Source organism: Mycetocola lacteus, from assembly GCF_003667575.1.
GTDB classification, from domain to species: Bacteria; Actinomycetota; Actinomycetes; order Actinomycetales; family Microbacteriaceae; genus Mycetocola; species Mycetocola lacteus.
The window spans coordinates 172119-229789 of the sequence record NZ_RCUY01000001.1; the positions used below are offsets into that span (position 1 = coordinate 172119).

At 63.0% G+C, this 57671-nt stretch carries 56 protein-coding genes (2 of these 56 cut by a window edge); 23 read left to right on the plus strand and 33 right to left on the minus strand.

The genetic code is table 11. The features are described from left to right. The 4 genes from D9V34_RS00760 to D9V34_RS00775 form a co-directional block, all read left to right on the plus strand. A protein-coding gene (locus D9V34_RS00760; RefSeq protein ID WP_147441570.1) for a hypothetical protein crosses the window boundary here: on the plus strand, positions 1-321 show its 3' portion. It extends 180 nt beyond the left edge of the window; the window shows 321 of its 501 coding nt (coding positions 181-501); its start codon lies beyond the left edge, outside the window; the stop codon is at positions 319-321. A 78-nt stretch (positions 322-399) separates the two neighbouring features. Then, a complete protein-coding gene (locus D9V34_RS00765; protein WP_121687049.1) occupies positions 400-909 on the plus strand; it encodes a hypothetical protein in 510 nt (169 codons plus the stop codon). Positions 910-1015: 106 nt separating this feature from the next. Further along, positions 1016-1510, plus strand: coding sequence for a hypothetical protein (locus D9V34_RS00770; protein WP_121687050.1), 495 nt, complete (start codon positions 1016-1018; stop codon positions 1508-1510). 37 nt (positions 1511-1547) lie between these two features. Next, positions 1548-2021 carry a hypothetical protein gene (locus D9V34_RS00775; RefSeq protein WP_121687051.1) on the plus strand — a complete coding sequence of 158 codons (474 nt, stop codon included), beginning with the start codon at positions 1548-1550 and terminating at the stop codon, positions 2019-2021. A 41-nt stretch (positions 2022-2062) separates the two neighbouring features. On the opposite strand, the gene D9V34_RS18015 is transcribed toward D9V34_RS00775, so the two are convergent. Continuing rightward, positions 2063-2695 (minus strand): twin-arginine translocase TatA/TatE family subunit, encoded by a 633-nt coding sequence (locus tag D9V34_RS18015; RefSeq protein ID WP_245991796.1) that lies wholly within the window; start codon positions 2693-2695, stop codon positions 2063-2065. 87 nt (positions 2696-2782) lie between these two features. On the opposite strand from D9V34_RS18015, the gene D9V34_RS00785 reads away from it, so the two are divergent. Next, a complete protein-coding gene (locus tag D9V34_RS00785; RefSeq protein WP_030148514.1) occupies positions 2783-3412 on the plus strand; it encodes an O-methyltransferase in 630 nt (209 codons plus the stop codon). A 113-nt stretch (positions 3413-3525) separates the two neighbouring features. Here the strand turns inward: D9V34_RS00785 and D9V34_RS00790 are convergent, their stop codons facing one another. The 6 genes from D9V34_RS00790 to dapE form a co-directional block, all read right to left on the minus strand. Beyond that, positions 3526-4632: a substrate-binding domain-containing protein gene (locus tag D9V34_RS00790; protein WP_121687052.1), complete on the minus strand. Its 1107-nt coding sequence runs from the start codon at positions 4630-4632 to the stop codon at positions 3526-3528. A gap of 45 nt (positions 4633-4677) precedes the next feature. Then, on the minus strand, positions 4678-5934 hold the full coding sequence (gene mmsB / locus D9V34_RS00795) for a multiple monosaccharide ABC transporter permease (protein WP_121687304.1): 1257 nt from the start codon (positions 5932-5934) through the stop codon (positions 4678-4680). A 5-nt stretch (positions 5935-5939) separates the two neighbouring features. After that, positions 5940-7490: a multiple monosaccharide ABC transporter ATP-binding protein gene (mmsA, locus tag D9V34_RS00800; protein ID WP_121687053.1), complete on the minus strand. Its 1551-nt coding sequence runs from the start codon at positions 7488-7490 to the stop codon at positions 5940-5942. Positions 7491-7696: 206 nt separating this feature from the next. Then, a complete protein-coding gene (locus tag D9V34_RS00805; protein WP_121687054.1) occupies positions 7697-8743 on the minus strand; it encodes a LacI family DNA-binding transcriptional regulator in 1047 nt (348 codons plus the stop codon). Positions 8744-8996: 253 nt separating this feature from the next. Next, positions 8997-9170, minus strand: coding sequence for a DUF3117 domain-containing protein (locus D9V34_RS00810; RefSeq protein ID WP_121687055.1), 174 nt, complete (start codon positions 9168-9170; stop codon positions 8997-8999). Positions 9171-9491: 321 nt separating this feature from the next. Next, the gene (gene dapE, locus D9V34_RS00815; RefSeq protein WP_121687056.1) at positions 9492-10592 is read right to left on the minus strand and encodes a succinyl-diaminopimelate desuccinylase; all 1101 of its coding nucleotides are present in this window, start codon (positions 10590-10592) and stop codon (positions 9492-9494) included. A 135-nt stretch (positions 10593-10727) separates the two neighbouring features. Here dapE and dapD point away from each other — a divergent pair, with 135 nt between their 5' ends. Both dapD and D9V34_RS00825 read left to right on the plus strand, forming a co-directional pair. Then, positions 10728-11693, plus strand: a complete 966-nt coding sequence (dapD, locus tag D9V34_RS00820) for a 2,3,4,5-tetrahydropyridine-2,6-dicarboxylate N-succinyltransferase (RefSeq protein ID WP_121687057.1) — start codon at positions 10728-10730, stop codon at positions 11691-11693. A gap of 148 nt (positions 11694-11841) precedes the next feature. Further along, positions 11842-12573 carry a CYTH domain-containing protein gene (locus tag D9V34_RS00825; RefSeq protein ID WP_121687058.1) on the plus strand — a complete coding sequence of 244 codons (732 nt, stop codon included), beginning with the start codon at positions 11842-11844 and terminating at the stop codon, positions 12571-12573. On the opposite strand, the gene D9V34_RS00830 is transcribed toward D9V34_RS00825, so the two are convergent. From D9V34_RS00830 to D9V34_RS00870, 9 genes are all read right to left on the minus strand, one after another. After that, a complete protein-coding gene (locus tag D9V34_RS00830; protein WP_121687059.1) occupies positions 12570-13682 on the minus strand; it encodes a hypothetical protein in 1113 nt (370 codons plus the stop codon). The genes D9V34_RS00825 and D9V34_RS00830 overlap by 4 nt on opposite strands. A 76-nt stretch (positions 13683-13758) precedes the next feature. After that, positions 13759-14550: a hypothetical protein gene (locus tag D9V34_RS17395; protein WP_147441571.1), complete on the minus strand. Its 792-nt coding sequence runs from the start codon at positions 14548-14550 to the stop codon at positions 13759-13761. Between the two features lie 18 nt (positions 14551-14568). Then, positions 14569-15729, minus strand: coding sequence for a hypothetical protein (locus D9V34_RS00840; RefSeq protein WP_121687061.1), 1161 nt, complete (start codon positions 15727-15729; stop codon positions 14569-14571). Beyond that, positions 15729-16022: a hypothetical protein gene (locus D9V34_RS00845; protein WP_121687062.1), complete on the minus strand. Its 294-nt coding sequence runs from the start codon at positions 16020-16022 to the stop codon at positions 15729-15731. The genes D9V34_RS00840 and D9V34_RS00845 overlap by 1 nt, the downstream gene beginning before the upstream one ends. Continuing rightward, on the minus strand, positions 16019-16273 hold the full coding sequence (locus tag D9V34_RS00850; protein WP_121687063.1) for an SAV_915 family protein: 255 nt from the start codon (positions 16271-16273) through the stop codon (positions 16019-16021). The genes D9V34_RS00845 and D9V34_RS00850 overlap by 4 nt, the downstream gene beginning before the upstream one ends. 322 nt (positions 16274-16595) lie before the next feature. Continuing rightward, positions 16596-17903 (minus strand): citrate synthase, encoded by a 1308-nt coding sequence (locus D9V34_RS00855; protein ID WP_030148499.1) that lies wholly within the window; start codon positions 17901-17903, stop codon positions 16596-16598. A 182-nt stretch (positions 17904-18085) separates the two neighbouring features. Beyond that, positions 18086-19216 carry a succinyldiaminopimelate transaminase gene (gene dapC, locus D9V34_RS00860; protein WP_121687064.1) on the minus strand — a complete coding sequence of 377 codons (1131 nt, stop codon included), beginning with the start codon at positions 19214-19216 and terminating at the stop codon, positions 18086-18088. A 2-nt stretch (positions 19217-19218) separates the two neighbouring features. Next, positions 19219-19539, minus strand: coding sequence for a ferredoxin (fdxA, locus tag D9V34_RS00865; protein WP_121687065.1), 321 nt, complete (start codon positions 19537-19539; stop codon positions 19219-19221). A gap of 41 nt (positions 19540-19580) precedes the next feature. Then, entirely contained in the window at positions 19581-20096 is a 516-nt protein-coding gene (locus D9V34_RS00870; RefSeq protein WP_147441572.1) for a DUF6113 family protein, read from the minus strand. 202 nt (positions 20097-20298) lie between these two features. Here D9V34_RS00870 and efeU point away from each other — a divergent pair, with 202 nt between their 5' ends. The 8 genes from efeU to D9V34_RS17400 all read left to right on the plus strand — a co-directional run bounded on the left by efeU (position 20299) and on the right by D9V34_RS17400 (position 28019). Next, the gene (gene efeU, locus D9V34_RS00875) at positions 20299-21168 is read left to right on the plus strand and encodes an iron uptake transporter permease EfeU (protein WP_121687067.1); all 870 of its coding nucleotides are present in this window, start codon (positions 20299-20301) and stop codon (positions 21166-21168) included. Continuing rightward, entirely contained in the window at positions 21165-22361 is a 1197-nt protein-coding gene (gene efeO, locus D9V34_RS00880) for an iron uptake system protein EfeO (RefSeq protein ID WP_121687068.1), read from the plus strand. Before efeU ends, efeO begins: the two co-directional genes overlap by 4 nt. Then, the gene (efeB, locus tag D9V34_RS00885) at positions 22358-23683 is read left to right on the plus strand and encodes an iron uptake transporter deferrochelatase/peroxidase subunit (protein WP_425454442.1); all 1326 of its coding nucleotides are present in this window, start codon (positions 22358-22360) and stop codon (positions 23681-23683) included. Before efeO ends, efeB begins: the two co-directional genes overlap by 4 nt. A gap of 102 nt (positions 23684-23785) precedes the next feature. Then, complete coding sequence (locus tag D9V34_RS00890; RefSeq protein ID WP_121687069.1) at positions 23786-24685, plus strand: aminoglycoside phosphotransferase family protein; 900 nt, start codon at positions 23786-23788, stop codon at positions 24683-24685. A 146-nt stretch (positions 24686-24831) separates the two neighbouring features. Beyond that, the gene (locus tag D9V34_RS00895; protein ID WP_121687070.1) at positions 24832-25497 is read left to right on the plus strand and encodes a SipW-dependent-type signal peptide-containing protein; all 666 of its coding nucleotides are present in this window, start codon (positions 24832-24834) and stop codon (positions 25495-25497) included. A gap of 11 nt (positions 25498-25508) precedes the next feature. Further along, a complete protein-coding gene (locus D9V34_RS00900; protein WP_121687071.1) occupies positions 25509-26129 on the plus strand; it encodes a SipW-dependent-type signal peptide-containing protein in 621 nt (206 codons plus the stop codon). Between the two features lie 4 nt (positions 26130-26133). Beyond that, a complete protein-coding gene (locus D9V34_RS00905; protein ID WP_121687072.1) occupies positions 26134-27456 on the plus strand; it encodes a S26 family signal peptidase in 1323 nt (440 codons plus the stop codon). 83 nt (positions 27457-27539) lie between these two features. Beyond that, positions 27540-28019 carry a hypothetical protein gene (locus tag D9V34_RS17400; protein WP_147441573.1) on the plus strand — a complete coding sequence of 160 codons (480 nt, stop codon included), beginning with the start codon at positions 27540-27542 and terminating at the stop codon, positions 28017-28019. A 60-nt stretch (positions 28020-28079) separates the two neighbouring features. Here the strand turns inward: D9V34_RS17400 and typA are convergent, their stop codons facing one another. The 7 genes from typA to D9V34_RS00940 all read right to left on the minus strand — a co-directional run bounded on the left by typA (position 28080) and on the right by D9V34_RS00940 (position 37934). After that, entirely contained in the window at positions 28080-29996 is a 1917-nt protein-coding gene (gene typA, locus D9V34_RS00910; protein WP_121687073.1) for a translational GTPase TypA, read from the minus strand. 183 nt (positions 29997-30179) lie between these two features. After that, positions 30180-31847, minus strand: a complete 1668-nt coding sequence (locus D9V34_RS00915; RefSeq protein WP_183091787.1) for an ABC transporter family substrate-binding protein — start codon at positions 31845-31847, stop codon at positions 30180-30182. A gap of 38 nt (positions 31848-31885) precedes the next feature. Next, on the minus strand, positions 31886-32770 hold the full coding sequence (locus tag D9V34_RS00920) for an ABC transporter permease (RefSeq protein ID WP_121687075.1): 885 nt from the start codon (positions 32768-32770) through the stop codon (positions 31886-31888). Then, positions 32763-34436, minus strand: a complete 1674-nt coding sequence (nikE, locus tag D9V34_RS00925; protein ID WP_121687076.1) for a nickel ABC transporter ATP-binding protein NikE — start codon at positions 34434-34436, stop codon at positions 32763-32765. Before nikE ends, D9V34_RS00920 begins: the two co-directional genes overlap by 8 nt. After that, a complete protein-coding gene (locus tag D9V34_RS00930) occupies positions 34433-35407 on the minus strand; it encodes an ABC transporter permease (protein ID WP_245991797.1) in 975 nt (324 codons plus the stop codon). The genes nikE and D9V34_RS00930 overlap by 4 nt, the downstream gene beginning before the upstream one ends. Before the next feature lie 180 nt (positions 35408-35587). Next, positions 35588-36139: a hypothetical protein gene (locus D9V34_RS00935; protein ID WP_121687078.1), complete on the minus strand. Its 552-nt coding sequence runs from the start codon at positions 36137-36139 to the stop codon at positions 35588-35590. Between the two features lie 97 nt (positions 36140-36236). Continuing rightward, positions 36237-37934, minus strand: coding sequence for an ABC transporter ATP-binding protein (locus D9V34_RS00940; protein ID WP_121687079.1), 1698 nt, complete (start codon positions 37932-37934; stop codon positions 36237-36239). Between the two features lie 86 nt (positions 37935-38020). Between D9V34_RS00940 and D9V34_RS00945 the strand changes: the two genes are divergently transcribed. Further along, the gene (locus D9V34_RS00945) at positions 38021-38635 is read left to right on the plus strand and encodes a PH domain-containing protein (protein WP_121687080.1); all 615 of its coding nucleotides are present in this window, start codon (positions 38021-38023) and stop codon (positions 38633-38635) included. A gap of 32 nt (positions 38636-38667) precedes the next feature. Here the strand turns inward: D9V34_RS00945 and D9V34_RS00950 are convergent, their stop codons facing one another. The 3 genes from D9V34_RS00950 to D9V34_RS00960 form a co-directional block, all read right to left on the minus strand. After that, a complete protein-coding gene (locus D9V34_RS00950) occupies positions 38668-39693 on the minus strand; it encodes an ABC transporter permease (protein WP_121687081.1) in 1026 nt (341 codons plus the stop codon). A gap of 55 nt (positions 39694-39748) precedes the next feature. Beyond that, positions 39749-41290, minus strand: coding sequence for an ABC transporter permease (locus D9V34_RS00955; RefSeq protein ID WP_121687082.1), 1542 nt, complete (start codon positions 41288-41290; stop codon positions 39749-39751). A 220-nt stretch (positions 41291-41510) separates the two neighbouring features. Further along, positions 41511-43250: an ABC transporter family substrate-binding protein gene (locus D9V34_RS00960; RefSeq protein ID WP_245991799.1), complete on the minus strand. Its 1740-nt coding sequence runs from the start codon at positions 43248-43250 to the stop codon at positions 41511-41513. 378 nt (positions 43251-43628) lie between these two features. On the opposite strand from D9V34_RS00960, the gene D9V34_RS00965 reads away from it, so the two are divergent. After that, entirely contained in the window at positions 43629-44393 is a 765-nt protein-coding gene (locus tag D9V34_RS00965) for a CPBP family intramembrane glutamic endopeptidase (RefSeq protein WP_245991800.1), read from the plus strand. Next, entirely contained in the window at positions 44393-44938 is a 546-nt protein-coding gene (locus D9V34_RS00970; protein ID WP_121687085.1) for a hypothetical protein, read from the plus strand. Before D9V34_RS00965 ends, D9V34_RS00970 begins: the two co-directional genes overlap by 1 nt. Before the next feature lie 126 nt (positions 44939-45064). Here D9V34_RS00970 and D9V34_RS17405 read toward each other — a convergent pair whose 3' ends face one another. Further along, positions 45065-45376 carry a hypothetical protein gene (locus D9V34_RS17405; protein ID WP_147441574.1) on the minus strand — a complete coding sequence of 104 codons (312 nt, stop codon included), beginning with the start codon at positions 45374-45376 and terminating at the stop codon, positions 45065-45067. Positions 45377-45684: 308 nt separating this feature from the next. Between D9V34_RS17405 and D9V34_RS17410 the strand changes: the two genes are divergently transcribed. The 5 genes from D9V34_RS17410 (at position 45685) to D9V34_RS00995 (ending at position 51681) form a co-directional block, all read left to right on the plus strand. After that, positions 45685-46740 (plus strand): hypothetical protein, encoded by a 1056-nt coding sequence (locus tag D9V34_RS17410; protein WP_147441575.1) that lies wholly within the window; start codon positions 45685-45687, stop codon positions 46738-46740. A 14-nt stretch (positions 46741-46754) separates the two neighbouring features. Next, on the plus strand, positions 46755-49130 hold the full coding sequence (locus D9V34_RS00980) for a glycoside hydrolase domain-containing protein (protein WP_121687087.1): 2376 nt from the start codon (positions 46755-46757) through the stop codon (positions 49128-49130). 752 nt (positions 49131-49882) lie between these two features. After that, the gene (locus tag D9V34_RS00985; protein WP_121687088.1) at positions 49883-50380 is read left to right on the plus strand and encodes a hypothetical protein; all 498 of its coding nucleotides are present in this window, start codon (positions 49883-49885) and stop codon (positions 50378-50380) included. Then, entirely contained in the window at positions 50380-50913 is a 534-nt protein-coding gene (locus tag D9V34_RS00990) for a diguanylate cyclase (protein ID WP_147441576.1), read from the plus strand. Before D9V34_RS00985 ends, D9V34_RS00990 begins: the two co-directional genes overlap by 1 nt. A gap of 84 nt (positions 50914-50997) precedes the next feature. Continuing rightward, the gene (locus tag D9V34_RS00995; protein ID WP_121687090.1) at positions 50998-51681 is read left to right on the plus strand and encodes an NUDIX hydrolase; all 684 of its coding nucleotides are present in this window, start codon (positions 50998-51000) and stop codon (positions 51679-51681) included. Between the two features lie 3 nt (positions 51682-51684). Here the strand turns inward: D9V34_RS00995 and D9V34_RS01000 are convergent, their stop codons facing one another. The 6 genes from D9V34_RS01000 to D9V34_RS01025 form a co-directional block, all read right to left on the minus strand. Beyond that, positions 51685-53067, minus strand: coding sequence for a hypothetical protein (locus tag D9V34_RS01000; RefSeq protein WP_147441577.1), 1383 nt, complete (start codon positions 53065-53067; stop codon positions 51685-51687). Positions 53068-53381: 314 nt separating this feature from the next. Further along, a complete protein-coding gene (locus D9V34_RS01005; protein WP_121687092.1) occupies positions 53382-54176 on the minus strand; it encodes an ABC transporter ATP-binding protein in 795 nt (264 codons plus the stop codon). Continuing rightward, entirely contained in the window at positions 54169-55194 is a 1026-nt protein-coding gene (locus D9V34_RS01010; protein ID WP_121687093.1) for an ABC transporter ATP-binding protein, read from the minus strand. Before D9V34_RS01010 ends, D9V34_RS01005 begins: the two co-directional genes overlap by 8 nt. Then, positions 55191-56075, minus strand: a complete 885-nt coding sequence (locus D9V34_RS01015) for an ABC transporter permease (RefSeq protein ID WP_121687094.1) — start codon at positions 56073-56075, stop codon at positions 55191-55193. The genes D9V34_RS01010 and D9V34_RS01015 overlap by 4 nt, the downstream gene beginning before the upstream one ends. After that, positions 56072-57082 carry an ABC transporter permease gene (locus D9V34_RS01020; RefSeq protein ID WP_245991802.1) on the minus strand — a complete coding sequence of 337 codons (1011 nt, stop codon included), beginning with the start codon at positions 57080-57082 and terminating at the stop codon, positions 56072-56074. The genes D9V34_RS01015 and D9V34_RS01020 overlap by 4 nt, the downstream gene beginning before the upstream one ends. A 61-nt stretch (positions 57083-57143) precedes the next feature. Next, on the minus strand, positions 57144-57671 hold the 3' end of the coding sequence (locus D9V34_RS01025; protein WP_121687095.1) for an ABC transporter substrate-binding protein. The gene runs 1044 nt beyond the window's last position; 528 of the gene's 1572 nt are visible here — the last part of the coding sequence; its start codon lies off the right edge, out of view; its stop codon occupies positions 57144-57146.

Genomic DNA, 57671 nt, shown 5'->3' on the forward strand with positions numbered 1-57671 from the left:
GCCGACGGACGTTACTATTCGGTGGCCGCCCCCTATGAAGTACGAGAATCCGCACGACGACTGCGTGCAGCCTGCTATCGAGAGGGAGGCGGTACATGGTTTAGCGCAAAGATCGTCGTTACCGCGGCTGGTTCCGCCCAAGCCGAATACAACTACGACCAGGAACCCGAGTGGGATGCACCCGTGGATTCGGTTCTCTACACCAATGACCAGGATCAGTATCCCCGTGACGAAACCGCCCAGCCCGCATGGCTCAGACAGCGAATCGCCGAGGGCCGGGCACAGATCATCGCCGAGAACAACAGAGCGCGGCGGCGCTAGCCGCTCACTCGCGTTGTTGCGAGCGGTTCAAGTCCCGTTAGAACCGCGAACCTCACATTTTGAAAGGTAGGAAGTTCCATGTTTGACCAGGCAAGCCTCGGACTACCCAGCGAGCAAGCTTCCTTTAACGCTCTAGGGCAGGCCCTGTATGTTCTCATACAGCCCGGCGACACCAGGATTGAATACGAAGTTAATTTGCTCCACGGAGTAGGTTTTGCCCGAACCCGGGTATTTACCCCCGCCGGCCAGAAAGAACATAAGGGCGAACGCTATGAGTCAATTACGACACCGTTCGCGGTACTGAAATCGGCGCAGGATCTAAGAGCGGCGTGTTACCGGGAGGGAAACGGCACCTGGTTCAGTGCCAAGATTGTCGTGACCGCGCAGGGATCGGCATCTGCGGAATACAACTACGACACCGAGCCTGAGGGTTTTCCGGGAGATGTTGTTACCGATCCCGCCGCCTACGTCGAAGACCAAGAGTTCTTCCCGCGCAACCTCTCGGCCCAGCCCGAGTGGCTGCGTCAGCGCCTCGCCGAGGGACAGGCAAGTATCGAAGCATCGGGCAATAAGCGTGAGAGGCGCTAGGCGAAGGATGGGTTCTCACCTGGGCACATTGCAGCAGGCTCCGATATTTACAGAAGGCCAGGTCCAGATGATCTTCGAGAACAACAGAACGCGGCGGCGATAGCAGATGAACGTTGAATTAGCGGACGAACACGTTGCGCTCACGAACCTCAACCGTCAACTAGCGCAACAGTTACGCCCGGGGGACACCCGAATCGAGCTCCTCACGAGTGTGCTACGAGGCGGCAGTCGAGCGCGCGTTCGCATCTACAACGCGAGCGGTAACCTGGTATCGCCGCCAAGCTCTGAGCGTTATTACTCCGGCGAATTTACGTGGGACTTAGGGATCGCGATCGACAAGCTGCGTGCCGCCTGCTATCGCGAGGGGGCCGGTACCTGGTTCAGCGCCACAATCACCGTGACGGAGCAGGGCACTACCAACGCGGAATACAACTACGACAACGAACCTGAATGGGATACCCCCATCGACCCCGCCGCCTACGTCGAAGACCAGGAGTTCTTCCCCCGCGACCTCTCCGCACAACCGCAATGGCTACGCCAACGCCTCGCCGAAGGCCAGGCACGCATCGACGCCTCCGGCAACAAACGGCGACGACGGTAGCCGAGATTAAGCACGGGATGGAAGATAGGCGAACTGCATGGACGAAAGCTCGGCCTTCAACGATCTAGGGCGCGCGCTCTACCGGCTTCTCTCTGCCGGAGACACTCGGGCCGAGTATTCCCTGAGTCTCATTCGTGGGACGGGGTACAGCGTCATCCGAGTATTCACCCCGAACGGAGAGTTTGAACGAGGTGGTGAGCGCTACGCCACCGTTAGCTCGTCCATTGATCTCGTTACCGCGGCCAGAAACCTGCGTGCCGCGTGCTATCGCGAGGGTGCCGGAACCTGGTTCAGCGCGGTGTTTACGGTGACAAGCCAGGGCACAGCCACCGCAGAATACAACTATGACGAGGAGCCCGACTGGGATGCTCCAATTGACGCAGCCATGTACGCCAACGATCAGGACAAATTTCCCCGCGACGAATCAGCCCAGCCCGACTGGCTCAAGCAGAAGATCGCCGAGGGCCGGGCACAGATCATCGCCCAGAAAAACCGTACCCGGCGACGCTAAGCACCCAGTTAGAATTCGCTGCGGGACACCGGCAGGGAAGACTAGGTCGCGTCGGGGTCGAACGGGGCGTTGAGGACGGGGTCGCCGGCCATGATTGCGCGCAGTCTCGCGGTCGCATCGGCGCTGATCCTCGGGCCTGAAGAGTAGCCACCCGAAGAGAAGCCGCCCGCCGAGTAGCCGCCCGCAGCGGCCGAGCCAGCAGAGCCGGAGGTTCCGGCACCCGAAGATACCGAACCGGCAGCACCCATACCGGAGACCCCCGGGTTACCCGCCGAACCTGGTGAAACCGGGGAGCTTGACGCCCCCGCCGACGCGGTGAAGCCGGCACTCGCACCGGCCCCCATCGCCGATGAAGCAGAGGGTCCAGAAGACCCGGGGGAACCAGCCGAGGCGGAGGCTCCCGGCGTATCCGACATCTCATCGGTCAGGGCCTCGCGGATGATACGGCGCGGATCGTACTGGCGCGGGTCGAGCTTTTTCCAGTCGACCTCGTTGTACTCCTCGCCCATATCGTCCTTCAGACGATCCTTGGCGCCGGTGGCCATCTCGCGCAGCGAGCGCACCAGACGGGCCAGCTGGGAGGCCAGCTGCGGCAGACGTTCAGGGCCCAGCAGAAACGCCGCAAGCACGCCGATGATCAGCAGCTTGTTGAACGATAACCCGAGGTCAAACACCCCTTCAGCTTACCGCGCCGCGTCGCACTCCGCGCACCCTGTCCGCCCTGTAAAGTAGGGGACATCGTTTCCATGGGAGGGAGCCACGTGTCCGAACAGGATTCCAATTGGAAGTACGCCGACGACATCGTTATCGAGTCCGAGGCCATCGGGCGCGCACGCTCGCAGTCGCTTGAGTTTGGGTTGACCCCGGTCTCCCCCGCGCTCGGCGCTCAGCTCGCCGTGTTTGCCGCGGCCAGTCGCGCCGCCAACATCATCGAGATCGGTACCGGTGCCGGCGTTTCGGGACTGTGGCTGCTGGAGGGTTCGGCCACATCGGTGCTCACCACGATCGATCACGAACCCGAGCACCTCGCCGCCGCCAAGCAGGCCTTTGCCGACGCCGGCATCCCCTCCTCGCGCCTGCGCCTGATCGGCGGTCCGGCCCTCGACGTCCTCACCCGGATGAACGAGAACAGCTATGACATCGTGCTGGTCGATGCCGATCCCGCCCAGGTCATCGAAACCGTCGAGCACGCACTGCGCCTGGTGCGTCCCGGCGGCACCGTGCTGGTCCCGCACGCCCTCTGGCAGGGACATGTGGCAGACCCCGCCAAGCGCGACGACATCACCACCGCGTTCCGCACCCTGGTGGAGGAGATCGCCGCATCCAGCGCCGTGGTCAGCGCCCTCTCCCCCGCGGGCGACGGCTTGCTGCAGCTCACCATCCGCGCCTAACCACCCACAATAAAAGAGGACCGGCCAGGTGGCCGGTCCTCTTTTTTGTGCCGATTCACGCCGCAGCGGGCGGGATCCGAAGATCCCGCCCGCCGTGGGTTCGCCACTCGGTGTTACTTGGTGAGCGGTGCGAGGGTGGGGTCGTTGGCGTAAGCCTCGGCCGCGTTGGCCTTGGTCACGATGACCGGGGGCAGCAGGTAAGCGGGAACGATCTTCTTACCGTTGTCGTAGTCCTTGTCGTTGTTCGTGGTGACCTTCTTGCCCTCCTGGAGCTCCTTGACCATCTCGATGGACTGCTTGACCAGGTTGCGGGTGTCCTTGTTGATGGTCGAGTACTGCTCGCCCGCCATGATGGACTTGACCGACTCCACCTCGGAGTCCTGACCGGTTACGATCGGGAGCTGCTTGCCGGCAGCCTTGACCGACGCGATGATCGCGCGGGCCAGGGTGTCGTTCGGGGACAGCACACCATCCAGCTCGGTACCCGCGTAGTTGGCGGCGAGCAGGGTGTCCATACGGTTCTGAGCGTTCTCAGCCTTCCAACCGGCGGTGGCGGTCTGCTTGATGTCGGTCTGACCCGAAACAACCTTCAGCGTGCCATCGTCGATCTTGGGCTGCAGCACCTTCATCGCACCGTCGAAGAAGACGGCCGAGTTGGCGTCATCGGAGGAACCCGAGAACAGCTCGATGTTGTAGGGGCCCTCGGCCTTCTTGGCCTTCATGCCGTCGAGCAGGGCCTGACCCTGCAGCTCGCCAACCTTGAAGTTGTCGTAGGCCACGTAGTAGTCCACGTCCTCAGTGTTGAGGATCAGGCGGTCGTAGGCGATGACGGTGACGCCGGCGTCCTTTGCCGCCTTGACCTGCGGGCCCAGCTGGCTACCATCAGCGGCACCGATGATGATGACCTTGGCGCCCTTGGTTACCATGGACTGGATCTGGTTCTGCTGGTCCTGAACCGGCGACGAGGCACCGGCGTACTGAACGTCGCCCTTGAATCCGGCTTCCTTCAGACCGTTGGTGAAGAGGTCACCGGCGAGAACCCAGTTCTCACTGGTCTTGGCGGGCAGTGCCACACCGATCAGCGAGTCCTTCGCGAAGCCGGCAGCGTCGCCGCTCGAGGAGGATGAGGGGGTACCTGCGTCACGGCTGGAGCAGCCGGCGAGGGTGAGTGCCGCAGCAGCCGCGATGGCGACGGTGGCAAGTGCAGTCTTGCGGAACATAGCTTTCTCTTTCTGTTTTGTGATTGTGGTGATGCGAGGAAAAATTTAGGACTTGTTGACCGGGACGCCCAGCTCGTCACCGTTGCGGTTGCGACGGGAGGTGAGGGCACCGATCACGGAGAATCGACCGCTGTTCTTGTTGATCACGTCGATGGCAACGGCGGCGAGGAGCACGAGGCCCTTGATGATGAGCACCTTGTCGGAGCCCACACCGATCAGCTGGAGACCGTTGTTCAGGAAGGCCATGACCAGACCACCGATGATCGACCCCGGAACGGTTCCGATACCACCGGCCACCGCCGCACCACCGATGAAGACGGCGGCGATCGCGTCGAGCTCCCAGTTGGTACCGTCCATGGCACCGGCGGCACCGGCACGGGCGATGTAGAGCATTCCGGCGAGGGCCGCGAGCATCGACATGTTCATCATGACGAGGAAGTTGATGCGCTTGGTGTTGACACCGGAGAGCTCGGCAGCCCGCTTATTGCCACCCACCGCGTAGATGTGACGGCCGATGATGGTGCGGCGAGTCAGGAACGAGTAGAGCAGGATCAGGACGATGAGCACAATACCCGAGTTCGGGAAGCTCTTGCCCACGTCGGCACCGGCGAACAGGAAGGTGGCGAAACCGATAATCGCGGTCAGCAGGGCAAGGCGGACCACAACCACCCAGGTCGGGACGGCTTCGGCACCGGTGCGCACGGCGGCGCGACGGGCACGAAGGTCGCGCCAGATCACCGCGATCACGGCGACCAGACCGAGGAGCAGGGTGAGGTTGTTGAACCCGGTGTTCGGGCCCACCTCGGGCAGCACACCGGCGAGGAGCGACTGGTAGTCGTTCGGAACCGGAACGGCGGTGGAGTTACCGATCATGAGCTGCAGACCGCGGAAGAGCATCATGCCGGCGAGGGTCACGATGAACGCGGGGATGCCCACATACGCCACCCAGAAGCCCTGCCAGGCACCGATGATCAGACCCACAACCAGACCGGCGACGATAGCCAACGGCCAGGGCACGTTGAAGTCGTTCATCATCTTGGCCACGATCACGCCGGTGAGGGCGGCAACCGAACCGACCGAGAGGTCGATGTGGCCGGCGATGATCACCATGACCATACCGATTGCCAGGATCAGGATGTAGGAGTTCTGCGAGACGACGTTGCTCAGGTTGGTGGGCAGCAGGGTCGCGCCGTCGGTGAGACCGTTGAAGAGCAGGATGATCACTACCAGGCTGACCAGGATGCCCAACTGACGCAGGCTCGAGGTGTTGCCGTTTCCGAAGATCTTCTTCAGGTCTTTGATGCCGCTCATGCTGCATTCGCTTTCTTTTGGGTGGCGGTCATGCTCTTCATGAGCAGTTCTGGGTCGGCCGTTTCGGCCGTGAATTCGTTGGTGATGGCACCCTCGAAGATCGTGTAGATCCGGTCCGAAAGGCCCAGCAGCTCGGGGAGCTCGGAGGAGATCAGGATGATGCCCTTCCCCTGTGCGGCGAGCTGCTGGATGATCGTGTAAATCTCAAACTTTGCACCGACGTCGATGCCTCGGGTGGGCTCATCGAGAATCAGGATGTCCGGGTCGGTGAACATCCACTTGGCGAGTACCACCTTCTGCTGGTTTCCACCGGACAGGGTGTCCACGCCGCTCTCAACACTCGACGTCTTGATGCGCAGCTTTCCGCGGTAGTCTTCGGCGACCTCGTGTTCGGCACCCTCATTGACCACTCCGGCGGAGGAAATCTTGGAGAGCTTTGCCGAGACGACCGAGCGCTTGATGTCGTCCAGCAGGTTGAGCCCGAGGGCTTTGCGGTCCTCGCTCACGTAGGCGATGCCGTGCTTGATTGCCTCGGCCACGTTGCGAATCTGGATCTCCTGGCCGTCCTTGATGATGGTGCCCGAGATGAAGTTGCCGTATGAGCGCCCAAAGACGCTCATCGCCAGCTCCGTGCGTCCGGCACCCACCAGCCCGGCCAAGCCCACGACCTCGCCGCGGCGCACGTGCAGGGTCTCGCCCTTGCACACCAGGCGCTCGCTCGAGGTGGGGTGCTGGACGGTCCAGTCGTGAATCTCGAAGAAGTTCTCCCCCACGGTCGCGATGCGATCGGGGAAGCGGGACTGGAGACTGCGTCCCACCATGCCACGGATGATCCGGTCCTCATCCACAGCGCCCTCGTCCACCCGGAGGGTTTCGATCGCGTGGCCGTCACGGATGATGGTGATCGAGTCGGCGATCTGGGCGATCTCGTTGAGCTTGTGGGAGATGATGATCGAGGAGATTCCGCGGCCCTGCAGGCCCTTGATGAGGTCGAGCAGGTGCTGCGAGTCGGTCTCGTTGAGGGCCGCGGTCGGCTCATCCAGAATGAGCAGCTTGACCTGCTTGGCGAGCGCCTTGGCGATCTCCACCAGCTGCTGCTTACCCACACCGATGTCCTTGATCTGAGTGTCGGGGTCCTCGCTCAGGCCCACCCGAGCGAGCAGTTCCACGGCGGCGAGGCGGGTGGCCTCCCAGTCGATGGCTCCACGCTTGGTGACCTCGTTGCCGAGGAAGATGTTCTCGGCGATGGAGAGTTCGGGGATCAGCGCGAGCTCCTGGTGGATGATCACGATTCCGGCGGCCTCACTGGCGCGAATGTCGCGGAAGCGCTGCACCTCGTTCTGGTAGACGATGTCGCCGCTGTAGCTTCCGAACGGGTACACCCCCGACAGAACCTTCATGAGGGTCGACTTCCCGGCACCGTTCTCGCCACAGATGGCGTGAACTTCGCCGGCGCGCACCGCCAGGTTGACCTCGGAGAGGGCAAGAACACCGGGGAATTCCTTGGTGATGTTCACCATCTCGAGGATGTTGGGCTTAGCGGCCATCGGGGAACACCTCCCGGATTCGGGTCGGCGCGATGATGACAGTGAGCATGGCTCCCTTTCGCTGGACAACGTTGTCACTCCCACTCTCGGAGTGGGGCTTTTGGTCCAAATGTGACCGTTCACATTTGGTATCAATAAATTAGGCCCAACCCGGTGAGGATGTCAATCTCGGAGAGATAACGATTCTTCTGGGGGGCCAACTACGGCTAGTTTTCGCGGTTCTTCTCGGGCCAGTTCTGGCGTGTCGGAACCCGGGCGGAGGACTCACGGACCAGCAGCGGGGCCGGCAGAATGACCGACCGCGCACCCTCTCCCTCGAGCTGCGCGATCACCTCCTGCACCATCCGCCGACCCACGGCGGAAAAGTCCTGCCGCACGGTGGTCAGCGGAGGGAAAAAGTGACCTGCATCGGGGACGTCGTCGAAACCCACCACGCTCACATCCTCGGGCACCCGCACCCCGGCCTCCCGAAACGCGTGAATGAGCCCAAGCGCGACCTGATCGTTGAGCGCAAACACCGCGGTGAACGGGTCGCCGCGCAGCAGCTCCTTGCCCGCCTGATAACCAAAACTCGCGGTGTGTTCGCCGAGGATCGGCGGGTGCATGCGCAGCTCGGCCTCCCCGATTGCCGCCAGGAACCCCTGCATCCGTTCGTCGGCCTCGATCCAGTTTTGGGGGCCACCCACATGCAGAATCTCGGTATGACCAAGCTCGATCAGGTGCTGAACCGCCTGATAGGAGCCCTGATACTGGTTGACGGCCACGTTGAAGGCCCCGGGTCGATCCAGCGAGTCCGCCACAAACAGCGGCACCCCGGGGGCGGCCGCGGCCACGGTGGATACCAGCTTGGCCTGGGGCGCGATCACCACGATCGCCTCAACTCCCTGGGCGAGGAGGCGCTCGATGTCGTCCTCGACACCCACGCCGATTCCCATCGCGGTGACCAGCGCCAGCCGGTAGCCGTTAGCGTTGGCCTCCTGCTCCATCGCGATCATGATGGCCTGCGGACCGTACAGCGCGGTCGAATGAGTGGATAACACCCCGATCATGCGGGTGCGCTGACTGGCCAAAACCCGCGCCGCCTGGTTGGGCCGATACCCGATTTCCTCGATCGCGGCGAGCACCGCGAGCCGGGTTTTATCCCGGATCTTGGGTGAGTTATTGAGCACCCGGGACACGGTTTGGTGGGACACTCCCGCGGCCGCCGCGACATCGCGGATATTGGGTGCCCGACCGGCTGGTCGTGCGTTCACTAAGACTCCTCAGAGCTGTGCGGGAAAGCGGCGATGCCACCCGCAAATAAGAATTCCGGGCCTCACAAGGCGAGCGGTGGCCTTCCCGGGAGCAGGGCCGAAACGAGTCGGCGCGGCTACCTTCCACACGATACAACACGTCCGCATACACGCCACGAACTTTATTCGCGACACGGTCGAATCGTTTCGACGGGTCCGACAAATCCGCCCCGGCATCTGAACACAGACGCCGGGGCGGTTGATGGGAGTGAGCCTATGCGGGCGCCACGACCCCCGAGAGTACCTGGTGAAGTTCCTTCGCCTCGTCGTCGTTCACGGAGACCACGAGTCGTCCGCCCCCCTCAAGTGGGACACGCACGATGATCAGGCGCCCTTCCTTCACGGCCTCCATCGGTCCGTCCCCAGTCCTGGGCTTCATCGCTGCCATTCGGTTCCCCTTCCGTGGTTTCCTGTTCCCATTATCAGCCATTTGGGGCACCCGTGGAAATCCAAGGCGACTTATGACGATCCAGACAACCCGACATAACGGACATGGAATGTCGCCGCCGCCGTGCTTCCATCGAACTTCGGATCACCGCCTAAGCGGGACCTGATCGGGTGTTTACCTGACTGCACCGATCACTAACAGCAAACCCGACAGGATGCAATTTGCGTCAGTAAATCCGCCTATTGTTAATATCACCGGTGCGGCAAAAACCACCGAAATTGGACGGAATATCCTCGCTCGGTGAGGTGTCGAAGGTGGCTTTTAGTCCAAATCGGAGGTGCTCAACCAGGCCCGCAGACCCCGTTCGCAGTCCTCGATTTCCGCCACCGCGACGCGCTCATCATCGGCGTGGGCACGCAGCGGATCGCCGGGTCCATAATTCACCGCGGGGATTCCCAGAGCCGAGAATCTCGCCACATCGGTCCACCCATACTTGGGCAGCGCGGGCACTCCCAGTGCGGTGAGGAATCGCTTCGCGAGGGGGGCGTCGAGACCCGGACGGGCACCCTCGGCGCGGTCCACCACGGTGATATCCCACTCGCCAAACAGATCGGTGAGGTGGGCGATGGCCTCATCGGCGCTCTTATTCGGAGCGAAGCGGTAGTTGATGTGCACCATGCACTCGTCGGGAATCACGTTGCCGGCGATGCCGCCGGTGATTCCCACGGCATTCAGACCCTCGCGGTAGACCAGGCCCTCAACCTCGATCTGGGCGGGCTGATAGGCGGCAAGCTTTTCCAAGATCGGGGCGGCCGCGTGGATCGCGTTCTCCCCCACCCAGGCGCGCGCCGAGTGTGCGCGCAAACCGCGGGTACGCACCTCAATCCGCACGGTTCCGTTGCATCCCCCCTCGATTTCGGCGCGGGTCGGTTCACCAAGAATCGCGAAGTCGCCCTCAAACAGGTCGGGGCGAGCCTCGGCGAGCAGGCGCAATCCGTTGAGGTCGCTGGAGACCTCCTCGTTGTCGTACCACATCCAGGTGATGTCCACCGCGGGATCGGTCAGCTCGGCGGCGAGCGCCACCTGCACGGCCACGCCCCCCTTCATGTCCACGGTCCCACGTCCGATCAGGTGGTCGATTCCGTCGACGAGCTCGCGACGAATCGGCAGGTTGTTGTTGATCGGGACGGTATCCACGTGCCCGGCGATGATCACCCGCTGGGCACGGCCCAGGTTGGTGCGCGCGGTCAGGGTGTTGCCGTGACGGATCAGTTCCAGGTGGTCGAATCCCTCGAGGGTTGCCACCAGACGATCCACCAGGTGGGCCTCGGCACCGGACACCGAGGCTTCATCGCAGATCTCACGGGTGAGCTCCACGGTTCCGGCGGACAGGTCAAACGGGAGGGCGATAGGCGTGGACATACCCTCGAGTCTAGGGTGTTCGGGCAACCCATCACGCCCGGATATCGGAGTGAATATCGCCGGAAACCGCGAATTCGCAAGCATGTGCAGCGACACACAGACGCGTATCCGGCGCGAATTCGCTAGCCTTACAGCATGAGTGCAACAGATTCCGCCGCGACCCCCGCCAACGCCTGGGGCTATGGCCTCGCGACCATCACCGACGCCGGTACCGTCCTGGACACCTGGTACCCCGCACCCGAGCTGGGAACCCTGCCCGAGGGGCGCGAGCGCTGGTTCACCCCCGCCGAGATTGAGGATCTGACCGGACCGGATGAGCGCCGCGGCGTGCGTCTGGAAGCCGTGACCGTGGAGATCACGCTGTCCGAGGCACCCGCCAGCACGAGCGACGCCTACCTGCGTCTGCACCTGCTCAGCCACCTCAAGGTGGCCCCCAACACGATCAACCTCGACGGAATCTTTGCCTTCCTGCCGAACGTCATGTGGACCACCGCCGGACCGGTTGAGCCCGAATTCTTCGACGCCAACCGCCCCCGCCTGACCCGCGCGGGCATCAGCCCGGTGGGCCTGGACAAGTTCCCGCGTCTGCTGGACTACGTGAGCCCCGCCGGTGTCCGCATCGCCGATGCCTCCCGAGTTCGCCTCGGCGCACACCTCGCCCCGGGCACCACCGTCATGCACGAGGGCTTTGTAAACTTCAACGCCGGCACCGTGGGCACCTCGATGGTTGAGGGCCGCATCTCCCAGGGTGTCGTGGTGGGCAACGGCTCGGACATCGGTGGCGGTGCCTCGATCATGGGCACCCTCTCCGGCGGTGGAACTCAGCGCATCACCATCGGCGAGCGCTCGCTGCTGGGTGCCAACTCGGGTATCGGCATCTCGATCGGTGATGACTGCGTGGTGGAGGCAGGTCTGTACGTGACCGCCGGCACCAAGGTCACCCTGCTGGATGGCGACCGCGCCGAACCGCGCCGGGTCAAGGCCGCCGAGCTCTCCGGTGTGGCCAACCTGCTGTTCCGTCGCAACTCGCTGAGCGGTGGCGTGGAGGTCCTGCCGCGCTCGGGTGTGGGCATCGTCCTGAACGCAGCGCTGCACGCGTAGGCATCTTGTACACAACCGGCCGGGGCGATTCGCTCCGGCCGGTTGTGTGTTTTTCCACTGGTCATCTCGCGCGGCCCCGCCTGTTTGTGTGTCCGCTCGCGTCGGTTCGTCCTTGGTGCGGCGAGGCGATTAGCGGCACACTGGAATCATGACTGCTTCTGGTGCCCGCGAGATCGAACGCAAATATGACGTCCCCGATGCGGCGGTGCTGCCGGATCTGACCGCTGCGGTCCCCGGCCTGCTGGCCGACGCTCCCCACACGTTTGAGCTGGCCGCAACCTATCTGGACACCGCGGACGGTGACCTGGCCCGTGCCCGCACCGCGCTGCGACGCCGCGAGGGCGGGCACGATGCCGGCTGGCACATCAAGGCCGACACCCCGCAGGGACGATTCGAGACTCAGTGGCCGCTGGACGAGCCGGTCGATTCCGCTTCCTCTTCCTCAATCGATGAGGCCTCGGCTGCGGCAGCCGTGGGATCGGCGACTAACGGGTATTCCGCCGACGCAACCCCGGTCGTGATCCCCGAGGTCATCCGCACCGAGCTGGCCACCCGGCTGGGCCTGGATGACGCGATCTTCGCCCCGATTGCGATCCTGCGCACCACCCGCACCATCGTGACCCTCCGCGACTCCGACGGCAACGTTCGGGTCGAGATCGCCGATGACACGGTCATCGCCCACGACGTTTCCGCCGACATCACCCGCACCTGGCGCGAGTGGGAGGCCGAATTCCTGCCGCTGCCCGGTGCCACCGCAAACGACGAGGCCGCCGAAGCCGAGGCGAACACCCTGCTCGGAGCGGTCGAGGCTCGCCTGGCCGAGGCCGGCGCGGTCGCCGCCTCCTCGCACTCGAAGATCGCCCGCGCGCTGGGCCGCTAGCCCTCCACCGCTACCCAGGTGGCGGCAGTGTCCACCGCATCATGAGGAGCGCTCTCCGGTGCCCCGATGTGGCCCCAGGCCGCGGCGAGCGTGCACAGGACAATAACCGCGGTGGCGATCAGCAGCGTCCACGTGGATCGGGTGCGCCGGATCCACCAGGCGACCACCGCACACACCAGGGCCGCTCCAGCAAATGCGGTGATGGCCAGGCTGGGAACCTGATCGGGTGACAGGGTTTTGGGGGCGGTGAGTCCGAGTCCAAAGGTCGCGATCCGATCGTGGGAAAGCAGCCACGCTATCCCCGCCATGAGCAGCGCGGCCATGCTCAGGGCGTAGGCCGCACGCTGGGCCCCGGCTCGCGAGTGATGCCGAATATCCGGGGCGTCTCGATGGGCGAAGACGCGGGCGCTGGCGCGTAAACCAACAACAAGATACAGGGAGAACACGTATCCGGCGATGCCGGCCCACCCGGCACCCACCATGAGGATCAGCAGCTGAAACACGGCAAAATCGCCGAGGAAATAGGTGCTCTCGTCCGCGGTCAGGATGATTCCCGCAGGAACCCCTACCCCGATCACAACCATCACCGGTGTGAGGATGCGCCAAACCAGGTAGCGACGTGCCGTGGATTCGCGCTCGGGTTGACACAGAACGACCGCCACAAGAGCCCAGACGACCAGGGTACCGGCCCCTACCAAAATGGTAGGCCATCCGGTTTCGGGGTTCTCAGACTGCCCAGCTGGGGGAAGCAGCGTGTGCGCAACCGCCTCAATCGTGCTGAGCGTCAGCACAGGTGCGCCCGCGGAGCATCCCAGCAGAATGGCCGCCACAAGGACGAGACGGCGGTGGGTGTTACTCAGGCGTCGGATGGTGTTTGCTGCGTGCGCGACCACGATCGATCCCAGCAGAATGACCAGCGCACTCATGCTGACCGCTAGCCCGGTGACGCTATCACGACCCGCAATCTGCGGCACCGCCAGGCCGAGCAGAATGATGACGGTCCCGGCGACGGTCCCGATCAGTGTCAACCGTGCCTGACGCCAGCCGCGCTGAAGCGCACGGTGGTCCCGAACCGTGTCCGGAGTGATGAGCGCAACGGTGTCAACCATGCGCCGAGCGTACAGCACCGCCCCCGGTGGCCTGCAACCCCCGGAAGGCGCTGGTTTCATACCATTCGAGCGTCCGCTAGGTGCCGGTGACCACCGCCAACGCGCTCCGCGGATCGGTCAGGAGGTGTCTCTGCTCCGCATGGTCGCGAAAATAGATGATGATCTCCGCCACCGTTACCGGGTCCGAGGCCAACTGCGATTGTCCACGAACGTACATGGAACCGTCGGCATCCGAGATCATAACAACACGAGCGCGGGTCACCACGCCTACAGAAATCGCTCGCAGATCTTCCCACAAGATCAGTGTCACCTTGGCGTGTTGAGGCTCTCTCCAACGCAGCCCGACGGGTGATACTTCCAGACCGCGAGGACCAGGGACAAGTAGCCGTCGAAGTAGATAAGCCAGAAGCCCAGTACCAATACCGGTCGTAACAACCCCAGCGACGAAGCCGCCCGAGCGGTAATTGGCTCCGCCAGGCTTGGTCTGAAAGATCGGCTCCCACCCGGGAAGTACCCAACTCGCACAGAGCACAACTCCGAACGCGGTAAATGCAAGAAGGCTCAACACCAAGAGAATTCGTGGCACACGCTGCGGGGAAAACACGAGTGGCCCGGTATTTGGAACTCGGATCGAACCAGCTCGGATCCTCAGCGACGCATAAATCCCCGCCCCAGCGACAAAGCATCCCGTGAGCGCAAAAAGCCACATAGCCAGAGTGAAGGCTGCACTAGAGCTCGTCTGAGCGAGCGTGCCGGCGACTCCCCCAAAAACCGCTCCCAGAACGAAAACCATAATCGGCGGGCGCAACTTCAGGTAGTCGTGATCAGGCACAATTCGCGGGTTACGAACCCTAATACGGACCGTCATCTACCAATGCTCGCTGACCTATCCAAAGACATATCCGAAATCACCATTATCGATCGCTTCTCGAACATCGAGCGGTACACCGTTTTCCCAACCGCTTTTAACCGCGTATCCCCCCAGCACTGCCACGGCTGCAACAATAAGCGTCAATGCGACCGGTGGCAACGCAGTCCCAGGAGCCGCTGCTCCCAGAACTGCAGGCACGCCGTACCCGGCGACTGTCCCCAACCCAGCACCGCTTAGCCCACCGACAAGTTCAGCCGACCAAGACCCTCCAGCCCCGACAATAGCCATCCCAATCGCTACATCGATAGCCGGTCCGGCCAGCGGGACGACTTTGGTACCCACGCGGATTTTTTGGAGTTCGGCGCGGAGCGCGCTGCTTCTGATCCCGAGGTCTTGCTTCGAGAGTCCTTTGATCGTTGCACGTCGAGCAGGGTTATTTGAGCGTGCACGGGCGTTGAAGGTTTTGTAGTTTTCCGTTGCGATTCGTGCTTCCTCCGCATAAATCGGCTCATAGAAATTCCAACGACGCTGGGTATCGTCGAGATAGAACCCTCGGACAAATTCGTTGCCGAGCTGAAGTTTCGCGTAGGCATCGGCGAGGGGTTTGAACTCTTCCAAACGGGCAATGAACCCGCCCAGGTGCTCGGCAATCCAAACGTCCAGATCCGAATGCCAGACCTCAACATCGGTCTCGATCTTTCGATACCTGGCTATCGCGATTTGATACATTTCGGACGTCATGGGGACCAGGCACTCGCCGTTTGGGCCTACCTCCGTGTATGCCGGTGTTGGCGTACCTGCCGGAGCCATGAATTGTCTCGGGGCCAGGGGTGGTGCAATACTGTTGCCCGCCACAACCAAGTAGCTCTCGAGAGCGTCACTCGCCCAATCGGCAAACTTGTCACGTCCCCGTTCGAGTCGGCGTGCATATGCTCGAATTGCCGAGGCCGCATCGGCGACATAGTTATCAACCGGATCGATGCCCTGCGCGATCACCGCGGCCGCCTGCCGAAAGGCATCCCCACCCTCGCCCTGCCAATAGTCCAGCGAGTCGATTGACATGTTCAGTAAGCCGTTATGGAGCGTATTAACGGCATTGTTGAGCCCGGGATCAAGCCAATCGGCCAGGGTATACAGCGCCGCACTATCACCCGAGATCGTCAAATCAATACCCATCAGTCGGTCCAGTCTGCGGCAAACCGGTTGAGCGAATCGACGATGTCGTCCTCGGTCCGCATCACGTCATCGAGTGCGGCAGTGGCTACGGCGGTGAGGCCCACCGCGGCGGCGGCACTCATCCGGGCGGCCTCGCTGATGAATTCAACAATTGAGGCGATCTCCTCGGTCGCAGCACCGGCGTCCCCTCCACCGGGAAATTTGTCCCGCGCATCCAGCACGTCCTCGGCGAGGATGCGCGGTTTTTTCAGTACCTCCCCCATGGATTCGCGGTCCACCTGAATCATCGTCATCGTAGCTTCCCTTCTGCGCGCAGGTGGGCCCCGATAACCGGGTCAAAACTCACCACATCAAAGAGAAAAGCCTCCTTGATTTCCCCCAGCCGATCCGTCTGAACCACGATCCACGGTTGTTCCGGACCGCACTGTGTGGCGAGGCGATCAAGTGCGGTGAACGCCAGAAGTGCCCGCTTACCGTCGCCGTGTGGACGGACCTCCACAAACTGGCGACCCAGCTCATCAATACGGATCGGAAGATACAGCATCGGCGGGATGATCGTGTTCCGCTGTACGGGCTCACCGTTGACAGCTTCGTGGGGCGATCTTCGCCCTCGTAGAAGCCCCTCGCCGATTCGCTGTGTAGGCATGGGGGCAACGATAGGTGCCGAGGGCACACATGGCCATCCCCCTGTCACCAGCGGGTTTGCCTGTGTCGCATTGAGTATGAAACACCGACGGCTCCCCCACACGCAACAACGCCACCCTCAACAGAGGGTGGCGTCGTGGTGCGCGGGCTCGTTAGCGCTGCGGCAGATCGCGCTCGGGCTCGCCGATTGTCGGAGCAAGCACTGTACTGCTGCGGCCTCGTTAGCGCTGCGGCAGATCGCGCTCGGGCTCGCCGATATACAGTTGCTGCGGCCGCCCGATCTTGTTCTGCGGGTCGAGGTTCATCTCGCGCCAGTGGGCGATCCAGCCGGGCAGGCGGCCGATCGCGAAGAGCACGGTGAACATGCGGGTCGGGAAGCCCATGGCCTTGTAGATCACGCCGGTGTAGAAGTCGACGTTGGGGTACAGGCGACGCTCCTTGAAGTAGTCGTCCTCGAGGGCCAGCTGCTCAAGCTCCATGGCCAGATCCAGCATCGGGTCCTTGACGCCGAGGGCCTGGAGTACCTCGGTGGCGCTTTCCTTGACCAGTTTGGCGCGCGGGTCGTAGTTCTTGTAGACGCGGTGTCCGAAGCCCATGAGCTTGACGCCGTCTTCCTTGTTCTTGACCCGCTCGACGAAGCGCTTGACGCCCTCGCCGGAGTCCTGGATACGACCAAGCATCTCCAGCACGGCCTCGTTGGCCCCACCGTGCAGCGGGCCCGAGAGGGCGTTGATGCCCGCCGAGATCGACGCGTACAGGTTGGCACCGGTCGAACCGACCAGGCGCACGGTCGAGGTCGAGGCGTTCTGCTCGTGGTCCGCGTGCAGGATCAGCAGACGATCAAGCGCGGTGGAAAGCACCGGGTTGATCTCATAGTCCTCGGCCATGTTGCCAAAGTTGAGCTTGAGGAAGTTGTCTACGAAGCTCAGCTTGTTGTCCGGGTACAGGAACGCCTGACCCAGCGACTTCTTGTGTGCATACGCGGCAATCACCGGCAGCTTGGCCAGCAGACGAATGGTGGTCAGCTCGACGTGCTCGGGATCGTGCGGGTCGGCACCGGATTCGTAGTAGGTCGACAGGGCCGAGAGGGCACTGGAGATGACCGACATCGGGTGTGCGGTGTGTGGCAGAGCCGAGAAGAAGCGCTTGAGGTCTTCGTGCAGCAGGGTGTGACGGCGAATCCGCTCGTCAAACTCGCCCAGCTGATCGGCCGTGGGCAGCTCGCCGTAGATCAGCAGCCACGCCACCTCAAGGTAGGTGGATCCGGCAGCTAGCTGCTCAATCGGGTAACCGCGGTAGCGCAGGATCCCCTCGTCACCGTCGATATAGGTGATCTTGGACTTGGTTGCCGCGGTGTTCACAAAACCGTAGTCCAGTGCGGTCAGTCCGGTCTGGCGCGTCAGCGATGACACATCCAGACTGCTCGCGCCCTGGGTTGCGCCCAGGATCGGGAATTCGGCGCTGCCGCCCGCAAAGGTCAGGGTAGCTTTCTGCCCGGCAAGATCGTTGTGCGCTCCGTTGTCGCCCACGGTGCCTCCTTGGTTGATTTTCGCTCGTGGCCACCTGCGCAGTCGTCTACGCTGGCGGCCCGGGGTACGGCACTCGGGGTAGAGGCCTCATTTGGGGAAGGTTCGCTCCCATCCTAATCGGGTATTGAGATGGAAATTACGCCATCTCGATGTTCGGTTGGGATTCCCCGTTATTTTTCCGGCTACGCCGCCGGAGTTTGGTTCCCCTCGGTCGAACGTGCACGCAGCCGGGTTGCGGCGCGGGCAATGTCCGCATCACTCGCGGTCAGCGAGAGACGGACGTGCTGAGGGGAAAAGTCTCCGTAGAAGTGTCCGGGCCCGGCCATGATACCGAGTTCGGCGAGGTGTCCGAGTGATTCCAATGCTGGCTTACCCTCTGTTACCCAAAGGTAAAGACCCGCTTCACTTCCCTCCAGGGTGAACCCGGCGGCCTCGAGCGCGGGCAGCAGCACCGCGCGGCGGGCGCGGTAGATCTCCCGCTGCGCTGCCACGTGGGCATCGTCGCCGAGAGCCACGGTCATCGCGTGCTGGAGCGGCGCGGGCACGATCAGCCCGGCGTGTTTGCGGACGGTGACCAGGCGCGCAATCAGAGCGCTGTCTCCGGCCACGATGCCCGCACGGTACCCGGCCAGGTTTGACTGCTTGGACAGGGAGTAGATAGCCAGGCGTCCGGTACGGTCGCCGAGGCGGTCATCCAGGATGCTGGGGATCGGGGTTTCATCCCACGGCTCATCCCAGCCCAGCTCGGCGTAGCACTCGTCGTTGACGATCACCGCGCCCAGTTCGCGGGCGCGTTCGGCCCGCACAGCCAGATCCTCGATCGACCACACGCGGCCGTCGGGGTTACCGGGGCTGTTGAGCCAGATCAGGCGGGTCGATTCGGGCCACTCGGCTGGATCGTCGGCGGCCACAAACTCGGCACCGGCGATGGCCGCACCGATCGCATAGGTTGGGTAGGCCACGCGCGGTCCCACCACGGTGTCTCCCGTCCCGAGACCCAGCAGGAACGGCAGCAGCGCCACCAGTTCCTTGGATCCGATGGTGGGCAGCACGGCGTCAACACCGAGCCCGCTGGCACCGCGGCGACGGGCGTACCAGTCACCAATCGCGACCCGGAGATCTTTGGTCCCGATCGTGGTCGGGTATGCGTGGGCATCGGTGGCCTCGGCGAGCGCCGCCCGGATCACATCCGGGGTCGGGTCCACCGGGGAACCGATCGAGAGGTCAATCATCCCCTCGGGGTGTGATTTTGCCGTCTCGATAAACGGTGCCAGCGTGTCCCAGGGGTAATCCGGGAGCGGCTGCAGCGCCACCGTTAGCCCGCCTGCGGGGGCAGGGCGGAGATCACCGGGTGATCAAAGTCCAGGGTACCGAGCTTGGCCGCGCCGCCCGGGGATCCGATCTCCGAGAAGAATTCGACGTTGGCCTTGTAGTAGTCGGCCCACTCGTCCGGAAGGTCATCCTCGTAGTAGATGGCCTCGACCGGGCATACCGGCTCACAGGCACCGCAGTCCACGCACTCGTCGGGGTGGATGTACAGCGACCGTTCGCCCTCATAGATGCAGTCGACGGGGCATTCATCGATGCAGGCGCGGTCTTTAACATCCACACAGGGCAGGGCAATGACGTAGGTCACGGTGAAACGGTCCCTTCAGAACAGAACGAATAGAAAAGGTTTTAGGCGCGGTGCTCGGCGTTACCGGGCACCCCGGGTTGCTCGGGGATGCGACGCACGGGTGCGGTGAATCGCGGCCAGGCGATCACGATCGTGGCGATCAGCACGGGACCCAGGGTCCACACGAGCGAGTACAGCGACTGGTCGATCAGCACCGCGCCGCCCGGGCCCGGCAGGGTGAACAGGGCGATCATGCCCACCAGGCCGATGCCGGTGGCGATCACGGACCCGCGGCCGGGATAGAGCAGACGCATGCCCATCATCAGCGCGAGTGAGGCCAGGAGGCCCAGGAGGAGTCCGTAGGGGATCTCGACACCGGCAATGCTCAGGGTATTGGGGTGGGCAACCGTTCCGATTGCTCCCACCAGCGCACCCAGCAGGAATCCCAGCACCATACTCGGGATGCGTGAGGTCTTCGGCTCGGTTTCGGCCGGGCCCGCGGCGTAGGCGGGCGTCGTCACCACGGGTCCACTCGGAGTGCTCCGAGTGGGCTGGGGGAAATCGACAGGACTACTCACCCGGCTAGTCTACTCCGCCCTTCCCTGGGAGGTGCGCCGGGTGCCGATCTCGGACTCCGGTCTTCCGTGTCTACTTAGGGCATGCTAGCCTTCATTTCACGGCACCCGTTGACGCCACGAGCGACCGTAATTCCCACTCGTTCCGGCCCTCGGATCCGCGCCTTGGCGCGTTCGACCGCCCCTTCGTGAAGTGATAACCACGTTGTTTGCTAACTACCTCATTGGTCTGCGTGAGGGGCTTGAAGCCGCCCTCATCGTCGGCATTCTCATTGCCTACCTGGTCAAAATCGACAGACGAGACCTTCTCGGTCGTGTCTGGTTTGGTGTGGGGATCGCAATTGTCCTCGCCCTGGGCGTGGGCGCGATTCTCACCTGGGGTCCCTACGGACTGAGCTTCCAGGCCCAGGAAATCCTTGGCGGCGGGCTGTCCATCGTGGCCGTCGGGTTCGTCACCTGGATGGTGTTCTGGATGGGCCGCACCGCCGCCGAGCTCGCCGGCAACCTGCGCTCGGGCATCGATAAGGCCGCCCAGGGTGCGGGCTGGGGTATCGTCCTGCTGGCCTTCCTCAGCGTCGGCCGCGAGGGCGTTGAAACCGCCCTGTTTGTCTGGTCCACCGTGGGACCCAGCACCGATGCCACCTTGGGGGCCGCCTGGGGTGCGTTCACCGGCGTGCTGCTGGGGATTCTGACCGCCGTGGTAATCGAGATCCTGATCTATCGCGGCCTGCTGCGCATCAACCTCTCGCGCTTTTTCACCTGGACCGGTTATGCCCTGATTGTGGTCGCCGCGGGTGTGCTCGCCTACGGCATCGGCGATCTTCAGGAGGCTGGCGCGCTGCCCGGCTGGGGTGCCCCGCTCTATGACATCAGCGGTCTGATCCCGCCGACCAGTCCGCTGGGCTCGGTCCTGGGCGGCATCTTCGGGTTCACCCCGATTCCCACCCCACTCCAGGTGATTGCCTGGGTCCTCTACCTCGTGATCGCCCTGATTCTTTTCACCCGGCTGGTGCGCTCAAAGCGGCGCCCGGCTCCCACCCCCGTTCCCACTACCCCGCTTGGAGAAACCGCATGAGCGTGTCCACCATCCGCCCCGCCCGCCTCGTCGGCCTGACCTCCGGAGCGGCCCTGCTGGTGCTCGCCCTGGCCGGCTGCGTTCCCAATAACCCGACCTCGGGTGAGGCGCTCACCGTGGACATCACCGACACCACCTGTGTGGTCTCGGCGAACACGGCGCAGGCGGGCACGGTCAAGTTCACCGCCAAGAACACCGGCTCCCAGGTCAACGAGTTTGAGATCCTGGCCGCCGATAAGTTGCGCATCGTGGGTGAGAAGGAGAACATCACCCCGGGTCAGAGCGTCGACTATGTCACCCACCTGGAACCCGGTACCTACTACACCGAGTGCAAGACCGGCATGGTTGGTGAGGGTGTGGGCACCACCAAGTTCACGGTGACCGGAAAGTCCGCCAAGGTGGACGCCAGCAAGCAGCAGCAGATCGACACCGCCGTGACCAACTACATCGGGTACATCAAGGACCGCACCGCCGCACTGGTCCCCGCGGTCAAGGAGTTCACCGAGGCCTACCGCAACGGCGACGACGAGAAGGCTCGGGCCCTGTTTGGTCCGGCCCGCGTGAACTACGAGCGGATCGAGCCCACCGCCGAGGCCTTCGGCGACCTCGACCCCAAGATCGACATCCGCGAGGGTGATGCGAGCGAGGACGGCGTGCCCTTCATCGGCTTCCACCGGATCGAGAAGGACCTGTGGGCCCCGGCGGGCTTCACCCCGAGCGATCCGGCCGGACGCGCCGAGCTCGCCGACGGGCTGGAGCAGAACATCCAGAAGCTCTACGACCTGGTCCACGAGCCCAAGTTCACCGTGAGCCTGGACGACATCTCCAACGGCGCCATCGGCCTGCTCGACGAGGTTGCCACCTCGAAGATCACCGGTGAAGAAGACGAGTTCTCGCACACTGACCTATATGATTTCCAGGCCAACGTCGAGGGTGCGGCGGTCGCCTACGGCAACGTGCGTGACATCGCCAAGGCCTCGGGTTCCGACGGTGCCAAGCTGGTCGAGTCGATCGATGCCAAGCTGGATGCGCTCAACAAGATGCTGGCAACCTACGGGTCGCTCGACACGGGCTTTGTGGCCTACAACACGCTGACCACCGATCAGGTCAAGGAGCTCTCCGACGCAATCAACGCGCTCTCCGAGCCGCTGTCCAAGCTCACCCACACGGTCCTCGGGGTTTCCTCCAAGTGAGTGGCACCGAGCGCGAACCCGCCGACGCATCCGTGACGGCATCCCCCGCCGAGTCTCCCTCGGAAACCGCTGTACCCACGTCCGGGGTCAGCCGGCGAGGCCTGTTGGGCCTCGCCGGGGCCGCCCTGGGCGGGCTCGCGCTCGGCGGTGCCGGCGGCGCGATCACCGCCTCCGCGGTGGCCGCCACCGACACCAACACGCAGTACCCGTTTTTTGGTGAGCACCAGTCGGGCATTGTGACGCCCACCCAGGACCGGCTGCACTTTGCCGCATATGACATCACCCCCGGTACCACCCGGGCCGATTTGATCGCGCTGCTGGAGGATTGGACGGCCGCCGCCGACCGGCTCACCCGCGGGCTCGACGTCTCCGAAACCGGTGCCGTGGGCGGACCGGCCCTCGCCCCGCCGGACGATACCGGTGAGGCGCAGGGGCTGCCCGCGAGTGGACTGACGCTCACCTTCGGCTTCGGTCCCGGCGTCTTCACCGACGCTCATGGCAACGACCGCTTCGGTCTGGCGTCCCGCAGGCCCGCCGAGCTGGTAGACCTCCCCACCTTTGCCGGCGACGCCCTGGAGGAGGCATCCAGCGGCGGAGATCTGTGCATTCAGGCCTGCGCCAACGACCCCCAGGTCGCCGTGCACGCGATCCGTAACCTGTCCCGGATCGCGTTTGGGCGGGCCTCAATCCGCTGGTCCCAGCTGGGATTTGGGCGCACCTCGTCAACCTCGAAGGCGCAGGTCACCGAGCGTAACCTGTTCGGGTTCAAGGACGGCACGGCCAATATCACCGCCGAGGAAACCGACGTGGTGAACAAGGACGTCTGGGTGGGGGGAAACTCCTGGCTGGCCGGGGGCAGCATCCTGGTGGCCCGTAAGATCCGGATGATCATCGAGACCTGGGATCGCACGAGCCTCGACGAGCAGGAGCACGTCATGGGCCGCACCAAGGGCACCGGCTCTCCCCTCTCCGGCGGCGATGAGTTCACCCCGGTGCGGTTCAACCATGCGGGCCCCGATGGGCGCAAACTCGCGATGGATTCCCACGTGGCCCTCGCCCATCCCGACCACAACCACGGCGCACGCCTGCTGCGTCGCGGTTACAACTATGTGGACGGCAATGATCAGTTGGGCCGGCTCAATGCGGGCCTGTTTTTCCTGGCGTTCCAGGCCGACCCGCGTACCGCGTTCATCCCCATCCAAAAGCAGCTCGGTCACTCAGATTTACTTAATGAGTACATTCGTCATGTTGGATCGGCGATTTTTGCGGTGCCACCGGGGGCGAAGCCCGGAGAACACATCGGGGCGGGCATTTTTGGATAGGGCAAAACCCTGCGTCGATGAGGCGTGTTGCCCGACACTGGCGTATTCTAAAAACTTCTGCCCTTTATTCCTGCCCCGAAAAGGAACGCACGCGCACGCCTCATGACCCACCTTCCCGCCGCCGATATCCGCATCGACGAGGCCCTGGTCTCGGAGCTGCTGCGATCCGGCGCACCCGCACTGGCGCACCACGCGCCGGTAGCCTCGGGCGAGGGTTTTGACGCGGTCATGTATCGGGTCGGTCCGGCACACGCGGTTCGTCTGCCCCGGCGGGCGCACGCGGCGGATCTGATCGAGATCGAACAGCGCTGGCTGCCGGTTCTCAGCGAGGGCGTGGCGACCCAGACTCCGGTGGCACTGCTCGCCGGCAAGGCGTGTGCGGAGTTCCCGCGCCCGTGGTCGATCGTGCCCTGGATCGAGGGGGAAACCGTCGCCTCGCTGCCGGTGGCCGAACGCTCCCAGGTGGCCGCCGACCTCGCTCGCTTTGTGGCGGACTTTCAGCGCGCGGCACCGGCCAGCGCACCCGCCAACGCGTACCGCGGGGTGCCGCTGCAAAATCGTGACCATGACGTGCGCGGCCGACTGCTCGGAGACACCATCCCGCAGTCGCCCGAGCTCCTGGAAATCTGGGAACAGGCCCTCCGCGCACCGGTCTGGAACGGCCCGGCACTCTGGCTGCACGGCGACCTTCACCCCGGCAATCTGATCGCCCTCGATGGCGCGCTGACCGGCGTCATCGACTTTGGTGACCTGACCGCCGGAGACCCGGCCACCGATGTCGCCACCGCCTGGTTGACCCTGAATAAGGAAGACCGCGCGGTCTTTTTTGAGACTTTTGAGCCCAGCTATGACCTGGACGAACCGCTGCTCGAACGCGCCCAGGGATGGGCCCTACTGATGGCCACCGCAATCCTTTCAGCGGTCCCGGATAACACGAATCTGGTGGGCATCGCCCGGCATACGCTGGACCAACTCCTGACCGAGGAACGTGGACTTTTCTAGCAGGTCAGCCCCCTAAAACGGGGGCATTTTTTCTGTCGTAATGCCCCCTGAAACGGGGCTACTCTATCGGTTTGACCCTTTTTAGCCTGGGATGAAGTGCACCTGTTCTGCGCTCCCATCTCAATAGCTCAACGAAGGAACTCACCATGACCGAGTCATCTTCGACCACGCCGGCTGACACCGTCGCGGTCCCCCGCACCTCCAAGCGCAAGGCCGTGCGCGCGGTCCTGGCCGGAGGACTCGTCCTGGGTGTCGGTGCAGCCGTCACCCTGGCCGCCTGGAACGACTCCGAGTTTGTCCAGGGAATTTTTGGTTCCGGTAAATTCGATCTTGAGGGATCGCTGACCGCGGGCGGCACCTACGCCAGCCACGCAACCGCGGGTGCCGCACCCACCCTGGCGTTTACGGCACCGCTGGCGTCGAACCTCTCGCCCGGCAACGTAACCTACGCACCCTACTTCGTGCGCCTGGCCGCAGGCACCACCACCGATGCTTCGGCACGGATCGCCAACGCGAGCGCCACCGACTCTGTTTCGGGTGCAGCCAACGCCGCAAACCTGACCTACAGCGTCTACAACCTGGCACCGACCGCCACGTGTAACGCCGCCGGTGTGGCCAGCCAAACCCCGATCGCCACGGGAACGAACCTCACCTCGGTCTCCGGTGCTACGGATATCACCCTGACCAAGGGTGCCGATGCATCCACTGCGGGTGGCTCTCGACTGCTGTGCTTCGTGGTGACTGCCGCTCCGGGTCTTGTCCAGGGCGGCACAACCACGGCGACCTGGCAGATCACCGCGACCTCGCTGTAGTCGGTTTTCTGATGGGCCGACACACTCGGCACTCACGCGCCGCAGCCGGATCCTCGTGGATCCGGCTGCGAGCGCTGCTTGCGGGCGGACTCGTCCTCGGCGTGGGAGGAACCCTGACCCTCGCCGCCTGGACCGACCAGGAAGTGGTCCAGGCGACCTTCAAGGCCGGTACGTTTGACATTATCGGCAGCACCGACGGCACCAACTTCACCTCCCATCCCACGGGGAGCGGTGCCACGCTGACCTTCGTGCCCACGGCCGGTGCCATGCTGCCTGGGCAAACCGTCTACGCTCCCTTCAGCGTCAAAACCGCACCAGGGAGCACCGGCGGTCTGCTGACCCCGATCGCCTCGGGCACCAACAACACCGGTCTCGGGGCCTACCTCACCTACCAGGTGTCGCGGGTGGCCACGCCGGCGAACTGCACCGCCGCGGGAATCTCCGGCGGCACCGTGGTTGTTCCGGCCGGTAGCTCACCCACCGTCGGCGGTTCCGAGCAGTTTGCCGTCGCCGGTGCCGGAACACAGACGATCACCTACTGCTTCGCCATCACCCTTCCCTCCAACGCCCCCAACGCAGCACAGGGCACCACTCTCAATGCGGTGTGGGGCATTAGCGGGACCACAGGATAACGTGATGAGCATCCTCGCCCCGCCTCCCCTCACTCGCGCCACTCGTGCCACCACGCGTCGTCCACCGGCGAAACGACTGAGCTCGCGCCTGGGTAACCTCCTGCTCAATCTGGCCGCGGTGGCCGGAGCGATCTGTATCCTGCTGGTCATCCTGGCCTTTTTCTTCAACATCACCCTGATCATGTTCAAGACCGGATCGATGGCGCCGACGATCCCCGCTGGATCGGTGGCGCTGGTGCGCGAGGTTCCAGCCGCCGAGCTGAAGGTGGGCGATGTGGTGACCGTGGACCGTCCGGGTCAGCTTCCCATCACCCACCGCATCACCTCGATCGTTCCGGGACCCGATGCCGAGGCTCGCACCATCACGATGCGTGGTGATGCCAACGCGACCGAGGATCCGGCCCCGTATACGATCCTGCACGCACGCATCGTGCTCGGATCGGTGCCCGGCCTGGCCCACGTCATCGTGTGGTTCGGGAATCCCTGGGTCCTGGGCGGGCTGACGATTGCGCTCTCGGCCCTGGTGACCTGGGCATTTTGGCCGCGCAACACCGCGCCCCCGCGTCACCGTGGCCGGCACGGTGCGGGCATCGGCTCGCGTGTGGGTACGGGATCGGCCGTGCTCGTGATTGGTCTCCTCGTCGGCGGTGTGCTCCTGACACCGGCCGCTCCCGCGCGTGCCGAGGGGGCAACCGAGCAGACCCTCACCGCGCGCACGTTCACGCTGGTGTCGGTCGCTGATTCCTATCGGATGGCCAACCTCACCCCGGGCGAACCCGTCACCTGGGACCTCGGCGTAAAGTCGCGCTCTACCGGGCCACTCTCGGTTTCGATGACGGCCTCGGGTGAGAGCCGTCTGGGGCTCGTGGCGGGGATTAGCGAGTGTGCGCAGCGTTGGGAGGGTACCATCTGCCCGCACGGTTCCCGAAGCGTAACCACGCCGGGGCCGCTGGCCCTCGACGGGGTGCAGCGCACCTTCTCCGATGTGCCCTCGGGAGGTACCCGCTGGTACCGCATGACCGTGACCATGCCCACCGCACCCGACCGAGCAGTGCCAACCTCGGCAACCAGCCGGGTGGTCTTGCGCATCTCCGACCCCGATGGCACCACCATCGAGGTACCGGGAGAACCCGGCACCCACACGCCGGGCACCGATCCGGCAACTCCCGAGGCCGCACTCACGCCCGCACCCGGTGCATCCGGAGGCCTCTCGCAGACCGGTGGCGCACTGGACCCGACCCGTATGATGCTCGCGCTCCTCGCAATCGGCACCGGCATCCTGATCGCCGGCATCGCCCGCCTGCGTCAGGGGGAACGGACATCATGAGCGGAGCACACACCCCCCGTCATACACGACCCCGCCGATATTTTCGAGCTCTGCTCGCGGTTACCTCACTCACACTTGCCGCGTTGGTCCTTTCATCAACTCGCTCAACACTGGCCAATTGGACCGCCGGGGAATCCGTCGGTGCCACCTTCACCGCCGTCACCTACGGCCAGGTGCCCGCACCGCTCACCTGTACCAAGCTGCCCGATGGAGGTCTGCTTGAACCCGGTTCCCGCGCCCAGGTTTCCTGGTCCGAACCGGCTGGCGCGCCGGCAGACATTGGCTATCAGGTCACCATGTCACGTAACGGAGCTAATACCACCACGCTGGCCCCTCAGAAGGAACGGTTCACCAACCTTTCCCAGGGGCTACTCTCCGCCCTCCTGGGTGCACTCCTGGGCAGTTCTGGCCCCATCGATATTGACGTGAGGACAGTCCAGCTCATCCCTGCCTCGGGCAATACGTACACGGTGGGGTGGTCCGCGGCTCAATCCACCCGCATTACGGTGAACTTTGGCACCCTACTGAGCGGTAGTTTCGGTTTTACCTGTCGCCCGGTTTAGAACGCAGAAAGCCCCGCGACTCCTTTCGGAGCCGCGGGGCGTTCGGGTGAAGCGGAGGGACTAGCCCTTCTGCTCGGCCTGCTTCTTCAGACGCGAGTACTCGCGCTGACGGTCGCCGGCGTTCAGTACCAGCTTGCGGATGCGGATCGCCTCGGGGGTAACCTCAACACACTCGTCTTCACGAGCGAATTCCAGGCTCTCCTCGAGCGACAGGATGCGCGACGGGGTCATCGACTCGAAGGAGTCCGAGGAAGCCGCACGCATGTTGGTGAGCTTCTTTTCCTTGGTGATGTTCACGTCCATGTCGTCGGCGCGAGAGTTCTCACCGATGACCATACCCTCGTACACGTCCTCGGTGGGCTGTACGAAGAAGCTCATGCGCTCCTGCAGGGCGATGATCGCGAACGGGGTAACCACACCGGAGCGGTCCGAGACGATCGAACCGTTGTTACGGGTGATGATCTGACCGGCCCAGGGCTCGTAGCCGGCGGCCAGCGAGTTGGCGATACCGGTACCGCGGGTCTGGGTCATGAACTCGGTACGGAAGCCGATGAGGCCACGTGCCGGAACAACGAACTCCATGCGAACCCAACCGGTACCGTGGTTCGACATACCCTCCATGCGACCCTTACGGGCGGCCAGCAGCTGGGTGATCGCACCCAGGTACTCCTCGGGGGCGTCGATGGTCAGGTGCTCGTAGGGCTCGTGAACCTTGCCGTCAACGCGCTTGGTCACAACCTGCGGCTTACCCACGGTGAGCTCGAAGCCCTCACGACGCATCTGCTCAACGAGGATCGACAGGGCGAGCTCGCCTCGACCCTGCACCTCCCAGGCGTCGGGCTGACCGATGTCGAGAACCTTCAGCGACACGTTACCCACGAGCTCACGGTCCAGACGGTCCTTGATCATGCGGGCGGTCAGCTTGTGGCCCTTGACCTTGCCCACGAGGGGCGAGGTGTTGGCACCGATGGTCATCGAGATGGCGGGGTCATCGATTTCGATGGCCGGCATCGGACGGATGTCCTCGGGGTCGGCCAGGGTGTCACCGATGGTGATGTCCGGGAATCCGGCCACCACAACGATGTCTCCGGGGCCACCGGACTCGGCCGGGTAGCGGTCCAGGGCACGGGTCATGAACAGCTCGGTGACGCGCACGTTGGAGTGGGTGCCATCGGCCTTGACCCAGGCCACGGTCTCACCCTTGCGGATGGTTCCGTTGATCACGCGCAGCAGCGCGAGACGACCGAGGAACGGCGAGGAGTCCAGGTTGGTGACCCAGGCCTGCAGCGGAGCCTCGTCGTCGTACTGCGGAGCGGGGATGTGCTCGATGATCGCTGCGAACAGCGGCTCGAGGTCTTCGCTGTCCGGCAGGCTACCGTTTTCCGGCTTGACGCTGGAGGCACGACCGGCCTTACCCGAGGCATACACCACGGGAACGTTCAGGATGGCGTCGAGGTCCAGGTCGGGGTGCTCGTCGGACATGTCCGAGGCCAGACCCAGCAGGAGGTCCTGGCTCTCGGCCACAACCTCATCGATGCGAGCATCGGGACGGTCGGTCTTGTTGACCAGCAGGATCACCGGCTTGTTGGCCTCGAGGGCCTTACGCAGCACAAAGCGGGTCTGCGGCAGCGGACCCTCGGAGGCGTCAACGAGGAGGCACACGCCGTCCACCATCGACAGACCACGCTCCACCTCGCCACCGAAGTCGGCGTGGCCGGGGGTGTCGATCACGTTGATGGTCATCGCGCCGTTGGTGGCGTGCTCACCCTCATACTGGATCGCGGTGTTCTTGGCGAGAATGGTAATACCCTTCTCGCGCTCCAGCTCGTTGGAGTCCATGGCACGCTCTTCAACGTGCTCGTGGGCGGTGAACGAGTTGGTCTGCTGGAGCATGGCGTCGACCAGGGTGGTCTTGCCGTGGTCAACGTGGGCAACAATAGCCACGTTTCGGAGATTCGCGCGCGAGGCAAGCGCCATGAAAGAGGTCCTTCGCAGGTGTTGACGCCGCGGCGGAAGGGCCCATGCGGCGAGGTGAACGGTGGGGCGCGGCTCGGCCCAACGTTATATTTTACCGCACCACGGAGTATCCAGCCTAACCGGTTCCTGGCTAACTCGGAAACTCCCCCGTTTGTTCACCTCGCGCACCGGGGCGAAACCCCGCTATTTCCGCCACCCCACGCGGGTCCAATCGGTGGGTTCAAACTGGGTGGCCCCAAAATTGGCAAGCCCCTTCGTAACCCCCACCACCGTGGGCCGCTGGAACAGCGGAATGATCGGCAGCGACTCCCAGAGATTACGATCAATCTCGTTGATGGTTGCCCGCTGCACCTCCGGGTCTTCCTCCCCCTCGGCCCGCTCGAAGAGTACGGCCAGGCGCGGATCATCAACCCCCGAATAGTTTTGCGGGGACTCCACCGATGCATACGAGTCGCGGCTTTCCACGATCGGGTCGAGCCCACCCGAGTAGCTAAAGATCGTGGAGCTGAACTGACGGGGCGTGACAAAGTCCTTGAATAGTCCGGAGGTCGGCACCTCATTGGCGACGGCCTGGATCCCGACCTCGGCCAGATCCGCGGCAATCTGATCCACCCGCTGCCTGCTCGTGGCAATGCCCGCGGGGATCGTAATGTCGATTTTCAGCGGTACCCCGTCCTTGGATCGGACCTTCTCTCCGGTGTATCCGGCGCGGTCCAGAATCTTCCGGGCGGCTTCCGGATCGTAGCTCAGCGCCTCCTTGCCGTTGGGCTGATAGCCCTTTTGTCCGGGCACGTACAGATAGTTTTCCACCAGGCTGCCGGTGAGGCCCATCGGCTCAACCACCGAGCGCAGGATCTGTTCCCGGTTGATCGCCTTGCCGATGGCTTGGCGCACGGCCAGATCGGCGAGCGGGCCCGTCGCCGTGTTGAGCGTCAGGTGGGTCCAGGGCAGCCCCTTGGATGCGAACACCTGGCCATCAGCACGGCTCTGCGCGGTCTTAAACGCATCGACGCTGGAGGCGATATCCAAGACGTCAAATTCCTTGTTTGCATACGCCTGAGCCGAGGCCGACTGATCCACTCCGCGCAGCACAATCTCGCTTAGCCGCGGCGGGGCTCCCCACCAGCGTTCATTGCGCACCAGGCGCACGGTGAGCTTATCCGGGGTTGACTCGGCGACACGGAAGGGCCCCGAGGAGGGAGGCCCCTGGGTGCGGAACGTCTCGTTGAACGCCGTCGGCGTTGCGGTAACGGCGGGCGGCAGCAACGGGAAAAACAGCGCCTGCCAGCTCGCGTAGACACGATCAAACACCACCCGCACCGAGTTGGGCTTCTCCCCCGCGGTGATCTGGGTGATGCGATCGTATCCGGTGGTGGCCACCGGCAGGTAGTCGGGGTTCGATCCGTTTTGCGACTGCCAGGTCCCGACAAAATCGGCCAGCCCGATCGGGGTGCCATCCTCCCACACGGCCTTGGGGTTGAGCGCGTACTCGATCGTGAACGGCTCGCCGGGCACCCGCTCGATCGACGTCGCAAAGTCCGGGTTGACGGAGCGCTGGCCCGAGTCGTCGACGTTGAACAGGCGAACGGTGGTCGGATAGATCACCGATGCCGTATCGCCCGTATAGCCATCGAGCTGGGAGAAGTTGAAGTTATCGGGGAAACTCTCCAACGGCAGGGTCAGGGATCCCCCGTCCTTGAGCTCGGCGGGTTCGGCGGCGTCATAGTCCGTTGTCGGCAGCTCTCCGGCGGTGGTCGGCCGGGCCTCCCGAGTGCCCGGGCTGCACCCCGCAAGGGAGACGGCCAGCAGGAGCACGAGGCCCCCGCCGAGGGTTTTGGTTGTGGTGTTCATCGATTTTCTCCTTATTGTGTGTGCTGCGGTGGGTGGGATCATCCGCCGTCGTGGCGGACACTGGAGGCGGTGTCCACGGTGTCTCGGACGGCATCGCCCACAACCGATACCGCCAGAACCGTGATGATGAGCGCCAGGGCCGGATACAGAAACAGCCATGAACGCGTGGTCGCGGCCGGGGCCCCGGTCGCCAGCAGGCTGCCCAGTGACAGGTCGGGAGCCTGAATCCCCAGACCAAAGAAGGACAGCCCGGCCTCGGCAAGAATTGCCACCGAAACCCCGACGGTCGCGTCGATGATCAGCAGTGAGGCAATGTTGGGCAGGATATGCCGGGCGATGATCCGCCGCGTCGGAACTCCCAGATAGCGTGCCGCCACAACAAACTCTCGCTCTCGCAGCGACCGGGTTTGGCCGCGCACCACCTGGGCCATGATCATCCAGCCGAACCCGGCCAGATACAGCGTCATCGTGAACCAGGATGATCCGCGAAACAGCGGGCTGATCAGAGCGAGGAGTAGGAGCCCGGGCAGCACCAGCAGCAACCGGATCAGGCCCGAGATGAGGCGGTCGATGGATCCCCCGGCATAGCCTGCCAGGGACCCCAGCACCGCGGCGATCAGCGTGGCACCGGGACCGGCGATCAGTCCGATCAGGAGGGAGATGCGCAGACCCGCGACCACCCGTGCATACATGTCCTGACCGATGTCATTGGTGCCCAGCCAGTGTTCGACGTCCGGGCCGACGCCGAGGGCGAGGGTGTCGCGTGCCAGCGGATCCACCGGCCACACCAGCGGACTCACGTAGAGCCAGAGGACAATCAGCAACAACGCACCGCCGCCCACCCAGAATCTCGGACGTCGGATCAGCCGACCAAGGAATCGCCCGCCGCCCGCCTTCTCCAGATGGGCGATGGTCTCACTCATGGAGGCCCCCGATCGTGCGGTGGGTGATCGGGGGTGCGCCCGCGGGTTGGGAGTGCTCGGTCGGTGCCGGGGCCCGCGGGATGGCCGCAATCAGGCTGCGGGTATACGCGTGCCGAGGGGTACCCAGCACCGTCGAGGTTGCCCCGGCCTCCACAATCTCCCCCCGAAACATTACCGCCGTGCGCTGAGCAATCTCGCGCACCGTGGCCAGGTCGTGGGCGATCAGCAGATAGCCGATGCCGGTCTCCTCCTGTAACCGGATCAGCAGGTCCAGAATCTCCCCGCGCACACCCACATCCAGGGCCGAGAGCGGTTCATCCAAGACCAGCAGCCGGGGTGTGGCCGCCAACGCCCGCGCCAGCTGCACACGCTGACGCTGACCACCGGAGAGTTCGTGGGCAGCGCGCGAGCGCAGGACGGCCGAGAGTTCGACCCGGCCCAGGAGCTCCGCAACCTCGCGGGTGCGCTGCGACGCGTCGCGGGTCTGCGGGAGCGCCTCGGAGATCAACTGTTCCACGTTCATCCGCGGATCCAACGCTCCCGAAGCATCCTGAAAGACCATCTGCACGTCCGGACGCAGCCGGGCGCGTTCGCGGCGGCTGAGGGTCGCCACGTCACGCCCCTCGATCGTGATGGTTCCCCCGGTCGGGGCCTGGAGCTCCAGGATTGCCCGGGCGGTGCTGGTCTTTCCGCTCCCCGACTCACCCACCAGCGCGAGGGTTTGCCCCCGGTTGAGCGCAAACGAGATCCCGCGCACGGCATGCACCGATGTCCCCCGCACTGTGCGGGCACGCGGATAGCGTACGTGAAGGTTTTCCACGCGCAGCAGGGTGCCGACCGGTTCCGTCACGGCCGGCTCGGCCGTCGGTATGACGCGCGCTCTCTCCCAGGCAAACCGGGAAGCCGCGGCGACCAGGGACGAGGTATACCCATCGGTGGGGGCACCCAGGATGATCGCGGTTCGCGCGCTCTCACGCACCCGGCCCGCCCGCATCACCACGGTGCGGTCGGCCTCGGCCGCGACGATTCCCAGGTCGTGGGTCACCAGCAGAATCGCGGTCCCGGTCCGCTCGCGCACCCTCCGCAGGACCTCAAGAATCTGCGCCTGCACGGTCATGTCCAGCGCGGTCGTCGGCTCATCGGCGATCAGCAGGGCCGGATCATGGGCGATGGCCATCGCGATCATCGCTCGCTGCCGCATTCCACCGGAGTACTCGTGCGGGTAGGCGGCCAGGTTCTGTTGGTTCGGTTCGAGATCCACCAGGCGGAGCAGTTCGGCCACACGCGCGTCGACTCGGGCGCGTCCCAGGCCGGGCGCGTGGATCCGGATGGCCTCGCGAAGCTGCGCGGCCACGCGACGTACCGGATTCAACGCGAGCAGAGGATCCTGAAAGATCATCGCGACCCGGCGTCCCCGCAGCCGCGACATGGCCGCATCATCGCCCACCGGGAGCGGCAGTCCATCCAGGACGATCTCTCCCGTGACCCGGGCAGAACCGGGCAGCAGCCCCATGATGGCGAGTGCGGTGAGGGTTTTCCCCGAACCCGTTTCACCCACCAGGGCGACGCACTCCCCCGCGCGAATACTCAGCGAAACACCGTCCACCGGGGTGGCGGAGGCGAAAGCGACCCGGAGGTTATCCACGCTCAGCAGCGGTGCGGTCATCGGGCACCCCGAACCCGCGGATCCAGGAGCCCAAACAGCACATCCGACAGGCTCGCGGCAATCAACAGCACAACCGAGACAAATGCGGTGCCGCCGGCGATGGCATTGATGTCGCCCTGACCGATGCTGGAAACCAGGTAGCGGCCCACCCCGTTCCAGGAAAAAACGATCTCGATGGCCGCCGATCCGGCGATCAGCGTGCCCAGGCTGTAGGCGAGGAACGTGGACATCGGGATGATCGCCACCCGCACGCCGTGTCGCCAAATTGCCTGCGTGCGCCGCAGTCCCTTGGCCCGGGCCGTCCGAATATATTCGGCCGACAGCACATCAAGCATCGCCGAGCGCTGCACCCGGGAGTAGCCGGCAGCCCCGATCAACACCAGCACCAGGGTGGGTAAGACCAGATGCCCGATCCGGTCGCCGAGCAGCGCGAGCCCGGTTTGTCCCGCCTCTCCCCCCTCCCCGGTGAACTCGAGAAACTGGAATCCAAGCGCCGAATTGAGTGCAGTGGCGGCGATCATCAACAGGATCGCCAGCACGAAGGTCGGGGTCGCGAACACCACATAGGAGAGGATCCCCACAACCTGGTCGGAGAGCCGGTACTGGCGAACGGCACCCCACACGCCCAGGCCGATGCCCACAATCGCCGCCAGCAGCGATCCGATCACCAGCAGCCGCAGGCTTGTGCCCGCACGTCCGGCGATCTCCTGGGTGATGTTCTCCCCGGCGAGCCCCCTGCCCAGATTGCCCTCCCACAGGATGCCGCGCGCCCACGCACCCAGGCGGCTCAGCACCGGCTCCCGCGGGTCCGCACCGATGGCCGCCAGCTTGGCCGCGATCGCATCGGGTCCCAGGGGCGGGGTCTGGAGGCGAAAGCGCGCTCCGGGGTCCATCACCAGGCTCGCCACCACATACGAGAGGGCGGTGGCCAGGACCACCAGCACCGTGTTGATGCCGAGTCGGCGTGCCAAAAACCCGAGCATGGTTCAGGCTCGGCGTTCGCGAGTGCATGGGTTCGTCATGCATCCATCAAACGCGCAAATTACTGGGTTTAGGCGGTGTGCCCGGAACGGAAATATGCGTCAATAAACTCGGGGTTTAGCCACACCCGCATGATACTGTTGCGGGCCGATGCCCGGGCTCTGGCAGCCCTAGATCAGGCTGAGGACACTCCAGAGGATGAGAACAACGCCAACCGCGATCGCCGGGATATTCCAGGTAACCAGCGCGGAATCGCCCTGGGAGCGCACCCGCCCCTCATGCCAGACATGGGTCAGATGCTCGAGCGGAGTGCGGGCGGCCGCACCGGTGCCGGACGCCGCCTGAGATCCACGCGGACGCTTCGCATTCGGGCCACCCCACGCCTTGATCGGTGCGCCGGTCTTCAACGTGAAGACAAACTGCTGGTGATCGGTGATGGTGCGCACCGCCGACCACGGGAACTCATAGCGCTTAAACACGTTGTAGACCACAACCGCGCGATCGGAATAGCCGATATACGGCTGGAAGGCGGCAACATAGAGCACCCAGAGCACCAGCAGCACCCACGGCAGAGCCGAGAAGACCACGTCCCAGGCTCCACGCACCGCTGAATCTCCCAGCAGGTAGAGCGCCACGGCGATAAACGCATAAAAAGCGACGACGCCCCCACGGCCTCGCATGATGAACAGGTTGTCCGGACGCCGGGGAAAGAATCGCTTCACGCGCCCAGTCTACAAGCCTTCGTCCTCCCCACCGACACGCAAAAACGCTCCGGCCCGAACACCGAGGGTGTTCGGGCCGGAGCGTGTGCGCTGTGACCTAGGCCGCGGTGTCTCCGGCGTCCAGCAGGGCACGACGCTCGGCACGACGCGCGCGCTGTGCATCGGGGTCCGGGACCGGGATGGCCGCGATCAGGCGACGGGTGTACGGGTCCTTCGGGGAGCGCAGGATCTCATCGCGCGAACCGATCTCCACAATCTTTCCGTGGTGCATCACGGCGATGCGGTCGGCCATGATGTCAACCACGGCCAGGTCGTGGGTGATGAAGAGGCAGGCGAACTGCATCTCGGCCTGCAGCTCCTTGAGCAGCTCCAGCACGGTGGCCTGCACCGACACGTCCAGAGCCGAGGTGGGCTCATCGGCAACCAGCAGCTTGGGCTTCAGCGACAGGGCGCGGGCGATACCCACACGCTGCTTCTGTCCACCCGAGAGCTCGTGCGGGAAACGGTTGCGGTAGCTGCGGGGCAGCTTCACACTGTCCAGCAGCGACTCGACCTTACGGTCCAGCTCGGCACCCTTGGCCACACCGGCCAGCAGCATCGGCTCACCGATGCTCACACCGATCGGCAGACGCGGGTTCAGCGAGGACGACGGGTCCTGGAACACGATGCCCACCTGGCGACGCAGCTTCTTCAGCAGCGCGCGACTGTGCTGGCTGAGGTCGATGTCCGCCACGTCGAGGTGGCCACCGGCGATGGGCTGCAGACCGATCGAGGCACGGCCGATGGTCGACTTACCCGAACCGGACTCGCCCACCAGACCCAGGATCTCGCCCTGACGAATCTCGAAGGACACCTCGTCCACGGCGCGGAAGGCACCGAGCTTACCGCGCGAGGCGTACTCGATGACAACCTTGTCCAGGGTCAGCACGGGCTTGCTGGTGTCGGCCGGCGGTGCCACCACAATCGGGGCGTCCGGATCGATCACGGCCGGGCTCACGCTCAGGTGCGGCACGGCGTCCAGCAGCGCCTGGGTGTAGGGGTGTTTGGGAGCGGCGAATACCTGGTGGACATCTCCCTGCTCGACGATCTCACCCTGACGCATCACGACGATGCGGTCGGCGAGGTCGGCCACCACACCCATGTCGTGGGTGATCAGCAGGACGGCCGAGTTCAGGCGGTCCTTAAGGTTACGGATCAGGTCCAGGATCTCGGCCTGCACGGTCACATCCAGAGCCGTGGTGGGCTCGTCCGCGATCAGCAGGGTCGGGTCCAGTGCCAGAGCCTGGGCGATCATCACGCGCTGACGCTGACCACCGGAGAGCTGGTGCGGGTAGGAGTCGAACGCCTTCTTCGGGTCCGGCAGCTCCACCATCTTCAGCAGCTCGATCGCACGCTCGGCGGCGGGCGCGGGGAGCATGTTGGTGTGCACCCGGATGGTCTCCACGATCTGGAAGCCCACGGTGTACACCGGGTTCAGCGCGGTCATCGGCTCCTGGAAGATGGCCGAAACCTTACTTCCGCGGATGGACTGCATCTTCTTGGCGCTGAGACCGGTGATCTCCTCGCCCTCAAGCTTGATGCTGCCTCGGACGCGGCTGTTCTTGGGCAGCAGGTCGAGGATCGCCATCGAGCTGGCGCTCTTACCCGAACCCGATTCACCCACAACGGCCACAACCTCGCCGGGGGCGATGTGGTAGTTCAGCTTCTTGGCGGCGGGAACCCAGGCCCCATCTACACCAAAATCTACGCTCAGGTCGGTAATCTCCAAGACCGGCGGCTTCTGTGTGTCGCTCACGAGCGCTTCCTTCCCGACGCGACCAGAAGGCCGCGCTGTGTGTTCTCATCTTGGTGCTGCGCACCAGGTACTGGGAGGATGGGGAGATGCACGATGATCTCCGCACCCAGGTTTACTATTCTCGTTTTAATCGCGTCCTGGCCATTCTGGTCTGGACGCTGTGTGCCGCGCTGTTGGTGATCGTGGCCCTGATGCCGGAAACCTCGCGAACCCTCGGGTCCGTGCTGCTGCCGCTCTACATTGCCGCCGCGGTATTCATCGTGCTGTGGGCGCCCAGACTCGTGGTGAACGATCTGGGAACCACTATTCACAATGTGAGCCGCACCATCACGATACCCTGGGCCGCGCTGATTCACGTGGACACCAAGTTCGCTCTGTCGCTGCATGTCCCCGATCGTAAGTTCGAGGTCTGGGTGGCACCGGCCCCCGGAGCGATGTCCGCCCAGCGCACCCTGCGCCGCGAACGGGCGCAGCTTCGTGCGACGGGCATGGGCTCGTCCGTCCGGCCGGGCGACCTGCCCACCAGCGATTCGGGTGGAGCGGCCGCGCTGGTGCGCGGCCGCTGGACCGAACTGCGTGAGGCAGGCCGCATCGAAGCCGGACAGGCCCAGGGCACTCGGGTTAGCGTCGCATGGCGACTGACCAACCTGATTGTGCTGGTGGGCGGTGCCGTTCTGGTCATTGTGGGTTTCACCCTCTGACCAGAACGGTGTCCGGTTCGGCCTGATCATCATTACTTGGACTCGGCCGCGCGGTTCTTCCGGCTCAGCTTGAAGCGCTTCTGACGCGGGTCGAAGGCGTCACGCAGTCCATCACCGATGAAGTTAACCAGCAGGGCCAGCACCACGATGAAGGCACCGGGCCACCAGTACAGCCACGGGCGGGTGGCGAATGCACTCTGGTTGTCGGAGATCAGCAGACCCAGCGACACGTCCGGCGACTTGATACCGAAGCCGAGGTAGCTGAGGCCGGTCTCCAGGAGGATGGCCGAGGCTGCCAGCAGGGTGGCCGACACGATCACCACACCCACGGCGTTGGGCAGAATGTGGCGGAAGATGATGCGGGCATCGCTTGCACCGGCCACTCGCGCGGCCTCCACAAACTCGCGCTCACGCAGCGAGAGGAACTCGGCGCGTACCAGACGGGCGATACCCATCCAGGACACCAGACCCAGCAGGATGGCGAGGATCCACACACCCAGCGAGCTTCCGGCGTTGTTTGCGGTGCTACCCACAACCGCACCGATCACGATCGCGGGGATCACGATGAAGATGTCGGTGATGCGCATCAGGACGGCGTCAACCCAGCCGCGGTAGTACCCGGCGATGGCACCAACGACGGTACCCACAACGGTTCCCACGCCACCGATAACCAGCATGACCACAACCGAGTTCTGGATGCCACGCATGGTCATGGCGAAGTAGTCCACACCGATTCGGCTCTGACCAAACGGGTGGTCACCGAACTGGATACCGGAGCCGCCGAGCCACTTGGGTACAACCGACAGGGTTGCTGCTCCACCGTTGACCAGGTCGTTGAGGTCGCGGTAGTTGTGCTTCCACCAGCCGGGGATCGGACCGAAGCCCACCGAGGTGAACGCGAAGATGATCAGGGCCAGCAGGAGGAAGATCGAGACAACGGAGATGCGGTTTTCCAGGAAGCGGCTGAAGATCAGCTGTCCCTGGCTCTTGCCCTTGACCTCGGCGGGAGCAACCGCTGCGGCGGGGGCTCCTTCGGGAGAATTAGTAGTCTGAGTCATCGGCTGGCCTTACTCTGTGTGTTCTTCGTACGAATCTGAATCATTACCCTGGCCATTAGCGCACCCGAACACGCGGGTCGAGCGCGGCGTAGGCAAGATCCGCGATGAAGTTGAATGCGATCGCCATGATTGCGATGACCACGAAGTAGCCCATGACGGGGTTCACGTCCACCCGCGCAAGCGAGGTGGAGAAGAGGCGTCCCATACCCGAGATGGCAAACACCTGCTCGGTGATAATCGCACCACCCAGCAGCGCACCGATGTCGGCGGCTACGAGCGTTGCGATCGGAATCAGCATGTTGCGGAACGCGTGACGCACCACCACGGTGCGCTCGGGCAGACCCTTGGCGCGTGCGGTGCGGATGTAGTCCTGGTTGAAGACCTCAAGCAGGCCGGCGCGTGCGTACCGGGTGTATCCGGCGAACGAGATCAGCAGCAGCGAGATGGTCGGCAGCAGCAGGTGGGTGAAGCTGTCCAGACCGGTGATCCAGACGTCTCCGGTCAGACCCGGAGTGTTGGCACCCACGGTCGCGATCGGGCGGCCGTTGATGCGCGGGTTGTTCATGTAGGCGGGCCATGCGGCCATGAAGCGATCCAGGATCACAAACAGGAATCCCAGACCCGCGGTGATCGCGGCCGCACGCATCGCCTGACCCTTGTCGGGTCCACCGGTGAAGAATCCGATGATCAGGCCGACCACGATCATCACCAGGAAGATGATGACGAGGGTTGCGGCGCTGGAGATGTTGAACAGCCCCTGCAGGAAGAAGTAGGAGATGTAGACGATCGCACCGGTCACACCGGCGGCGATCAGTGCCCGGCGGTTAGCCAGACCCGAAACGATCGCGGTGACGCCCACGGCGGTTCCGGCGATCAGAACGAACAGTCCCACCGGACCAAGGCCCGGGTGCAGGAACCAGTCGGTCAGCGACATGTAGGTGAGTACGGCAGCGGTGGCGAGGCCCGAGATGATGAACACCTTGAGTCGGCGGGCGGCGTTGCCCCCGACCAGAACCTGCCAGATTGCGGCCGAGACCACGGAGATGATCACGATGAGCACCACGCTCAATCTCGGATCATTACTGAGGAAGTTGTTGTAGCCGATCGCGATGAATTCCTTGAGCAGCACGGCCACCAGGAAGGACGGCAGCGAGAAGAGGAAGAAGCTCAGGAAGGTGATCGACAGGTCGAAACCACTGTGCTGACGCAGGGCGGTCACGATACCGACGACGATTCCCACAACCAGGGCCAGGATGAAGGCCAGGGTCACCATCTGGATGGTGGAGAACATTGCGTCGGGGAGAAGCGTGGTCACCGGGGCGTTGGAGAGGTTCACACCCAGGTTGCAGAGGTTCGCGAACGGGACAACACAGCCGGCAGCGCCGCCGAGCCACATCAGCCAGCGCACGGGCACCGGATCGTTCAGGTTAAGTGCTGCGATTCGTGCCTGAATCAGCTGTTCCTTGTTCGGCGCGCTACTTCCTCGAAGATCCTGAAGCGGATCTCCCGAGCCTGCCGTCAGGATATACATGATGAAGGAGGCAGCGATCAGAATCAGGATGGATACAAAAATCCGTCGAAGGATATAACTCGCCATGTGGTCTACCTCGGAGACCGTTCGATCGATTGGATCGAACGACCCGGTTGCTTTCTGCCCGGCCGGGCTTCGGGTCCGGTGGAGTAGCGGCCCGGAAACACGGTAGTGTTCCGGGCCGTAACCCCACAGTGTGGGGCGCCACGGATTTTCCGCGACGCCCCACACAGTTCACTCTAGTTGTAACAGTATACCTATCGTTTGTTTCCGACAGGTCACAGGGCTACTTGGTGATCTTCCAATCCTGGGCGTTCCACACCAGACCGGTCTGTCCACCGAAGTACTTGATACCGGAGATGGTACCGTTCGTGGCGAACACACCCGGCAGCTGGAACAGCGGCAGGCCGTAAGCGTCGGTAGCGGTAGCGGTGTCGATCTTGATCTTGATGTCTTCCAGAGCCTTCGGGTCCAGAGCAGTCTGGGCGTCGGCAACCAGCTTGTCTACATCGGCGTTGTTGTAACCGTTGTAGTTACCACCACCGTTGGAGGCGAAGATCTGAGCCAGGGCGGAGTTACCGGCACCCGGGGAGACCCAACCGAAGATCGAAGCGTCGTAATTTCCGCCGCTGAGCTCCTTGCCCCAGTCCTTCGATCCACCGTCAACGACGTTGAATCCGGCTTCCTTGGCCGAAGCCTGGATTGCCTTGAAGGTGTCAACACGGTTCGGGTTGACCGAGGAGTAGAGGATACGCACGGTCGGGGTTGCACCGTTCAGGAGTGCCTTGGCACCCTCGATGTCGGGCTTGCCGAAGGCGTCGTAGCCGTTAACCTTGGTGGCGTCCTTGTACTCTGCGTTCTGCGGAACGTAGATCTGCGAGTTCAGAACCTCGGCCTTGTTGTTCACCGGGGTGATGATCGAGTCGAGGATCTGCTGACGCGGGATGGTCTTCAGGAAGGCCTCGCGCACGTTCTTGTCCTTGAACACGTCGGACTTGAAGTTCAGGTCCAGGTGGTCGTAGGCCAGCTGGTCGCCACGCTCGATCTTGGCGTTAGCCTTCTCGAGGGCGGTCACGGTGTCGGCGGAGGTCTGCGGGTAGATCGCGTTGACCTCACCGTTCTGCAGAGCGGAAACCTGAGCGTTGGTGTCACCGATGAAACGGATGATCAGCTCGTCATACGCGGGCACGTTCTTGCCCTTGTACTCCGGGTTCTTCTTCAGGGTGATCGAGGACTCGGCGGTGAAGTCCGAGACGATGAACGGACCGGAGGAAACCAGGAGCGACTTGTCGGTCGGCATCGAGGTCACGTCGTAACCGGTGTTCCAGAACTTCGCGGCTGCCTCGAGGGTCGGGTTGACGGCTGCCGGAGCTGCCGGGTTACCCTTCGGGGTGTCCTTCAGGGTCTTCACGAAGTCGGCCAGCGAAACGCCAGCCTTCTCTGCGATGACGTGTGCCGGCTTGCCCAGCATGTTGACCAGGTTCCAGTCCACGAAGGGCTTGCTGTAGGTCAGGGTCAGCGACAGGTTGTCGTCGCTGATGGTCGGGAACGCGGTCTCGTCGAGACCGGCGGTGCTGCCGGCCAGGTCGAAGTAACGGGTACCGGAGGTCACCTCACCGGCGTCGTTGGTGGTGGCGTCATCGTAGTAGCCCGAGGAGGATGCCCAGGTGAAGAGCATGTCATCGGCGGTGATGGGCTGACCGTCGGACCACTTGAGGTCCTTCTTCAGGGTGTACTTCACGGTGAGGGGCTCGTCCGAAACCTTTTCAAAGGTTCCGATGTCGGTCTCCGGCACAACGTTGTACTTGTCATCCAGGGTCATGAAGCTTCCCAGACCAAGGCCGCCGCTGGTACCGGTCAGGTAACCGACCATACCGTTGGTGTCGAGGTTCGACTGCGGGGTGTCGCCGTTGAAGGAGGTGAAAGCGTTGGTGGTTGCGATCGTGATGGTACCGCCGGACTTGTTACCGGTGGACGAGTCGTCATTCGGGCTAGCGGTGGTGCAGCCAGCCAGAGTGAGTGCCACGGCACCAGCAATCGCACCAGCGACTGCAAAGCGCTTAAAGCGCGTTTTGGTGGAAAGCAATGTTTCTCCTGTGCAAATGGATGAGAGACCGATTCGGGTTCCTGAGAGACCGAACGGTCTATTGGATACCTCGACACTATGCGGTGAATCATGCTGATAGCAAAACCATGCGCGAAAATGTTATTTACCGGAAACATATTTCGCCTAGATTACGAATAACCGTGCCAAATTTCCTTCAATAGCCCTGGAATGCCCTCTCGTAGAACATTCCGAACGTGATGTGGACCTCCTATGCCTGTGACACCGCAAGACCCCAGTGCTGGGGGAAATGTTTCAGCGAGCGCACCGGGTAACGGTGATGGTTCATTGCTTAACCCGGTGGATCGGGGACGCCTCTGGGTCGAGATCGGCATCGTCCTGGCACTCTCGCTCGGCGCGTCGGCCCTCTACTCGATCCTGAGCCTGATCGCCAGCCTCACTGCCGAGAAACCGTTGGGGAGCCAGAGCACCGGTCTCAACCAGGCGACCAGTACTCGGGAGTGGCTCGATTTTGCCAATCAGTTCCTGGGCTTTGCGCTGGGGCTCGCGCCGGTGGCCCTGGTCCTCTATCTTCTGTGGCGGCCGCGTGCCAACCCCTTTAGTGAGCTGGGTCTGGACATCCGTCCCTCTCTGATCGGGAGGGATGCCGGCCGGGCCCTGTTCCTGGTGGCGGTGATCGGCATTCCCGGCATCGGGCTCTACGCAATCGGTCGCCTGCTGGGGATTACGGTGGCCGTGCAGGCTGCACCGCAGGATCAGTACTGGTGGACGATCCCGATGCTGATCCTCGCCGCGCTCAAGGCGGGCCTGCTCGAAGAGGTCATCGTCATCGGCTACCTCTATAAGAGGCTGGACCAGCTCGGCTGGGGTACCTGGAAGATCATCATCGCCAGTGCCCTGCTGCGCGGCAGCTACCACCTCTACCAGGGCATCGGCCCCTTCTTTGGCAACGTGGTGATGGGTGTGGTGTTCGGCTGGTGCTACCGCCGCTGGGGCCGGGTCATGCCGCTTGTGCTCGCCCACACCCTGATCGACATCATCTCGTTTGTCGGCTTCCCGCTCGCACTGGCCTGGTGGCCGGGCATCTTCGGCGTGACCAAGTAGTGGGCTCGCCGTACACCGTTCTCACTTGTCCGCGAGCCGATCGCTGGATTCGTGGCGTCGCGGGCGTCCTCTATATCTGGGGCCTTTTCAGCCTGTGGCGACTGGTGTTCCCCAGCGACGGCATGGCCGGACCACTCGGGCCAAAACTCGACAGCACCGTGATCAACGCCCTCGTGTTCGCCGCGATCTCCCTGCTCCTGCTGGTCCCCACCCCCGCAGGCACCCCTCTGATCGGGAACGTGGCACTTTCGGTGCAACTCGTCATCGCCACCTCTGTCTTCCTGCTCCTGCTGATGTTCTTCTCCTCATCAAGCCCGGTCGGTCCACACGAGATTTCACCCGGCATGTTTCCCACCTACTGGTATCTACTCCTTCAGCACTACGCTGCCGTGGTCATGTTCATCTGGCAGCCGATCATCGCAATCTGGCGCAACGCCTCACGCTCCCCCCGCACCCGCACGGTACTGACAAGCGTTCTCCTTCTCACCACACCGCTGTTCTTCCTGCTCGCCCTGGAACTGTTCCACCTGAACTACACCGGATAGAAGACACGACGTTGAGCCCTCGATACTTCGATACTTCGATGACTTGAGACCTATCAAGACCTCAAAAAGACTGAGACTCGGAAGTTTCCTCCCGAGCCTCAGTCTGATTAACTTATGTGAAGTTTGTTAGCAGTAGCCGAACCCGATGTACTTGTACTTGATCGGAAAACCTCCGAATTGTCCGCCGTACATCTGTGCGGGCCCGAGACTGCGGCACGTATCCCAGAACCAGGTACTGTTTTCCTTGTTCCAAATCTTCATCTTGATTCGGACAGGAGACGAGGTGCAATTGAACGCGGCCTCATCGGTTTGAATAAAAATCACGCGCTCTCGTCCGCAGGGGCTATCCGGCACCGCGTTTGCAGGGGCAGCGGTAATTCCACCCAAACCTGCTGCCAACAGCAGCCCAATAGCAATGCTCGCAAAACGTCGTTTCATACTTCCCCCTTGGATTATCGGTCCGCGCGCATCCTCCGTGATGCCACATCCGACCGGCTATGAGGTGAGCATAGCCGAAAACTTCTTCACGTCAAATGTTGCACAGAACATGACCTAACCAGCATTTTAATTACATCCGTAGTAATAACAAAGTGGGCACATCGTTCGTAGATTTTGCTCTTGCGTGTTGCTTGCAGTGTGTGAATATACTGAACCCGCATCGCCGCATTTGGGGGGCAGTGCACGGGGGAATAGAGCGATGCTTTGTCATCTATACGCTCCTCGTTGGCATACGAGATGGAGATACGATGGCGTCGTTTGAGACGAACGAACGGATTGAAGCACCAAAGCCCGAAGCCTCGGTTTCCCGTCGAAACTTCTTGCTTGTAGCCGGAGCCTTCACCCTGGCGATGACGACAACACAAACGCTGCTGTCACCGGCTCTCTCAAGTTCGGCTACAGTTTCTGGGCCGCTTTCTTCGGCCGTTTCCCTCGCTGGAAATGAGATAACCCATTTCAACACTGCGTTCACGCAAACGTCGCAGTGGATCGTGCCCAGCTCCATGTCCGTAACCCAACAGTTTGCCAAGCTTTCGGACGCTCGCATCACACTGAGTTGGGACCCACGGCTCGCACTTGTCAGCGGCTCGAACGTCATCCTTGCCCACGGCGATTCCATCACGATAGTGGCCGCAGAAATGAGCGGGGACGGACAGATAGCGTTCACCTGGCCATCGGACTTTGCCGCAGACGGGAATGCAGGCAGCGCATCCGTCATGCTCCCACTGCGGGCCAGAGCACTCTATCCATCCGATGGGATCGATGCAGTTGTCCCCACGACCCTTGACGTGACCTGTGTAAACCCGGCCGATTCATTCTCGATGACCGCAAAAGCTAGCGACGCCGCAGCTTCGGGCCTGGCCTGGGGCGCTGAGCTTTCTGCTTTCTGGGAGCCTCCGTCGGAGACCTCTCACGACGCTGAGGCGGCGATTCCCCGTCTTGTTCAAGTCACAAGTGTGGGCCCCGGACCAATTCCGGTTGGTTCGATCATCGCGTTGTCAACTGACCGCAAGGTGATCAATGATGCAAGCGTGGATGCCGTGGCTCCCAACGATCTCACCGCCACCGAAGCACCGTCTGCAACAAACAGCGCACGCCGGGCAGAACTTCAAGTCTTGACCACATCCCTCCAAGCAGCCGTTCCAAGCGGCGCATCGGTTGTCGTGTCTTTCACGGGTGAACTCACCAAAGCTGCAGCTTCAAGCGCAGATCGAACTCGAGCTTCCGTCTCGTTTACCGGCCCGCCCGCCGCAATCGCTATGCAACGAATCACCGGACACGAGTCCGTCACGCTTCAGGATTAGAAGGACTTTAGATAATGGCAGATCCGCTTGTTCGCGCCGCGCAGCTCTATCTCAACTCAACGTATTCAGGCCGTCCCGGCTATGTCGACGCTCCAACTGACGGCAACACAGGCTGGCCAACCATGTTCTCGCTCATCCGAGCGCTTCAAATCGAACTTGGCGTCGCAGGCCCAAGTAACACGTTCGGGCCCGGTACCGAGGCTGCGTTTACCAATTCGATAGGACTACTGAGTTCCATGTCCTCGAACCGGAAAGTCGTCGCAATTCTTCAGTGCGCCCTCTGGTGTAAGGGGTACTCCGGAGGCGATATCGGCTCGGCCTGGGGGTCCACGCTAACCGCCTCAGTCAGCATGGTGAGAAACAACCTCGGTTTGACCGCCGATCCTGTTGCCGTGAACGCAAAGATAATGAAATCGCTGTTAACGATGGATGCTTACGTTCTTCTCAGCGGAGGATCCAACGCAATCCGAGCGGGACAGCAAACTCTCAACCGTCGGTATTCCTTCCGAAAAGACTTCTACATTGTGCCGTGCGATGGTCTCTTCACACGACAAATGCAGCAGGGGCTCATGTACGCACTTCAGTACGAGCTCGGAATGGCCGATGGCGTAGCTACCGGAAACTTTGGCCCGGGCACGATCGCAGGGATCAAGGCAAACGCTCAGGTGAAACTGGGTGACGCCGATGGGCTCAAAAACTTCGTGTCGTTGTTCCAGCTTGCGCTCTCCTGCAACGGCTATTCAACTCCAATTAGTGGAACGTTTGATGCGGCCACCCGTAGTCAGGTAATCGCGTTCCAGACGTTTATGGAAATCGGAGTCACCGGATTCGCCGACTACGGTACTTGGGCGGCACTGTTGGTGAGTACGGGCGATCCGAGTCGGCCCGTTACTGGTATGGACACGATTGACCGTCTAACTGAAGACAGGGTCAACAAGCTGGTTGCAAAGGGATATCGTGTGGCAGGTCGTTACCTCACGGTTGACCAGAAAAGCATCAAGGCCGGAGAGCTGGAAAACATTCTCGACCATGGGATGAGCGTCGTCCCAATTTTCCAGAATTTTAATAACGCCTCAAGATTCTTTACCGAAGAGCTTGGTTTTAGCGATGCAAAGCAAGCCGCCATTCGTAGTCGACAACTCGGTTTTCTGGACAATGTCATTATCTTCTTTGCCGTTGACTATGATGCCACTGGTGCCGAGGCTTCAAGCATCGTCCTGAACTATTTCCGAGGCGTGCAACGCGGGCTCAAAGTATCGCGAGCTGTCACCTACCAGGTAGGAATCTATGGCACGCGAAACGTTGCGGCTACCGTGTATGACGCCGGACTCGCAACCGGAGTCTGGGTAAGCGGGATGTCAACAGGCTACAGCGGAAACCTCGGTTTTAAGATGCCTTCGGAATGGATGTATAACCAAATCCAGGAAATCCCGAACCCTCCAATCCCAACTGCACCCACTGCCGAAAGCAATATCGATCGAAACGTCGTATCCAAGCGGGCACGTCCGGCCACGCGTAATGACGTCGCGCGAGTTCCATTGGTGTATGCACCGGGCCAAGGTGAACTCGGTTGGTCGTTCCATCAACTGAGCTGGCAGCTCACTAAAGTGTTGGTTCTTGCGGAAGAGGCGATGGGATTTCCGCAGACGGAACCTAACAACAGCTTTGGTACCTATATTGTGTTGCGGTATCTTATCGCCGAGACTTACAACTCAATCGAGTGGATCGGATACCTGTTACTGCTTGAGCCTAGTACTGGGACCGGGCAGCTCCCATTTATTACCGACACGTTACTGAAGCTCCAAGAATCCGCCGGGGCATTGGAGCCCCTCCGAACTGCCTATGGACCTAATACGGATCTGCCACATATGGCAGCGACCGCGCTCGGGGTGATGACCTGGGGTACACACGAGGGGCAATATGGGGTCGGATTCGGAGATCTAGGAGGATGGGCGTTGGATTGTGCTCAGCTCTGGGCTCAGTGCTGTCTTTCTCGCGGCCAACAATCAATAGGTGATTGGGTGCGCGCAAACATGGGGCTTCAAGAAAGCAGTGGTTTTGGGCGAGCCGATGTGATCGGAGATGCGGATGGTTGGCTTCTAGGAAGATACATTTCACTTGGGAAAAGATTGGATCAGGCGATGAACGAAGTATTCACCCTCTACCCGTCTGAAGCCGCACGAATTGGGGCCTTTATCAGTCAGCGATTCGGTGCAAACACGCATCAACGGATACTGACCGCGGTGAAATCAGTTTTTGAAGATACCGCAGTGTGGATCAAGCTTCCGCGAGTTAAATTCATGAAGGGCCAACGCGATCCGAACGCATTAGAATTGACCGAGTTTGCTACGGCTGTCGCAGACCGGTTCACCGCGATGGCAACAGAATAAGCAATGGGCAATATACCCCTCGTATATCTTGCACAAATTGCAGCATTCGGCCCTGCAAAGAAAGTAACAACCGATCAGAGTGGCGGTGCGTGATTTCGTGCTAGCAAGTAATCATTCAGCTATGGGCCACATCGTCAGGCCCGTGGTTCAAATCGTTTACGTGATCGTCATTCTCGGCCTGTGTCCACTTGGTTTCCCAGGAGGCGACCCGGCAGGACCGTTAGCTTCTCGGCTCGGATACTCGCTCACGAATCTGATCGTTTTTACAGTTGTCGGGCTCGTTCTAACTAGGTCTCTCCAGTCAGGAAGACCACTTATCGGAACTGTAGCGCTGTCAATTCAACTCACGGTCTATGGCCTAGTTATCCTGTTACTCCTGTTGTTCTTCTCGTCAAGCAGTCCAACTGGCCCACACACAGTTTCACTTCCGCTTCTGCCCACATATTGGTATCAGTTGCTCCATCAGCATGGCGGTTTAGTGATACTAGTTTTCCAACCTGCAATTGCTATCTGGCGAAACAACAGCGGTAGTTCGCGCGTTCAATGGACATTAGCGATTGTCCTTATGGTTTTCCCGCTGCTGTTCATTTCCATGACCGCGTGGCTGTTCCAGATCAATTCACAATAGTCATCGTCGCTAACCGCTGCCAGTCCCGGGTTGATTTGTCACCGTTTAGCAGACTGTGATCTCCATTCGAAACTCATCTCGCACACGAATCGGAGCATAGTACTTGAATGCACTATTCACTCCCATGCTGCGCATTCTCCTGAGCATCGGCTATGCCGCGCTGGCCCCGTTAGTGCTGGTGTGGACGGTCCACTTTAACGTTCATGCCGCTCCGCTCGTTGCGCTCATCCCCGAGTTTTTGACAAGCACGGCAATCACCACCGCGATGGCGCTGGCCCTGCTGATCCCGATTTCACCGGGCACGGCGCTCATCCACTGGGTGGCGGGGCTTCCTCAGATAATGATCAATCTGGCGTTTGTTCTGGTCATGGTGGTGTTGACGAGCACGCCGCCCACGGATCCCGTCGGGGACGAAACGAGCCCCATGATCATCCATAACTGGCCATCTGAACTCGCCCTGTTCACGCCCGCACTCGTGATGAGCGCGGTTCCGGTCATCATGTTTGTTCAGCGAGCCACACGTCACGCGCGGACCCGGAAAGCACTCGCCGTTTCGATGGTGGCGCTCCCGCTGGTTCTCCAGACGGTCACGCTGCTCCTCGCCGTGTCTCGGGGGTTCTAGTGACTGAAGAATTGCCCGTGAAACGGCCGCCGGTTATCGTCCTCGATCCACTCGAAATCATCTCGCGACTGCTGGCCGGGACGCTCTATATTTTTGCTGTTCTCGCGATCCTAACGTGGACCAAGGGCCTGGGACCGTTATATGAATTCACCGGTGGCAACCTCGACGGTCTTCGCGGATGGACGCTCACATATGGAGTCTCGATGGCGCTGCTGGCCGGGACGCTGCTGATCCCCGTCCCCGGCGGACGGATGCTGGTGTCGCCACTCGCTCTGGTTGTGGTCGGGGCCGGCTGCATCGTTCTCCTCGAGATTTTCGGCAACCCCGGCCCTCTCACCGCTTACTCGTCCGAGTGGTGGGGTGCGCTGCTCTTCAATAGCATCTTTGTGTTGTACCCCGTGCTCGCGGTGCTGGGCTTTATTCGCTCGGTCATCCCGCATCGGGTGACTCGCCGGGTACTCGCGTGTGTGTTTCTCGCGCTCGGTCCGGTCACCATCGCGACCCTCGCGCTTCTCACTGTTTCCACCTCCTGACCGGCAACGCCGAGTGATATGCGTTGCTTAGTGTCACCATGACACTAAGCTGAAGTGAACCGCTCAAAACGCCCGGAGGCCTCCATGATCACGTCCGCACCGATCGAACTCGCCGTGTCCACGGTCATCTTTGCGCTGCGTCCCGGGGACGATTCCGGTCGGCGCACGGTGTGGCTTCCGCTGGTACGCCGGATCCGCGAGCCCCAGCAGGGCAAGTGGGCCCTGCCGGGCGGCCCGCTGGAACCCGCACAGGAGCTCTCCGAATCCGCAGCCTTCACCCTGAATGAGACCACCGGGCTCTCCCCCAGCTATCTGGAACAGCTGTACGCGTTCGGAAATGTGGGCCGCTCCCCCGGCAACCGTGTGGTGTCCATTATTTACTGGGCGCTGGTCCGTGAGGAGGAGGCGGCCGAGGCGGTGGTGACCGAAAACGTGCGCTGGTTCCCCGCCGATGATCTGCCCGAGCTTGCCTTCGATCATGCGGAGATTGTTGAGTACGCGCTTGGTCGGCTCCGCGGCAAACTGGAGTACTCGAACCTCGGCCATGCCTTCGTTGGTGAACTCTTCACGCTCTCGGCACTGCGCGAAGTGTATGAGGCTGTGCTGGATAAGCGCATCGATCCGGCCAACTTCCGACGCCAGGTGGAGACCAGCGGACTGGTCCGTGCGACCGAGCAGGTGCAGACCGGCGGGCGCCATCGGCCGGCGCGGCTCTACCGCTTTACGGCCGCCGCGACACAGCTCGCATCACAGTCAGCATCGATCTAGACGCTACTGTCCGATCCCCAGAGATAACGCGGCAGCCGTGGCCCCTCCCAACAGGAGGATCGCTCCGAAGAAACGCGACCTGGGCAATATCGCGGCAACAAAGACGAGCCCGAGTGGAACAAGAGCCATCGCGTAACGGCTCGGCAGCGCGAAGTAATATCCCTCTACCAGAATATTGGACAGCGCGATCAATGGCCCCAAGGTCAGGATGGCGACCCAGAAACCGATCGCCAGGGCTCGAAGGGGACGTCTCGCCGGGATGATCAGTTGGACAAGCGCAGCAACAACCAGCAGGAGTGACCCCGTGCACGCGAGAACCTGGCTCACCGGATTCATATTTTCCATCGGCACGCTTCCCGCCATCAAATCCCAGACAAAACGTCCGGATTCTGACAGCAGTGCCCCCGTCGTGGGTACATCACCGGTGGATACCGGCGTGGGCCCCGCGGCGGGAACCAACGCACGAATCAGCAGCCATGACCCCTGAGCCACGAGCACGGCACCTGCCATCCCGGCAGCAGTCCACAGGTATCGTCGTGGCGTAGGCTCGGTGAAACCGTCACCGAGAAGACGCGTGTGAGACCCGATGCGCGCATGCACCCCCATGCGCCGTGTCATCCCACGGCGGCGTAACCATTCGGCACCCGCACTCCAGATCAGGGCAACCGCGAGCGCCCCCACGATAAACACAGCTTGGAACTTGATCCATACGGCCAGCAGCCCGAGAACACACAGCAACCAACTGGGAACTGCCCGCTGCCACCACGCGATCGCCGCCAATACCAGCCCCGCCCCTACCGTGAGAAGCGCCGCATCGGTCGAGACAAAGGTTGCCGACCACCAGGCTGGAACCGAACCGATGAGCAGGGCCCCCACCGCGACGCCTCGCATCCGGTCCAGCCCGAGCCTCCTCGTGGTGAAATAGAGAAGGATCGCGGCGGCGGCAAGCCACGCTGCACCCGCCATTCGCAGGGCTGACAGGGTGTCCAGACCGGCCAAGACAAAGGGCCGCGATGCGATCCAGGTCACGGCAACATAGATTGGCGTGTAGATATCTACCCCGCTGAAGGACCCACGCGGATAGCTTTCCAGCGGAGCGGTCTGAGTACCGGCGCATCGTTCAAGCTCGGGCGCGCGGCTGAACATCATGCCGTGGCAATCAATCAGGTGACGTGTTTGGTCGTTGATGAGTTCGCCGCGCTGAATGACCGGGTGCTGCGGAAACTTGAGAAGGGCATCGACGTACACGTGCTCATCTACCGGCGAAATAGGCCGCGACTGTGCGACCTGTGCCCCCACAAAGCCGCAGGCGAGAAGGAGAAGAATCAGGATCGCAACAATATCCCGAGAGCGTCTAGATCGAGGGTTCGGCGAAGTGGAGCTCATGCGTGAACCCCGCGACAGTTGAGGGGCCGCATTCGGGTTCCTAAACCAGTCATTTGCAATCTCCGTGCGTCGGTGGGTGCCCAGCCGATCCTATCGGACCGGGGGTTCCCGACTGCTCTCACACGCGGTAACTACAAGGTGCCTGCGTCATGCGGTCGAGGAAAAAGCCCGGTTGTTTCTTGTATGCGTATCGCCCATGAGCGGAACGGAACACTTCTGGATCCATGCCTCGGCACGGGGCGCTCACACCCAATAAACCAGTCCGAGGGTGCCCCGCGTCTGCGGAGCACCCTCGGAGGTTATTCGATCGGACCCTAGTCCTCGGGCAGACCCGGCAGGGTACCGAGGCCGTCCACGGCGGGGATCGCGGCGAGCAGGCGCTGGGTGTAGGGGTCGCGCGGGGAACGCCACACCTGCTCCACGGGACCGTGCTCAACAATCTGTCCCTTGCTCATCACCGCTACCTCATCGGCGATGGTGCGCACCACCGCGAGGTCATGGCTGATAAACAGCATCGACGCACCGGATTCCAAGGCCAGGCGACGCATCAGCTGCGCAACCTTCGCCTGCAGGCTGGCATCCAGCGAGGCAATCGGCTCGTCACCGATCAGCAGGTCCGGACCCGAGGCGATCGCGCGGGCGATCGCGATGCGCTGACGCTGTCCGCCGGAGAACTGGTGCGGGAAGCGGTTTGCTACCTCGGCGGGCAGCTCCACCTCTTCCAGCAGCCCGGCGACGGTCCAGCTGTCACGCTGCGGGTGGATGCGCAGTCCGTCGGCGATCTGGCTCCCCACCGTGCGCCGCGGATTGAGCGAGGCATACGGGTTCTGGAATACCATCTGGATCCGCAGCAGCTCGGCCGGACGCGTCCGCATTCCCAGGGTACGAATCGGGGTGCCCTTGAAGTGGATCGATCCCGAGTGGATCGGCTCCAGCCCGCACACGGCACGGGCCAGGGTCGATTTTCCGCAACCAGATTCGCCCACGAGTCCCAGCACCTGCTTGGGGGCGAGTTCGAAGTTCACACCGTCCACGGCGGTCAGGGTTCCCTTGCCGGGCAGCTTGTACTGCACCCGCAGATCGTCCACGCTCAGCAGCGACTCAGTCATTGCCAGCCTCCTTCTCGGTCGAAGTTTCGGTGGCGGTTTCGGTGGCGGCCTCGGTCGCGGACGCCAGGTCGGCTCCGGCGCCCTCAACGTTCACTGCCTCGGCGGCGGCATCGGTTCCTGTCGCAAGGTCGGCTCCGGCGCCCTCAACGTTCACTGCCTCGGCGGCGGCATCGGTTGCTGTCGCAAGGTCCGCTCCGGCGCCCTCGTGGCTCGGCAGCGCGTCGATCAGCGCCTTGGTGTACTCGTGCTGGGGGTTCCGCAGCACGTTGTACCGGGTCCCCTCCTCCACGATTTCACCCTGACGCAGAACCGCGATGCGGTCGGCCAGGCTGCTCATCACACCGAGGTCATGGGTGATCAGCAGGACCGCGAGGCCCAGCTCATCACACAGCTGACGCAGCAGACGCAGCACGCCCGCCTGCACGGTCACGTCCAGGGCTGTGGTGGGCTCATCGGCGATCAGGATGCGCGGTTCACAGATGATCGCCACGGCGATCGCGATGCGCTGCAGCTGCCCACCGGAGAACTGGTGCGGGTACTTCTTCAACGCCGTTTCGGGCAGCGGCACCTTCACCTTGCGCAGTACGTCCAGCGCCCGCTCCCGTGCCTCTTTTTTGGAGACGCCGGTGTGGGCGCGCAGGTGGTCGGTCAGCTGACGCTCGATGGTAAGCATCGGGTGCAGCGAGGCGGTCGGGTCCTGGAAGACCATACCCACATGCTGGCCGCGAATCTTGCCCATGTCCCGCTCGGGGATGGTGAGCAGATCGCGTCCCTCGAAGGTGATCGCGCCGCCGGTCTTGGCGTTCGTCGGCAGCAGCCGCAGCATGGCCAAACCGGTGATCGACTTCCCCGAACCGGATTCTCCGGCCAGACCGGTGATCTGTCCGGGGATCAGGTCGAGGTTGATCCCGTGCAGGATCTCCTTCTCGCCGATCCGGATGGTCAGGTCCCGGATGGTCAGGCCGTCCGAGGCGTTCGCGTGACGAGCGCCGTCGTACTGATTGTCTAGCTGGCTCACATTGCCCTCCCCTGCACCGCATCCTGTGCACGCGGGTCGAGGGAGTCGCGCAGCGAGTCCCCAATAAAGTTGAACGCCATCACCACGGTGAAGATCGCGAGTCCCGGGAACGCGGCAATCCACCAGGAGGAGAACTGCTGCACGCCGTCGGAGACCATCGCACCCCAGTCGGGCAGCGGCGGGGTGGCGCCGAGGCCCAGGAAGCTGAGGCCCGCGAGCAGCAGGATCGCGGTGCCCACATCCAGCATTGCCAGCACAAAGACCGGCGAGAGGACGTTGGGCAGGATGTCGCGGCGCAGCGTGGTGAACGGGCTGTTACCCAGCAGGCGACCGGCAACCACGTATTCCTGACGCCGCGCGGAGATCACCAGGGAGCGGGTCACTCGGGCATAGGCGGGCCAGGAGACGATCAGCATCGCGATTACGGCGTTGGTGAGGCTCGGGCCGAGGGCCGCGGTAATCACCATCGCCAGGATGATGGTCGGGAAGGCGAACACGAGGTCGGCGATCCGCATGATGATCTCATCCACCGCACGTCCGAAGTAGCCAGCGATGGCACCCAGGGTGCCGCCAACCACCATCGAGGCGACGACGAGGGCCAGGGCGAGCGGCATCGAGATGCGCGCGCCGCTGATCACGCGGCTGAGAACGTCGCGGCCCACGGCGTCGGTACCAAACAGGTGTTCGCCACCGGGCGGCATCAGCCGGTCAAAGTCCTGGGCGAGCGGGTCGAACGGGGCGAGGATCGGCGCGAAGATCGCGATCAGCACCCACAGGGCGGCGATCGTGATGCCGGTGATCGCCAGCGGCGTGCGGAACGCCGGCGCAATCTTCAGCCAGCGGCGCCGCTTGGCGCGCTGGGTCAGGATGTCGGCGCTCATGCGACCCTCACTCTCGGGTCAATGACCCCGTACAAAACATCCACCAGGAAGTTCAGTCCGATGTAGACAAAGCCCACGATCAGACCGACACCCATGATGGCGGGCAGGTCCAGCTTGGTCGCGGCGGCAAACGAATACTCACCCAGGCCGTGCCAGGAGTACACCTTCTCCACCAGGACGGTGCCGGAGAGCAGCGCACCAAACGCGAGGCCCAGGACCGTGATGATCGGAACCAGCGCACCGCGCAGCACGTAGCCAAAGACCACGGTGCGACGCGGGAGTCCCTTGGCGGTGGCGGCCTTGACATAGTCCAGGTCGAGCACCTCCAGCACGGCCGAGCGGGCGAAGCGGGTCAGCAGACCGATCGTGTAGAGGGCCAGCACCGAGGCGGGCAGCACCAGGTGATACACGGCATCCCAGAAGGTGCCCCACTGCCCGGCGATCAGCGCGTCCACGGTGTACAAACCGGTGACCTGCGGCGGGGCGATGGACACCGGATCCAGACGCCCGGAACCGGGGAAGATCCCGAGCACAAAGAAGAAGACGTAGTAGACCACGAGGGCCAGCCAGAAGGTCGGCCAGGACAGACCGATCAGGCTCACCACGCGGATGATCTGGTCGATGATCGTGCGCTGCTTGAGCGCGGCCCACAGTCCCAGGCCGATGCCGATCAGGGTCGAGAAGACGATCGCGGCCAGGGCCAGTTCGATGGTCGCGGGCACCGCGGAGGCGAGCTCATCGGCCACCGGCATCCGGGTCTGCGTGGACACACCGAAGTTCCCATGCAGTACGTTGTTCAGGTAGGTGAAGTACTGCACCACGAGCGGCTGGTCGAGACCGTTATCCGCGCGGAACTTGGCCACGATCGAGGGATCGGCGGCCGCCTGCTCACCCAGGGCTGCCTGCACCGGATCGGCGGGCACCAGGTTGGTGAGGATAAAGGTGACCACGGTCACCCCGAACATCAGCAGGACACTCAGCCCGAGCCGTATTGCGACGTAGCGCACGAAGGGGGGGATGCCCCTCCGTGCGCTACGGTCAGCCGTCTGAGTCTGGACGGCGGCAGTGTTACTTGATGAGGGCAAGGTCCACGGTCCAGACCGGGTTGGTGGTCACCGAGGTGATGCTCGGGGCGGTGACGATGCTCTGAGCCGGCTGCAGCAGCGGCACAAACGGTCCGCTCGCGTTGAGCTCCTTCTGCCAGGCCTCGTAGGCGGCGGCACGGGCGTCTCCGGTGGCGGCCTTGGCGGCGTTTGCCAGCTCGGTCACCTTGGGGTCGGCACCCGCGGGCCAGCCGGCGCGCAGACCGACGAGCTCACCGGGCGAGAACACCAGGTAGTTCGAGGCGTCCGGGAAGTCCGGACCCCAGTACCAGAGACCCACGGTCTCGGTGCCGTTGCGGTAGGCGTCCAGCTCGGTGGCCACCGGGGCGGGGGCCAGGTTGATGTCGATGCCGACATCCTTGAGCTGTGCCTGCACGGCCTCGGCGACGTTCTGCAGCGAGAGACCCTGCACGGTGATGTCGTTGGGGAAGTTCAGGGTAACCTTCTCGCCGTTGTATCCCGAAGCCTTGAGGGCTTCCTTGGCCGCCTCAAC

Excerpts from the sequence above, each read along its gene's own strand:
- D9V34_RS00765 (WP_121687049.1), top strand. The coding sequence starts at position 400 with ATGTTTGACCAGGCAAGCCTCGGACTACCCAGCGAGCAAGCTTCCTTT.
- D9V34_RS00770 (WP_121687050.1), top strand. The coding sequence starts at position 1,016 with ATGAACGTTGAATTAGCGGACGAACACGTTGCGCTCACGAACCTCAAC.
- D9V34_RS00775 (WP_121687051.1), top strand. The coding sequence starts at position 1,548 with ATGGACGAAAGCTCGGCCTTCAACGATCTAGGGCGCGCGCTCTACCGG.
- D9V34_RS00790 (WP_121687052.1), bottom strand. The coding sequence starts at position 4,632 with ATGTTCCGCAAGACTGCACTTGCCACCGTCGCCATCGCGGCTGCTGCG.
- mmsA (WP_121687053.1), bottom strand. The coding sequence starts at position 7,490 with ATGGCCGCTAAGCCCAACATCCTCGAGATGGTGAACATCACCAAGGAA.
- D9V34_RS00810 (WP_121687055.1), bottom strand. The coding sequence starts at position 9,170 with ATGGCAGCGATGAAGCCCAGGACTGGGGACGGACCGATGGAGGCCGTG.
- dapE (WP_121687056.1), bottom strand. The coding sequence starts at position 10,592 with ATGTCCACGCCTATCGCCCTCCCGTTTGACCTGTCCGCCGGAACCGTG.
- dapD (WP_121687057.1), top strand. The coding sequence starts at position 10,728 with ATGAGTGCAACAGATTCCGCCGCGACCCCCGCCAACGCCTGGGGCTAT.
- D9V34_RS00825 (WP_121687058.1), top strand. The coding sequence starts at position 11,842 with ATGACTGCTTCTGGTGCCCGCGAGATCGAACGCAAATATGACGTCCCC.
- D9V34_RS00830 (WP_121687059.1), bottom strand. The coding sequence starts at position 13,682 with ATGGTTGACACCGTTGCGCTCATCACTCCGGACACGGTTCGGGACCAC.
- D9V34_RS17395 (WP_147441571.1), bottom strand. The coding sequence starts at position 14,550 with ATGACGGTCCGTATTAGGGTTCGTAACCCGCGAATTGTGCCTGATCAC.
- D9V34_RS00840 (WP_121687061.1), bottom strand. The coding sequence starts at position 15,729 with ATGGGTATTGATTTGACGATCTCGGGTGATAGTGCGGCGCTGTATACC.
- D9V34_RS00845 (WP_121687062.1), bottom strand. The coding sequence starts at position 16,022 with ATGACGATGATTCAGGTGGACCGCGAATCCATGGGGGAGGTACTGAAA.
- D9V34_RS00850 (WP_121687063.1), bottom strand. The coding sequence starts at position 16,273 with ATGCTGTATCTTCCGATCCGTATTGATGAGCTGGGTCGCCAGTTTGTG.
- efeO (WP_121687068.1), top strand. The coding sequence starts at position 21,165 with ATGAGCGTGTCCACCATCCGCCCCGCCCGCCTCGTCGGCCTGACCTCC.
- D9V34_RS00890 (WP_121687069.1), top strand. The coding sequence starts at position 23,786 with ATGACCCACCTTCCCGCCGCCGATATCCGCATCGACGAGGCCCTGGTC.
- D9V34_RS00895 (WP_121687070.1), top strand. The coding sequence starts at position 24,832 with ATGACCGAGTCATCTTCGACCACGCCGGCTGACACCGTCGCGGTCCCC.
- D9V34_RS00900 (WP_121687071.1), top strand. The coding sequence starts at position 25,509 with ATGGGCCGACACACTCGGCACTCACGCGCCGCAGCCGGATCCTCGTGG.
- D9V34_RS00905 (WP_121687072.1), top strand. The coding sequence starts at position 26,134 with ATGAGCATCCTCGCCCCGCCTCCCCTCACTCGCGCCACTCGTGCCACC.
- typA (WP_121687073.1), bottom strand. The coding sequence starts at position 29,996 with ATGGCGCTTGCCTCGCGCGCGAATCTCCGAAACGTGGCTATTGTTGCC.
- D9V34_RS00915 (WP_183091787.1), bottom strand. The coding sequence starts at position 31,847 with ATGAACACCACAACCAAAACCCTCGGCGGGGGCCTCGTGCTCCTGCTG.
- D9V34_RS00920 (WP_121687075.1), bottom strand. The coding sequence starts at position 32,770 with ATGAGTGAGACCATCGCCCATCTGGAGAAGGCGGGCGGCGGGCGATTC.
- nikE (WP_121687076.1), bottom strand. The coding sequence starts at position 34,436 with ATGACCGCACCGCTGCTGAGCGTGGATAACCTCCGGGTCGCTTTCGCC.
- D9V34_RS00945 (WP_121687080.1), top strand. The coding sequence starts at position 38,021 with ATGCACGATGATCTCCGCACCCAGGTTTACTATTCTCGTTTTAATCGC.
- D9V34_RS00950 (WP_121687081.1), bottom strand. The coding sequence starts at position 39,693 with ATGACTCAGACTACTAATTCTCCCGAAGGAGCCCCCGCCGCAGCGGTT.
- D9V34_RS00955 (WP_121687082.1), bottom strand. The coding sequence starts at position 41,290 with ATGGCGAGTTATATCCTTCGACGGATTTTTGTATCCATCCTGATTCTG.
- D9V34_RS17405 (WP_147441574.1), bottom strand. The coding sequence starts at position 45,376 with ATGAAACGACGTTTTGCGAGCATTGCTATTGGGCTGCTGTTGGCAGCA.
- D9V34_RS17410 (WP_147441575.1), top strand. The coding sequence starts at position 45,685 with ATGGCGTCGTTTGAGACGAACGAACGGATTGAAGCACCAAAGCCCGAA.
- D9V34_RS00980 (WP_121687087.1), top strand. The coding sequence starts at position 46,755 with ATGGCAGATCCGCTTGTTCGCGCCGCGCAGCTCTATCTCAACTCAACG.
- D9V34_RS00985 (WP_121687088.1), top strand. The coding sequence starts at position 49,883 with ATGCTGCGCATTCTCCTGAGCATCGGCTATGCCGCGCTGGCCCCGTTA.
- D9V34_RS00995 (WP_121687090.1), top strand. The coding sequence starts at position 50,998 with ATGATCACGTCCGCACCGATCGAACTCGCCGTGTCCACGGTCATCTTT.
- D9V34_RS01000 (WP_147441577.1), bottom strand. The coding sequence starts at position 53,067 with ATGAGCTCCACTTCGCCGAACCCTCGATCTAGACGCTCTCGGGATATT.
- D9V34_RS01005 (WP_121687092.1), bottom strand. The coding sequence starts at position 54,176 with ATGACTGAGTCGCTGCTGAGCGTGGACGATCTGCGGGTGCAGTACAAG.
- D9V34_RS01015 (WP_121687094.1), bottom strand. The coding sequence starts at position 56,075 with ATGAGCGCCGACATCCTGACCCAGCGCGCCAAGCGGCGCCGCTGGCTG.